The following is a 57,671-nucleotide window of genomic DNA, read 5'->3' as shown; positions in this document are numbered from 1 at the left end:
GAGACGCGGGATGCATCCAGCCCGCAAACGCCATGTCTTCACAAACCATTCAGATCGCCATTGCAGACGACCATCCGCTGATAACCGAGGGGTTGCAGAAACTGCTGGAAGCGGCCCCCGGCATGGAGATCGCCGGTTGCTTCGGCAGCGGCCGCGAATGCCTGGAATTTCTTCAATCTTCCCACGCCGACATCCTTCTGCTCGACATCGCCCTGCCCGACACGAGCGGCCTCGACCTTTGCCGCGACATCCGGAACATTTCCCCCGCCACCCGCATCCTCGCCCTCAGCAATCACGCTGAGCGCAGCATGATCCTCCAGATGCTCCAACAAGGCGCCTCCGGCTACCTGCTAAAGAACGTGGCGGCCGACGAGCTCATCCGCTGCATCCGCGAAGCGCATGAAGGACTCCTCACGTTCAGCAAAGCCGTCCGCGAGATTATGGCCAAACCCTCCGCCACGGAGCTTCGGGAGATGCCGCAGCTCACCCGGCGGGAAAAAGAAATCCTCCTGCTCATCGCCGACGGCAAAACCACGACCGACATCGCCGCTATGCTGCATCTCAGCCCGCTGACGGTAGAAACCCACCGCAAAAACCTCCTACAGAAATTCGGTTCGCCCAATGTGGCGTCCATGATCCGGCTGGCCGTGCAGCAAGGGCTTATCCAGGCATAAAAAAAGGAACGCCCGGAAGCGTCCCTTTTTCTTGCTTATCATACCAACCGCGTTATTGGCCTAATAATTCTTTTAGCTTCCCGTCGAGCTGGTCTTCGCTTTCCTTACCACCGCCCACGAGCTTCCAGATGATCTTGCCCTGGGGGTCGAGGAGGAATTTGGTGGGAAAACCGGTGATGCCGTATTTCTGTACGAGGTCGAAATCGCCTTTACCGTAGTTGTTCAGCACATGCAGCCAGTTGATCCCATCCTTTTCCACGGCGCCTTTCCAGGACTTTTCCGCGCTTTCGAGGCTTGGCGATTTTTCATCAGAAACACCTACGATTTCAAAACCTTTCGACTTGTATTGATCGTAAAGCTTGCGCATATGCGGGTGGCTTGCGCGGCAGGGGCCGCACCAGCTGCCCCAGAAATCAACCAGCACGTACTTCCCTTTGAGGGACGACAGCGAGAAGTCTGTTCCCTGAAGGTCTTTCTTCGTGAAATCAATCGCGGGCATGCCGATGGCCGTGGCGCGGGTGCTTTCGATCTTGTTGGCGATCAGCTTTCCGTAGAAAGTCGATTTCCAGGCGGGAGCGAGCTTTCCGTAAACCTCGGCATACGCTTGCGGTGTATATTCCTCATAGAGGGTGCTCAGCAAGTACATGCTCACGAAGGAACCCGGGTGCTTTACGATATACTCCCGCTGCAGCTCCTTCCTTTTCGCATCCAGCGCATTCCCTTCCTGCCTGCAGGCGGTGGAACGCGCGGTATCGCCGCCTTTGTAAGCCAGGGCGCCTTCTTTCGTCAGCTCCCATTTCTTTTCAATCAGCGGCAATTCCCGGGCATGGAACTTCGCGAATTCCGTGTTCAGCTTGCCGCCTTTGGCAATCGCCATGAACGATTTTTCGGAAGTTCCCTTGATAACAGTGCGCCCGTCTTCCAGCACAAATTCCAGTAAAGGGCCGGGAATGAACATACCACCCTGCGACAACTGGAAACGGCTGGCCGGGTGGTTGTTCAACATCACCGCCACTACCGGACCTTCCATCTCCCCGCTGAAACGGAGCCCGCCGTCGGGGAGGCGCTGGGCCGTATCCGAACGCCTTTCGCCTTTACGGACATAACTCAACGTGAGCTTATGCCCTTCCTGGCCGGCCATGTACACGTCTACCGTATACTTTTGCTGCGCGGAAACCTGCAAGGCAGCCGCCATCGCAATGACAGAAAAGATTAATTGCTGCATGACTGTTTATATTACATGGACATTGCCTTGATCACTTTCTTTTCTCCCGCGGGCTGGGCCTGTCCGGAGATGCCTTTCTCGATCGCCTGTTTGATCATGGCTTCCGCTTCGGGACTGTAACCGGTGAACTTGGTCACGATCTTGCCTTCGCGGTCGATGAGGTAAAGCGTGGGGATGCCGGAGAACTGGTAAAGCTCCATCGTTTTGTCTTTGTTGTCGCTCAGGAGTTGCTCCCAGGGCATATTTTCATCCGCCATGGCCTTTTCCCAGGCTTTCTTGTCCGTATCGATGGAAATGCTCACTACTTCGAGGCCTTTCGCCTTGTATTGCTCATGCAGTTCTTTCACTTTCGGGATCGCCTGGCGGCAGGGGCCGCACCAGCTAGCCCAGAAATCGACCAGGAGATATTTTCCCTTGTATTTTTCCAATCCCTGCAGCTTGCCGAAGTTGTCCGGGTAGGAGATGGAAGGCGCGGGCTGTCCGGGCTGGAGCTTCATCATCTGCGCGCGGTTTTTGATGATGGTGTTTTTGAGGTTTTTGGCCTCACTCAGCCAGGGGTACAGTTTGATGAGATGATCCAGCTGGCGCAGGGTGGATGCGTATTGCGTGGTGTCGTGCGGGCTGCCTGCGCTGCGGAGGGCATAAATCAGCACGGGGCGGTCTTTATACACTTTCATCAGCAGATCTTCGCGCTGGTCATTGTCTTCGCGCAGGGGATTATAACGGCGGCGGTCCTTCCAGTAATTCGCCCAGGCGGAATCTCCGGTTTTTTCCTTATGCTGCTTGGCATAATACTCCTGGTTGTATTCGTCGACCGAACGGAGGTAACCGTTGGTGTTATTCAATTCCATCTGGTTGATGAAGTTGTTGTCGGACGAGCCATCCACGAAGTAGAAGTGCGGGATTTTCACTTTCATCTTTGCCGTGTCGTACCCGCGCGAAGCCACTTTTACATCGGCATCGCTCCAGAAGGTGATATGATCCCAATACATCACGTTCAGTTTGTAAATACCCGGATGGTCTTGTTTGATGCGGAAGGAGTAGGTGAGATCAGGACCGAGTTCCACGGAATCCACGACGGTGGGTTTGCCGGTGCCATTGTCGCGGCTCAGCCATATTTTGCGTGGCTGGCCTTCGGGCGTGGCGAATTTCACTGATCCTTTTACCGTGATTTGTTTTGGCAGATTGGCTTTCTGGGCCATGAGCGCCGCCGGACTCATCAGCAGCGCCAGTAAAGCAGGTTTCAACATTGCGTTCTTCATTCCTGTTAGGTTTATTTAACTAATAATCGTCGTTCTGTTGGAGGGTGGGATTGAGGGTGAACAGTCTTTCCGGGATGGGGAAGATGACGTGGCCCGCGGGTTGCTGGAACCCTTCCAGCCAGGGGATCGCCTTGCCGAAGCGGCGCATATCCTGCCAGCGGTGGCGTTCTCCCACGAATTCCCTCCTGCGTTCCAGCTCAATCGCGTCCAGGAAGGCGGCGGCATTGGCGAAGTCGCCATTGGCGGCCAGGGAGGCTTTGCGCTTGGCGCGCAGTTCGTTGTAGCGCGTCACGTCCACCGTGCCTGTTCTGGCTTTTGCTTCTGCGGCAATGAGAAACGCTTCGCTGTAGCGGCAGATGGGATAGGAGGGTTGCAATTCTTCCGGGAACTTCACCAGGAACCAAACGGTATCGGTAATGCTCGAGCCTTTCATTCTCGTGAAAAATGGCTTCCTGATATCGGTGTTCTCGTAAGATTTCACGAGGTTCGAATCAATCCAGATGTTAGCACCACCTGCGCGGCCGCTGCCAGGACCATATACGCCCGGCAGCCCTTGTTTGGTGTTATTGACACCGGAAGAAACTTCCGCAACGGCATACACCATCTCTTTGGAAGCGGTATTGTATTTGAAGATCTCGTCGAACTTCTCATCAAGCAGGGCGAATTTTCCCGAGGTGATCACGGCATTGGCCAGATTTTCAGCTTCGGCAAACTTCCCGTTGTTCAGGTAAAAGCGCGCCAGCAGCAATTGTGCGGCTTGCTTACTACCTTTCAGGGGCTTGCCTCCGGCATCAGGCAGCAACTCCACCGCCTTTAACAGGTTAGCCTCAATCTCCGCTTTTACTTTCTCTTCGGATTGCCGTTCGGGGTAGGATAAGGGATCCTCCGTTCCGTCCATGATCGCTACTTTTCCGAACTGCTCATTCAGCAACATGTAAGCATAGGCCCTCAGGAGGTAAGCTTCGCCGGCAATCGGCCGCAATGCCGCCTCACCGGTATGGGCACTGTAGTACCGGATCACCACGTTCGCATTATTGACACAGGCGAAGGGGTAACGGTAGGCGATGGTCAGGGAGTTGTCGGTTACGGGAATATTGCATAACTCGTAGCCTTGCAGGCTGGTGGTCTGCACATCATCCCCCATGATTTCGGTGAGGATGTAATAATTGTAGAATGCGTTGTTGGTCAGCGCGAGCCTGGCGCCATTAAGCACCAGCCCCACATTACTGCTGTTCACCTGGTCGGGCGACACCAGGGTATCGGGCTGCACGTCCAGCTTGTTGGCGCAGGAGGCCATTCCCATGATGGCGCATGCGGATATATGCAGGAAAAATGATTTCTTCATGATGTAAGTTTTAGAAAGACAGGTCTACGCCCAACACCATGCTCCTGGGATTGGGAAGGTTGGAAGAAACGATGCCGGAGTTGGAAGCCGCTTCCGGATCGAAGCCGATGTATTTGGTTATTGTAAACAGGTTCTGCGCGGCCACATACACTTTGCAGCGGGTAATGGTAGCCATGTCCAGCAACCTTTTCGGCAGCATATACGCCACCGTGAGGTTGCGCAGGCGCAGGTACGAAGCGTCGTAAATGAATTGCGTGGAAGGACGGTAATTCCAGTCCGCCGTTTTGCCGGCTCCATGAGGGCCTGCAACGGCGCGGGGAACGTCCGTCACGTCGCCGGGCTTGCGCCAGCGTTTGTTCACGACATCGAATTTGTTGGGCATCACGCCGAACCAGTCGAGATCGTAGTTGCGGAGGGATTGTTCGTAGTAGTCGTAGATCTTGGTACCCACCACATAAGAAAACAGCGCTTCCACGGACACACCTTTATACCCGGCCGAAAGCGTTGTACCGCCGGTAAATTTGGGAAGGGCGATGGGCACGAAGATGTAATCTTTTGCGTCCCATTTACCATCCTTATTCCGGTCTTCATAGATCATATCCCCCGTATTGGGATCGACGCCGAGAGAATTATACACCTGCACGGAGCCTACCGACTGCCCAACGCGCGCCTGCGATTGCGGGCCGCCAAAGATGAAGGTGCCGTAACTCAGCACGGAGTCGGAGAGGGCGATGATCTCGTTGCGGTTAAAGTTCAGGTTGGTTTCCACTTTCCAGCTGACGAGGGCATTCCGCGCACTGGACACGGCCAGCTCCAGGTCGAAACCTTTGTTTCGGATATCCCCGATATTGAATGGCAGCGACTGCGCACCGAACTCCCAGGGTATATTGCGGATGCTGAGCAGTCCGGTGGTAGATTTATTGTAATAATCGGCCGTCAGCGTAACCCGGTTGTTGAACATGCCGATGTCGATGCCCGCATCGAATTGTTTGGTTTCTTCCCAACGGATGTTCGGGTTGCCAACCTGGTCGCGGGCGCGGAGCGCGGGCTCACCGAGATTGGAGGTCGCCTGCATGAGGTGTTGCGTGGCGAAGTTCGCTACCGCGCGGATGTTGCCGCTGATACCGTAGCTGCTGCGCAGTTTTAGGAACTGGAACAACTTCTGGTCCTGCATGAACCCTTCCTGCGCCAGGTCCCAGCCTGCGGACACGGAGGGGAACCAGGAATACCGGTTGTCTTTACGGAGTTTGGAGGACCCGTCGGTACGTAGGCTTGCGCCCAACATGTACTTGTTATCCCAATCAAACGAAAGCCGGCCGAAGTAAGCCTCTGATGTTTCGAGGGAATTGCCGTTCAGTGAACCGATTGCGCCCGTACTGCCATAAGCGGAACCAGCGGCGCCGCCGGTGATCACATCCACCCGCGGGAACCCATTGAGGTCATAACCCCATCCGTTATTCTCGATGCTGTAGAATGTATATCCCGCGGTTCCTGTCAGGCCCAGCTTGTTCCAGCGGTTGGTATAGGTGAAATAGCTGTCGAAGTTGTAATTGAAGTTATCCGAACCACCCGTTTTCAGGTAGCCATTCTGGAATTTACCCAGGTAGCCGAGCGGCGACTGGTAATCGCGGTTGAAAGTGTTGTATTTGTTGGCGGCGAAAGCAGAGCGGAATTGCAGGTTCTTGTGCAGCTTCAACTCGGCAGCCAGGTTCCCGAACCAGGTCTGCGTGCGGTTCTTGTTCCTGTTCTCCATCATTTCGCCGAGCGGATGGTTCTGCTGTCCTATATAATACCCGAGCGAGCCATCAGCATTGCGCACCGGTTCCTCCGGCGTGTCCGGACGGGCGTTGAAGGCGCTCACGAGGGGGTAGGAGTTGTCTTTGCTCACCGACTGCGTCAGGTTGATATTCCCCATGAGACGGAGCCAGTTGTTCACCTGTTGCGACACGTCGATTTTGGCGGTATAGCGTTCGAAGCGGCCGGTACCGATGGCGCCGGTTTCGGCATAACGGCCCAGCGACATGTAATACGTGGATTTCTCGCCGCCGCCGCTCATGCTGGCCTGGATGTTATTCAGCGGTGCATTGTGATTTTTCACCCGGTCGATCCAGTCGGTGCTGCGGTCTGCCATTTTAAGATCGGCCACCTGGCTGCTCAGCCTGTTCCGCTCGTTTTGCAACTGGCTGATCTGCACGGGGGTGAGGCTTCCGGGGTTGGCCAGCTGGGCGTCGATGTCGGTAATCCGGTTGTTGCGTGAATCGTTGAATGCGGAAGCGTATTCCGAAGAATTGAGCATGCGGCGGGTGGTGGGCACGTTGTTGAAGCCGGTGTAGGCATTCACGGAGAAATACGGTTTCTGGCCGTGTTTCCCTTTTTTGGTGGTGATGATGATCACGCCGGAAGAGCCCCGTGCGCCGTAGATGGCGGCGGAAGCCGCGTCTTTGAGCACGTCGATGGTCTCGATGTCCTGCGGGTTGATGGAGCTGAGCGAGATGCCGGGCCCTTCCATCACCAGTCCGTCGATAACGATCAGGGGGTTGGCGTCCTGCGCGCGGGCGGATTGTACGCCGCGGATCTGGATATTGGGCGTGGAGCCGGGAGCGCCCGAGGTGGAAGCGACGAATACGCCGGGAATGCGGCCCTGGAGGGCTTTACCCACGTCGCTGACGATATTGTTCTCCGGCGCCAGCTTGCGCGAATCGATGGAGGAGATACTGGTGGTAACGGCGGTGCGCTGGCGCGTGCCGTACCCGATCACCACCGGCATTTGGAGCATCTGGGCGGCGGTGGTCAGCATAATAGGCCGCATTACGGCGGTAGCCGGTATCAGCACCGATTCGAACCCGATCGAGGAAATCCGCAACTGGGCGTTGGCGGGCACCCGCAATTCGAATTCCCCTTTATCGTTGGCGGTAACCCCGCCGGAACCGTTGACCACCCTGATGGTGGCGCCCGGTATCGGTGCCTTCGTCAGCGAATCGCGCACCGTACCCTTGATAACCTGCTGAGCGTAAGCGCCCATGCTTAACATACAGGCAAGGAATAGCAGATAGACATGTTTCATAATCACTACTGTTTGGAAGATGATTGGTTGAAGACTTGGTTGATTATTTCTACCGGTTGATTTTTAACGTATGCAAACTAGCCTCATGACCGCTCCAAAATAATCCGGCCACGCCATTCGGGAAGCCAAAACTGTACGTACCGGCTTGCGGCAGGTACATTCCGGCAATGTGCGGGGATGAAAAATAATTAGCCTGTAAAGCCCTGTTATAGCGTATCTTAGCTTCGTATGACACCCGCTAAAACATACAGGTACTGGATACATCTCGCCATCTGGATGGCCCTGATCTTGCTGTACATCTTCCCGATGCTGAAGGGGAATATCAATAGTCCGCTCGGCCTCCGCTACACCCTCAGCCGGTATTTCCTGTACGGGTTCCTCAATTTCAACCTGTTTTACATCCTGGCGTTCTTCGTGCTGCCCCTCCATGCCCGAAAAGGCGCGGGGCGCACGGCGCTGATCGCATTTACGGTGATCCTCGGCGCCTGCGTCATCAAATACGCCGTAGGGCATCTATTCCCGGACGAAATCCTCCAACTGGGCATCGCCATGATCGGGTTCAAGAAAACGTACCATACCTTCTGGAGCTATGGCCGCCTGAGTTTGCAGACAGGCCTGCTGGTGGGCTTGGCGGCGTATGCGTATTACGTGATCCTCATGTGGCGGGCCGGCGACCGCGAAAGCCGGCGCCTGGAGCTGGAAGCCGCCGCCGCGCGCAAACAGTTCTCCCAGATGCAGGTATCCACCGGCCTGCTCCTGCGCAAACTCAAAGCCATCAAATCCATGCTCGAAAACGAAGAGAAACGGGAAGGCGAAGGCGCTGAAGCCATCCTCCAACTTTCCGAGCTACTGCGCTACATGCTCTACGATAAGGGCGTGAAGCTCGACAAAGCCCCCCTCGACCGGGAGCTTTACTATTTTAACATCTACCTGAAACTGCATAACCGCCTCTTTCCCCGCCAGCAGGTGAGCCTGCACATGACCGGCCCCACCTCCGGCCGGTACGTGACACCATTGCTGCTCCAGACCGCAGCGGAGAAACTGCTCGCCCGCCAACACAACGGCCTCCCGGTAGTGCTCCGGCTCGATATCGGCAACGACGCGCTGGAACTCAGCTCCACCGCCAAAACAACTTTCCTGCAACGCCTCGCACACCTGCTGCCGGGTTCCGGTGAATTCCGCCGGTTTAAAACACCGCTCTATGCAGGACCGGCCTGACCGCTTTTACCGCCTCCGCGAGTTCGCCGCGTTGCTCGCGCTCTGGATGTTCCTCATGTATGGCATCTCCCTGCTGGGAATGCCGAAGATGTTCACGCCATCCACCTTCCGCTACCTGCATATCAACCGCGGGGTATTCGGCTTGCTGAATTTCGGGCTGTTCTATATCGCCGTCAGGCTGGTATTCCCGCAATTCCTTTCGTCGCGCAAATGGGGCCAGCTCCTGCTGAAATTACTGTTGCTTTTCACCGCGGCCACACTCATTAAATGGACAGTGGCCGACCGTTTTTTCCGGGAAGAAATCCTGCAGGGAGGTTACCGCAACGGGCAGCCTTATTACAGGGATTTCTGGAGATACCTGCGCACCGAAATCTGGACCAATGCCATGGTGGGCTGCGCCGCTCTGGCATATGTACTCTTCTTCGCATGGCTGGCGGAAGATAAAAGGCGGAAACAGCTCTCGCTGCAAAAACAGGACGCCGAATTCGCCATCCTGAAAATGCAGCTGAACGCGCATTTCCTCATGAACAGCCTCAACAGCATCTACAGCCTGGCGCTGGTACGTTCCCCCCAGGTGGTGGACGCCGCGCAAACGCTGTCGCAGATACTGGAATATATGACCGAACAGCCGCCGGTAGCGGGATACCGCACCCGATTGTCCGACGAGCTGAAATACCTGGAAGATTTCATCGCCATGCAACGGTTACGGACCGGCTGCCAGGATTGCGTGCGGATGCGGGTTACCGGAGATCCGCAGGCGCATGAGATCGCGCCGCTGCTGCTGGTGCCTTTCGTCGAAAACGCTTTCAAGCACGGTGTGGCCAACCGGCCGGAGCAGCCCGTGGAAATATCACTGGAATGCGGGGACGAAGGGATCGGATTTACCGTGCATAATTTCAAAACCCGCAAGCGGAAAGACCAGTCCGGCGGTATCGGCCTGGTAAACGTCCGGAAGCGGCTGGAACTCGTGTATCCGGGCCAGTACGATTTGTCCGTCAACGAAACAGAAAACGAATATTCAAGCACACTGCAAATACACTGGGACAATGGGCATTCAATGCATAGTGGTGGACGATGAGCCGCTCGCCGTACAGGTTATCACGGAATTTATCAGGAAAATGCCGGAGCTTTCGCTCGCAGGCACTTTCAACAACCCGCTGGAAGCGCTCGCCTTCCTGCGCAGGGAGCCTTCCGTCAAACTCGTTTTCCTCGACATCCAGATGCCCGAGCTTTCCGGCATCGAATTCATGCAGCTGCGGCAGCGCGGCGTAGACGTGATCATCGTATCCGCTTACGACGAATACGCCGTCGACGGTTTCCAGTACGATGCAGTGGATTATCTCCTCAAACCCGTTCCCTTCGACCGTTTCGTGAAAGCCGTGCAGAAGGTGACGGAGAAACATCCACTGCAGCCGCCGGTTCCGGCACAACCGGATTTTATCTTCATCCGGACCGACAAGCGGATCATCCGGCTTAACTTCAGTGAAATCCTGTTCGTGGAAGCGCTGCGCAATTACGTCGCCATCCAAACGGCCAGCCAGAAAATCCTCACATTGCAAAACCTCCGCAGCTTCGAGGAAGCCCTGCCGCCACGGCAGTTTATCCGCGTGCATAAATCCTTCATCGTGGCTATGAACAAAATCGACAGCGTGGAAAAGCAGCGGATTTTCATGGGCCAGCACATGGTTCCTGTTGGCGATACGTACGTTAAACAGTTCTACGAAGCGATGGGTATGAGCTGAGCCATAACTTTTCCGCGGCTCGCCTGTTAATAGAGAACGATGCCGACATTCCCTTTACAATCCGCAAAAGGCCGCAGCGTGATGGCCGCTTCGATCCTCGCTTCTTCCATGGCGTTTATCGACGGCACTGCGCTCAACGTTGTACTGCCAGCGCTCCAGGAGCAACTGCAAGCCACGGCGGCAGGGCTATTCTGGGTCCTCAACGCCTATTTGCTCATGCTGGCGGCGCTCATCCTTGTGGGCGGCGCGCTCGGCGACAGGCTCGGCCGGAAGCGGGTATTCATGACCGGGATACTCGTTTTCATCGCGGGGTCGGCAGCCTGCGGCCTGGCGGGCAATGTGGAGCAGCTGGTGCTGTTCCGCGTGTTGCAGGGCGGGGGCGGGGCGCTTATGATCCCGGGAAGCCTGTCGCTGCTGTCGTCTTCCATCAACGAAAACGAACAGGGAAAGGCGATCGGCACCTGGTCGGCTTTCACAACGCTGGTGACCATGGGCGGGCCAGTGCTGGGAGGCGCCCTCGCCGACGCGGGGCTGTGGCGGTATATCTTTTTCATCAACGTTCCTATCGGCCTGATTTCCCTGTTCATCCTCCGCCGGCATGTGCCCGAACAGCGCGACGAATCGGCTGCCGGTGGGATCGATTATATGGGCGGCGTCTTAACCGCGCTCGGGCTCGCGGCGCTGACGTTCGGGTTTCTCCGGATGCCGGAATACGGCATTTCGCACTGGCAATCGTGGGGAGCCCTTGCAGCCGGTGTTCTATTGCTGGCCGTATTCGTCCGGGTGGAGATGCAATCACCCCATCCCATGTTGCCCCTGCATCTATTCCGCAACCGCACGTTCTCCGGCGCCAACCTGCTCACTTTTTTCCTATATGCGGCCATGGGCACCGGTATGCTGTTCGTTTCGCTCAACATGGTGCAGGTACAGGGTTATAGCCAGCTGCAATCGGGGCTTACTTTCCTGCCGTTTACCGTCCTCATGATCCTGCTGGCAAGGCCCGCGGGCAGCTGGGCGGATAAAACGGGGCCACGGCCGTTTCTCGTTGGCGGTCCGCTGCTCGCGGGAACGGGTTTGTTCCTGATGTCGCTGGCGGGAGAAACAGGCGGGCCTTCCCATTACTGGACCACTTTCTTTCCCGGGATTCTTGTACTGGGGCTGGGCATGTCGCTCACCGTGGCGCCGTTAACGGCCACAGTCATGGGTGCGCTGCCTCCGCAGCTTTCCGGAACCGCGTCCGGCGTCAACAATGCGGTGACGAGAATTGCCAGCGTGTTTGCCACCGCCATTTTCGGGGCGCTGGCCGTGTTGCTGCTCGCCAAAGACGTGCGGCAGGGGTTGGAAGGATTGACGATGAATGATGGAGTGAAATCCGCCGTGGTAGCAGAAACGGTCAACCTGGGCAATGCGCATCCGCCGGGTGGCGTGCCGCGGGAGCTTACTTCAACCGTGAAAGCGCTTTACAAAGAAGGTTTTATCGCGGCCTACCGTAAAATACTGCTTATCTCGGCCGTTCTTGGCTGGCTGTCGGGCCTTATTGCCTGGTGGATGATTCCCGGGAAAGCGCAATTCCGGAAACGGCCGTCAGCCAGCGGCTGAAAGTGGCGCTGACCTCCGGAGTGCCTTTTCGGTAGGGCCTTCGAAAGACATGAGGTTTGTCAGCTCCTTGATTTTACTGACCCAGGCTATCCAACCCCGCCAGTCATCCATTTTACAAACCAATCTTTTTTGTCCCAATAAGGCCAGGTCCGACAGGTCCTGCACGCCTTTCGTTTCGGACTGCAGGCGCCGGATGGCCACCAGTCCCATGGCATGCAGCATGTGCACCGTTTGTGCGTATTCCTTCTTTCTCCCGGCCGGGTACGGCAACCGCAACAGCGCCTGGTTGAAGCGGGCGCTTTCGGCCATAAACCGCTTTTCCAACCTGCCGTATCGGCGATGAAGAATGGGAATTGTATAGATGCCCGCACGGATGTTTTCCCAGATGCTGAACACATCGCTGGTGAGTTGCATCAAACCCGCCATGGGAAAAGCGAGCGCCGTTTCCCCGGGAGCAGGGTAACAATCGAATGCCGTGTAGAACAGCAGCACGGCATGATAACTTTTGTGATAAGTGATGCGGAACAATTCCGCTTCGCTGATGTCCGCATCCTGCTGCCTGAGCGACTGCTCCCGCCAATAGCACACATCCCGGAATTGGGCGGATATTGCCGCAGGGTTGGCAGCTTGCGACAACAAGCGGAGATAAGCCTCCCGAAGCAGCGCCTCGCTTTCGTTACACGGAACAAATGCGTTGGGTTGGTTGGTCAGTTCGCTGATGCGGCCATTGCGTGAAGGGTTGTTGCAAATTTCGTCGAATAGCGGTGTAATGACGGAAAGCAACGTTTGCCGGATTTGTTCCGTCTCCGTAAGCTGCCGGCCCTGCATGCGGGCCAGGGCGCCGCAAACCACAAAATGAGCGATTTCCTGGTAATGGTACATGCGTTGAATGAGCGGCTGGGGGAGAATGGACGGCGCTTCCGGCAAGAGGCCCGACAGCGTTTCCTGCAACCGCCGCCGCATCGCGGAACGTTGCCGGCGCATCCGGATATACAACCGGAGCAAGTGAAAAGACGTTTCCGCCAGGGGTACTTCAGGGTATGTCATAACGGATAGGGATATAGGGATTCCGTCCTCCAAAATAACAATTTCCCTTATCTGCTGGTAGTAAAAATCATCGAAACCCGCAGCTATTCTCCATCAACCGCTCATTTTCAATACATAACGTTTATCCGCCGCCATATACCCGTAACCTGTATGCAATAAAAAGCCCCCCGGACTTGCCGGAGGGCAGTGTTCTCATGGTATGTCCGGTTAATTGTTCACCCAGGATTTGTTGTAAGCCGCCGCCACGATATCGTACAGGTCGCGCCAGCCGTCTTTGACAGAATTCACGCCCAGCGCCAGCTCCACTTTTGCAGGCAGTTTGATGATCAGCGTCTGGCTGCCTACGTCACCGCCGTTCAGGCCTTCTTCCTTATTGCGGTTCACATACAGGGCACCGTCGTGGCCGTAAGCCAGGCCCCCTTTTACCGGGAAGCGGGCCACCCATCCGAGGCGGTTGTTATCCATCAGCGCGCGTTCCTCGGGCGACAAGATATTGTCGGAATGGGTGAGGTAGACGATTACGCGGGCCATTTCCATCGTCGTCAGCACCCATCCGCCGCCGCCGCATTTGTTGGACCAATCCCCGAAATCGCTGCCGATCAACCGGTAGGGCCCTTCGGTCATCATCATCGACATTTTTCCCGTTACCGGCGCGCAGCCGCGGGCAGGGATGCCGGCTTTTGAAAGTACGTGCAGGTTCACCAGTCGCATGTATTCCTGGCTCATCCATAACTGGAAATCAGCGGCCGGCAAGGACAGTTCACGCTGCCGGAATTTCGCGGAATCATGCAGCTTGGGAAGGATCGCGCGGAACAATGCGAAATTGATGTTGGAGTATTCGTACGATTGAGGCGCCGTAATGGGCGAAGCCGCCGTTGTCATCAGCGAAGACCATTCCGTAGCGCTGCCGCGGATGCCGGATGTGTGCGTCAATAATTGCTTGAACGAAAGTTTTTTGATGGTGTCATGTACCGCCCAGGAAGCAGGCAGCCACGCGCCGATCTTCGATTCGATGGTAACGTCTTTCTGCAACATGTACTGCACAACGGTGGCGGCTGTCAGCGTTTTGGTGACGCTTGCGACGTTGATGAACATATCCAGGTCGGATTTGGCGCCGCCAACAGTGGCGATCCCATATTCCGCTGTGTCCGCCACCTGTCCGTTTTGCGTAATGGCGAACTGATACCCGCGCGCCCCGGCGAGTGCGGCTTTCAGGTTCTTTTTAAATTCAGCGGTACTGAAATACGCGTCGTTCGACTTGATGGGCATTTCTTTCTCGCAAGATGCAAGCCCGGCAAGGGTCATAGCGGATACAGCAAGCGTTTTGAAGGGTTTGATAACGTGTTTCATTTTTGAGGTTTTAACAGTGATGGCACCAAAGGTAATAGCGCACACTTCCGCGGGAGGCGGCCGTTTCATGAAACCTCCTTCCGGGTTAACGGAAACTGCGAATGGTTTCATGGCAGATCACGCCAGTCATCAAAAAACTCCTCCGCGAAAACGCATAAAAAAATCCACCCGGCAACATCCGGGCGGACGAACCGCATGCTCCGCACCGTTCACATTATGGCAAAGTGGAAAGGTTGACATTCGGCGCCACGCCCAGTGCAGGTCGTGAGAACGTTGAACCGTAGGCGGTAGACGTCGCGAAATACCCGCCGTTCCGCAGATAGAAGCTGCCTGACTCCAGTCCGCCCGCATAGTCGCGTCGCTGGTCGTTGGTACCGGTAGCGTCGATCGTGAAACGGCCTCGCGTCAGTTCCACCCAGGTACCGGCGGTATTGCGTATCCATTGATTGTTGTACCGCACTTTCCGCCCGAAGTAGCCGCGGGTGTCGATGAAGTTTTCGAGGAAAGAATGCGCGCTGGTGTACCACGAAACGGTGTTGGGCCGCTTCCAGGTGGCGATGAAGCGCCAGGCCGAAGTTTCCGGCGTATAGATCCAGGACGAATACAACGTGGCGCCGGTACCGTCGGGCTTGATCTGGGTGAGAAAACGGTATGTAGTACCGGCCGTCCAGTTGAAGAGCAGGTAGCTTTGTCCGCCCGTACCCTCGCCGCCAAAGGTATTGTCGACCACATTGGGGCCTTTGCGCACGAGGGTGGTGGTACCAACGGACGGATCCCAAACGGAGAAAAGGACCCTGCGCTCTGTAGCGCTGTTTACCTGGATGCCGAAATATCCGCCGGAGAAACCGTTGCTCATGAAGTAGGAGCCGATATTGTCTTCCCCTGCGGGGACGGTCATTTCGTTATAGAACCACTCGGCCGTGTTCCCTGCGGGAATAGTGTAGCCCATATGGACGGAGGGGCCGCGGCGGCTCCAGTAGTAATTGGCGGGATCATTGGCAAACACCACGTCGCTGGCCGTGGCAGCTCCGCTGATGATGACGTCTGACACATCGCCGAAATAGCTGCCCGTTTTGGAAATGCCCTTCAGGTCTACCCGCACATATCCCGCGGCGGCAATGGTAACGGAGCCAATGGCATGCGTGGCGTAGGAAGAGCCGGTAATGGTTTTGGTGAAGTTTGTGCCGTTCACCGTCACGCGGATATTGCTGGTACCTGAGGGCACCTTGGCGCGGAGGGACACGTTCAGCGTACCTGTTTGCGCCACGCGGAACCAGACGCTGGTAATGCTGTTGGCGCTGGTCCAGTTGCCGAGGCCGTTGCCGGTGATCACTTCCGCGCCGCCGGAGGCCAGCGTGGTTACATAGCCGTTTCCGGCCAGGGGCACGGAATAGGAGGAAGCCGGAGGGAGGGCAGACAGGGATTGATCGGGTCGCAACGCAATGGATGCTTCGGTTTTTTCCTTGCTGCAGGAACCGAACAGCGCGCTCAATGTAAGGGCGCAACCGCTCAGCAATAACTTGATTTTCATGATTTTGGCAATTTTGGGTTTCGGATAAGGTAATTGATAACTAAAGAGTAGCCGGGTTACCGGTTGGAGCATGCAACACATTAACAGGACAACGCCGGTGGCGAAAAGGGGCTATGAGGTCAACTATATATCCGGAAAATCATGAAAAACGGGCTATTCCCCGTATTCGATGATATCAGGGTATCATCCTCCTGCTCACCCATGCCAACCTGGACGTCAAAACAAAACACCCTCACCTCGCCGAAGCGGCCGCGGCCAGCAATGCCATTCACCCCGCTCAATTCGCTACCCTCCAGGATAAGCTCTCCGTTTTTCAAAACGGGTACCAGGTATATGGAACGCAGATCTACACTTCGAAGCTGTCCGCCAGCGGACGGAAAATGTACGATTCCGGACATTCTGACCTACTCAAATTCTCCCAAACCCGCTCCCAGAAAGACTCCTGAATTATGGCAAGGTGCTTGCCCCGATCCGGCATATCATTATCATATGGTCAGGAATTACATCAAGGTAGCTACTGGGCGCCTTCGCCAATTGATGCTGTTGCTGTCGCGCGAATTTCTCGTGCAAATCTGCAACGTGGCCGTCATCGCCATACCGGTTGCCTGGTACGGCTTGCATCAATGGCTGAACGGCTACCCTTACAGCATGGACTTGTCGTGGTGGGTATTTGCCCTGGCAGGAACTTTCACGCTTGCGATGGCTTTGCTGACCGTTAGCTTCCATTCGCTGAAAGCGGCGTTCACCAATCTCATAAAATCTCTTCAATCCGAATAAGCTATCCAACAGAATTTTAACACCTACGCCTGTCTTCGCGACAGGCGTTTTCTTTTGCCGACAGTACAGGACGGCCTCCTCCCGCCAGCGCCTTATATTGGGGAAAATTAACGCCAGATGTACCCGAAATACGCCATTCCCGCCCTTTGCCTGATGTTGACGGTCTTTACGGCGGTTGCACAGCAAAAAGCCCCTTCCGGTTTATTGTGCGACCTGCTCGCGTTCCCGGAGCTTCAGGTAGAAAACGGCTATCCGGTGCCCCCTGAATTCCCTCACCGCGGCGGCGCGCCCTTGCAGGAAGTGCGTATCGGTAACAGGCAACCGGCGTTCAGTTGGATCATTCCCGTGGCCAGCCAGCAATCTGCCTACCAGATAATCGTTCGGAGCAGCGATGGAAAAGAAGTATGGAATTCGGGGAAGACGGCTTCCCGCCGGTCGGTAGCCGTGGATTATGCAGGCACGCCGCTCGCCGGAGACGCGGTGTATTACTGGCAGGTGAAATTCTGGGACGAAAAAGACCAGGAAAGCGACTACGCCACCCCGCAACGCTTCCGGATGGCGAAAAACATAACGGCATACAATACGGCCAGGTACCCATTGCAGAAAACGGACCAGCAGCCGGTGACCATCCGGCAATCGGATAATACCTGGCGCGCGGATTTTGGGAAAGATGCATTCGGACAATTGCGGCTTACGTTGACGAGCAGCACCGGGAAGGATACGGTGATCGTCCGCATGGGAGAAGCCCTCCGGCCAGACGGCAGCATTCATCCCCGGCCCGGCGGCACGATCCGCTTCCAGGAGCATCGTTTGCCGCTGCTGGCGGGCACGCATACCTACCGGGTGCGCATCCGGCCGGATGCGCGCAACACGGGCGGGCAGGCCGTCCTCATGCCGGATTACATCGGCGAAGTGCTGCCGTTCCGGTATGTGGAACTGAGCGGGTATGAAGGAAATCCCGGGAAAGAAGGACTCGTCCGTTCGATAGTACATTATCCCTTCAACGACGAAGCCGCCAGCTTCGTGTCGTCGGACAGCACGTTAAACGCAGTATGGGAATTGTGCAAATACAGCATGAAAGCGACCACCTTCGCGGGAGTGTATGTAGACGGCGACCGGGAACGGATCCCTTATGAAGCAGACGCTTACATCAACCAACTGGGACATTACGCGGCCGACCGGGAGTTTTCGCTGGCCCGGTATTCCCACGAATACCTGTTACACCACGCTACCTGGCCCACGGAGTGGATTTTGCAATCGGTGCTCATGGCCTGGCACGATTATCTTTATACCGGCGACATCCGTTCCGCCCGGTATCATTATACCGATCTCACCGCCAAACTCCTCCTCCCGTTGGAAGATGCCAACGGCCTCATCAGTACTCGCACCCGCAAGCAAGACGCAGCATTGCTACGGTCCATCCATTTCAAGGGCGACGGCATCCGCGATATCGTAGACTGGCCGCATACCGGCATCCTGGGGCTGGGGAAGGCGGAAGGCGGTGAAACGGACGGGTTTGTATTCGAACGTTACAACGCCGTCGTGAATGCCTGGTATTTCCATGCGTTGCGCGCCATGTCGAAAATGGCGGAGGCGACCGGCAAAAGCGAAGACGCCAAAGCGCTGTCGGCAAGGGCGGAGAATGTGCGCAAAGCTTATCGCAAAACGTTCTTCGATCCCAAAAGGAAAATTTTCCGCGATGGCGACAGTACACAACATGCTTCCCTGCATGCGAACATGTTTGCATTGGCGTTTGGGTTGGCCGATGAAGCGGACCTTCCATCCCTTGCAGCTTTCATCCGTTCCCGCGGCATGGCCTGCAGCGTGTACGGCAGCCAGTTTCTCATGGATGCGGTGTATGACGCGGGTGATGAAGCATATGGTTTATCACTCCTCGCATCCCGCTCGGAACGAAGCTGGTACAATATGATCCGTGCAGGCAGCACCATCACCATGGAAGCCTGGGACAATAAATACAAACCGAACCAGGACTGGAACCACGCCTGGGGTGCGGTGCCGGCCAACATCATCCCGCGTCGTTTGATGGGAATCGAACCCCTGGAGCCAGGTTTTTCCGTTTTCCGGGTGAAGCCTATGCCCGGCGGTTTACAGCATGCGTCGCTGCAATTGCCGACTGTCCGCGGCAATATCAAAATGGCGTTCAGGCAGGAGGGAGGAACGTTTTTCCTCGACCTGGAAATCCCCGGGAATTCCGCCGCGGAGGTACATATTCCGAAAGCGTTTACCGGGAAAAATTACAAATTGCGGGTGAACGGAGTGGCCACCAAACCCTCGCGCAACGGGGCCTTCACATTGCGCAGCGGACAATATGCCATCGTAGCCGGCAAATAGGGGGTGTAACGTTTTCCGGTATGCATATGGGTACGATGATGTTGACACCCTTAATTTACGGAATTTCGGAAAAAGGGCAGGGGCGGAAAAAAGATGGACCTTCTTTTTCCGCCCCTGTGGCAATTTATGGAATAGTCAGGTTAAGCGACGGATGCAATTGACACGCGCCTGTTGGCCGGCCTGAAGTACCAGGAAATCACGGTGAGGATCACGGCAAAGAGCGAAGGGAATATCTGCGCCATTCCGTCACCGGAAATGATGTGGGAGATCACCGCGCCCGACATGGCGAAGAAAAACCCGGCATAGGCCCATTCTTTCACAATGGGGAATCCCGGCACGAGCAGGGCGATCACCCCGAAAATTTTCCAGACGCCAAGGAGGGAAACGAAATAGGCGGGATAGCCCAGGTGCATGATGCCGTCTACCGACGCTTTTACCTGCAGCAATTGGAAAATTCCGCCGGAAAGCATGCCTAATGCCAGCCAGATGGTGGCGATCCAGTAAATGATTTTGTGAGACTTTTTCATAATGATGCTGTGTGTAAGTGTGTGTGTGTGATTCGGTGGCCAGGTTAAGGAAGCGCGGATCAGTCGTCGAGCCCTTTGCCATCAAGGATTTGCGGGATATATTTCTCGACGCGTGATGCGCGGGTTTTCGCTTGTTTGGCGGATGAAAAATAGAGCAGGTATCCCCGTTGCCTCCCGGGCGTGAGGGTTTTGAAAGCCTGCCGGAGTTTGGCGCTTTTGTCGAGCGCGATCTGGAATTCTTCCGCCACAGGAAAGTCTGTGCTCTTTTTGTACTGCGGTTGCAGGCCCTGGCTTTCGACCTGCATCGCGTCCTGGATATAGCTTTTGATGACGTTTTTCAGCTTATTAATTTCTTTCAGTCCGGTAAACCGCAGCTGGCGGCCGATCTGTACGTTTTCCGTTTGCTGCACCAGCAATCCATGCGGGTCGCTCATGAGGGAACCTTTGAAGAACAGCAATGCGCAGTAATCTTTGAAACCGTGTATGAGCACCAGATTGGTATTTTGGTACACATAGCAGGGGTTGCCCCACTTCAGGGTTTCGGTGAGCTGGCAGTCGAGGCAAATGTTGCGCAGCGCATCAAATTCTTCCTGCCATTTGTCGGCCCGGCCGATGAAAGCATCCACTTTGGGATTCATGATTGCGTGTGCCATGGGGATTATTTTAGCTTGTTAACAACTTCCTGCAGTTTGTTGTGCGCCATATTGATGCCTTGTGCGAAAGGGAGTTTCAGCATCTGGTCGCGGTCTTCCACGGATTTGAAGACGATCTTCATCACCAGCCGGCTCGATTGGTCCGTCAGCCCTTCGAACTCCAGGTATTCCAGCTGCACGGGGAAGGGGGTGTTTTCCATTTCGAAGGTGCGGGTGATTTTTTTATTGGGGACGAATTCATGGTATACGCCATTTGCGGAGAACACGACGTTGCCCTGGGGGTCGCTGGTCTGGAAGCGCCAGCCGCCATGTGCGCGGTTTTCCAGCTTCATGACTTTGGTGCCCATCCATTGTTCCACGATTTCAGGTTCTTCGTAGGCTTTGAACAGCAATTCGAGCGGCAGTTCGAAGTCGCGGGTGATAACCACTTCCTGTTTGCCCTCTTCAGCGGAGAGTTTGGTTTTTCGTTCCATAAATTACTATTTTTTGGGTGTATAATTCTTCATGATGGCTTCCAGCTTGTTAAAGCGTTCTTCCCACATCTGCCGGAATGGCTCGATGAAATCGGCTATTTCCTTCATTTTTTTAGGATTGAGATGATAAATCACCTCCCGGCCGTTCTGCTGCGGCTCCAGCAGTTCGCATTCCGTGAGGATCGCCAGGTGCTTGGAAACCGTGGGCCGCGCCGTGTCGAAATTGGCGGCGATCGCGCCTGCGGTCATGGATTGGGAGGCTACCAGCAGCAGGATGGCCCGCCTGGTCGGGTCCGCGATAGCCTGGAAAACGTCTCGTCTCAGATTCATCGTGTAGCTATTTGACTACAAATATATACGTAGCTATTTAACTACACAAATTTATTTTGCCATATGGCTACATAATTTTTCATGATGAATAGAAGAGATTGAAAATCAATCTTATGCCGGAGAATAACGTTTGCAGTATGTATATAAAGCAGGGGTAATGAAGGGTTATAGAGTATTAACTACTTACATACCAGTAGGTTACAGTATACTCCCACGTACCCCATATACCTTTGATATACAGTAACCCTTCTGTATACCCGGAGTATCCCTTCTTTACCCATACAGTAAGGCTGGGAATAGAACGGTTCTTCCTGCCAGGAAGCCCATCTATAGGTCCTGTCGCGCCACAAATAGACGCAAACTATTTCATAATAGAATCAATCAATTCTGTTTATAACATTAACCATCTACTTTTACCCCTGAACATCGGCCCTTTGAAATTGTTCCTTTTAATACGCTAAACTCTTTTTAACATGGGGAAAGAATCCAACGACATCAGCAAATGTCCGTTCCACAACGGAAGCCTGAAACACACGGTAGGCGGCGGCGGTACCAGGAACCGCGACTGGTGGCCAAACCAACTCAAGCTTAACATCCTGCGCCAGCATTCGTCATTATCCAACCCGTTGGACAAAGACTTCAACTATGCCAAAGCTTTCGCTTCGCTCGACCTGGAAGCGGTAAAAAAAGACCTCACTGCCCTGATGACCGATTCGCAGGACTGGTGGCCCGCGGATTTCGGCCATTACGGCGGCCTGTTCATCCGCATGGCCTGGCATAGCGCGGGTACCTATCGCGTAACCGATGGCCGCGGAGGCGCAGGCTCAGGGCAGCAACGCTTCGCGCCCCTCAACAGCTGGCCCGACAACGTAAGCCTCGACAAAGCCCGCAGGCTCCTCTGGCCCATCAAACAGAAGTACGGCAACAAACTTTCCTGGGCCGACCTGCTCATCCTCACCGGTAACGTTGCACTGGAATCCATGGGCTTCAAAACCTTCGGTTTCGCCGGCGGCCGCGAAGACCGCTGGGAGGCCGACGAAGACGTATACTGGGGTTCCGAAACCACCTGGCTTGGCGGTGATATCCGTTATGCCGACGGGTCAGAAGGCGTGGCAAAAGAACACGGCGTCGTATCTTCCGACGATAATGCCGACGGACATCCCCATAAATCCCGCAATCTCGACCCCCCTCGCAGCAGTGCAAATGGGTCTTATCTACGTAAATCCCGAAGGCCCCGATGGCAATCCCGATCCCATCGCCGCCGCCAAAGATATCCGCGACACCTTCGGCCGTATGGCGATGGACGATGAAGAAACCGTTGCCCTCATCGCAGGCGGCCACACCTTCGGCAAAACACACGGCGCCGCACCCGCCACACACGTAGGCGCGGAACCGGAAGCGGCCGACCTGGCCCTGCAGGGCCTCGGCTGGAAAAACAGCTACGGTTCCGGCAAAGGCGCGGACACCATCACCAGCGGCCTCGAAGTCACCTGGACCACCACGCCCACCAAATGGAGCAATAACTTCTTCGAAAACCTTTTCGGTTTCGAATGGGAACTGACCAAAAGTCCCGCCGGCGCCCATCAATGGGTCGCGAAAGACGCGGACGACATCATTCCCGACGCATACGACGCCAATAAGAAGCATAAACCCACCATGCTGACCACAGACCTGTCGCTGCGTTTCGATCCCATTTACGGGAAGATTTCCCGCAAATTCCTCGAAAACCCCGACGCCTTCGCCGATGCTTTCGCCCGTGCCTGGTTTAAGCTCACGCATCGCGACATGGGGCCGCGCGCGCGGTACCTCGGTCCCGAGGTTCCTTCCGAAATCCTCCTCTGGCAGGATCCCATTCCGGAAGTGGACCATCCGCTCGCTGATGCAAAAGACATCGGGGACCTGAAAGCGAAAATCCTCGCTTCCGGCCTGAGCGTTTCCGAACTGGTGACCACCGCCTGGGCTTCCGCTTCCACCTTCCGCGGGTCCGACAAACGCGGCGGCGCCAACGGTGCGCGCATCCGCCTGGCGCCCCAAAAATTCTGGGCTGTCAACAACCCGCCGCAACTTCAGAAAGTACTGGGCAAACTGGAAGAAATCCAGCAAGCGTTCAACGCAAATGGCGGTAAGAAAATCTCCATGGCCGATCTGATCGTGCTGGCAGGCTCCGCAGCCGTGGAAAAAGCCGCGAAAGACGCGGGCCGCAACGTGACCGTGCCCTTCACACCCGGGCGCATGGATGCTTCGCAGGAGCAGACGGACGTGGAATCCGTTGGTTTCCTCGAACCCATTGCCGACGGTTTCCGCAACTACCGCAAGAGCAACTTCCCCGTGTCCACCGAAGAACTACTGGTCGATAAGGCGCAATTACTTACGTTATCCGCGCCTGAGCTCACAGTGCTGGTTGGCGGCCTCCGTGTACTCGGCGCCAATTTCGACGGTTCGAAATACGGCGTATTCACCGACCGCCCCGGCCAGCTCACCAACGATTTCTTCGTGAACCTCCTCGATATGGGAACAGCATGGAAAGCGACGTCCGACAGCCGGGAGATTTACGAGGGTACCAACCGCGCCACAGGACAGGCGAAATGGTCCGCCACGCGCGCTGACCTCGTATTCGGTTCCAACGCTGAACTGCGCGCCATTGCGGAAGTGTACGGCAGCAGCGACGGGCAGGATAAGTTCGTAAACGATTTCGTGGCGGCATGGACGAAAGTGATGAACCTTGACCGCTTCGATCTTCAATAACGGCAAACATTTCATACCATAACGCAGCAGCCTCCGCATGGGGGCTGTTGCTGTTTTTGGCCGGTACATATTTACCCGCGAAAGGGGTAGATGGCATTAAAACATGAAAACACAATCAACCAATCACCAGGCTGGTTGCCCGCTTCCGGAGCCCCGCACATCCCGCGTTCAACATGATCAACCCCACACTCATCACCGCCGAAACTGCCAGCAGGGATTCGAAAATAGCAGGTATGGGAATATAGAAAAGCGCCCCCACGCTCTGGACCGCCAACAACAATTCGTTCATCACCACGCCGGCGGAAAACATCAGCAAACCCAACCGCGCGGCGCCATACACCGGCAAAATACCCTCCGCCACCACAAGCCCTATCAGCAACAAGCTCACACCCACCAGCAACACCAGGTGCAGGTAAGTGATAACGACCGTCCGCGAACCAAAAGCCAGCGTACTCAGCGCCGGATCGGCAGAGGCGAGCTGTAACAGGATTTTCAGGGTGAAAGCCAGTCCTGCCGTGAGCAACAACGCGCCCGGGAGCCAGGACAATTGTGCTGCGATGCTTTGGCGGACCAGGAACAGCCCCCGCAGGAGGATAGCAAGCCCCACCACCTGCGCTACTGCGGTGGCCGCGATGAACAGCGCGACAGGTACGGGCAGGTTGAGCCACAGCACGGATAAACCGTATGCGGGCAGGCAGCTGTACGCGAACAACTTAAACATACCGCTTTCACCCGGCAGCACGATGCCACGCCCATGAAGGTAATGGATGAGCAGGCCCATGCAGGCGAAGAAGAACCAGCCGTTATATTGGAAATGCAGGTACCAGTAGATCGATCCGAGGTAAGCTTCCTGGTTGGCGGTATGCGTGGCCATGAGGTAACTCAGCGAAAAGGTGCCCCCGGTGGATATCACATTCCAGATGAGTGCGGCCTTGAACCAGCGGCTTCCCGGGAAGGAGGGGACGCTGCGCAGCGCGTTGAAATACAACCCTGCGAACAGGAAAGAAAGGAGCACCGAAGCCGTGGAGAAAGTGATGGACCACAAAGCATAACCCTGCAGCGTAAACGAGATCAGCATCCCATATGCGCTCACCAGCCAGGCCACCAGCAGCCGGTGAAATTTACGGCTGTACGAAGCAGGAACTTCTGCAGGGAGCGCGCGGAGCATCAACACCATCAGCATGAGCGACACCCAGCCGCCGAAGGCGAAGTGCGAATGCGCGTGCAACAGGTATTTCTGGTTGAAGAAAGGGAGGGAGAAAACGATCTTGTAACGCATCAGCAATCCCCATAACGACACCAGCAACAAATTCCCCAATCCAATGCGCACCCACGCCGCCACCCGCTTTTCACTTATTATAGTATTCATAGACCAGTTATATTGATACCACAAAAATACATCGAAAAGGACTGAATTATCCTTTATTAAACGGGAATTACCCCGTTCTGACAAGTATCATCAACCGGTCAGCATACAATAACCGCGGCTTCCTTCCGGTATGACAAAAATCATAAAAGATAATTGAGGATATTTTTGTCCTTTATTATACGATTCCTATCTTTGTGTCATAAATCTGCAAGATGCTATCCCGGGCATGCGAATATGGAATCAAGGCGGCGGTTTACCTGGCGCAACGTTCGAAGGAAGGACAGATGTCCAACGTCCGCGATATCGCCGAAGCCATCGGATCGCCGGTGGCATTCACCGCCAAAGTGTTGCAGCAGCTCGCCAGGAAAGGGCTCATCAGCTCCATGAAAGGAGCGAAGGGCGGCTTCTTCATCGAAGCCCAAACCCTCCGCCACCTCAACCTCTGCACCATCGTAAACGCCATCGATGGCAACGGCATCACCGAAAACTGCATGCTGGGCCTCAGGGAATGCTCCGAGAAAAATCCCTGTCCCGTCCACCATCAATACAAACACATAAAAGCCGGCATCATCAAAATGCTCAACGAATCCATGGTCAACAACCTGACCATCGACGTGGAAAAGAAATTGTCGGTACTCAAAAACTGATTTTAATAGCTATATAAAGGACAAATCAATCCTCTTTAACAAAGTCAACCTGCCAACATGTCGAAAAAACAGGGCAGCGCCGGAATGCATGGGTATTGTGGGATGGTGGCGCTGCTCTTTTTCAAACAGGTTCCGCTCAGTATCCCTGACCGTATCACCAACTAAATCCATATATATGCTCACAAAAAGCAGCGCCCGGATATTTTTTCTCGGGGGTACGATCGTTACGTTCGTCATATTCATCGGCTTATCGTGGCACTCCCTCAGCAATGAGGTTCCGCAGAAAACACATGAAGAGAATATCACGCCCTCGGTGATCGCCGGCAAGCAACTCTGGGAAAACAATAACTGCATGGGCTGCCATACCATCATGGGTGAAGGCGGGTATTACGCGCCGGAACTGACCAAAGTCGTGGAAAGAAGGGGAGAAGCCTATATCAAAGCCGTTCTTTCCTCCAAAACGCCCTGGCAGCCCAGGGGCCGCAAGATGGTGGCTTACGGGTTCAACGACCAGCAGGTGAAGGAGCTCACCGACTTCCTCAAATGGGTTGGCGAAACGGACCTCAACGGCTTCCCGCCCAAACCGAAATACAAAACATCCATCAACACGAAATAACGATATCCAATGAAATACAAAAGTCAACAGGTCGCCTACTGGTTCTTCGCGCTGGCCATGCTGCTGCTGGTGCTCCAGATCGTTTACGGCTTCATCATGGGATTCGCAAGGGTCGGGCACGACGTCCTCCACGATTTCATCCCCTTCAACACCGCCCGCGCCGTGCATACCAACCTACTCGTGGTATGGCTCCTCACCGGGTTCATGGGCGCAGCATATTACATCATCCCCGAAGAGGCGGAAGAAGAGCTGGTGAGCGTGAAATGGGCCTACGTGCAGCTGATCTCCCTCGCCCTCGTTGGCGTTGCCGCCATCGTGGGTTATCACTTCAACTACTGGGAAGGGCGCAAGTTCCTGGAAATCCCCCGGCCGCTCGATTACCTGGTGGTCGTCAACGTCCTCCTCTTCCTCGGCCTCATCCTCACCACCTTATTCAAAAGTAAAAAACGTACCACCACCTCGCTGGTCCTTACCATGGGCCTCGTTTTCGCCGCACTGCTGTACCTGCCCGGCATGATCTGGTTCGACAACCAGACCATCGACTCCTTCTTCCGCTGGTGGGTGGTGCACCTCTGGGTGGAAGGCGTGTGGGAGCTTATCCTCGGCGGTATCCTTTCCTTCCTGCTCATCAAGCTGACGGGGGTCGACCGCGAGGTGATCGAAAAGTGGCTGTATGTGATCGTGGGGCTCACCTTCATCTCGGGCATCCTCGGCACGGGGCACCACTATTACTTCATCGGCACCGGCAAAACCTGGCTCATCATCGGCGGGATCTTCTCCGCCCTGGAGCCCCTGGCGTTTCTCGGCATGGTGCTCTTCGCCATCGCCATGTACCGCAAGGGCGAAAAGAAACATCCCAACAAAATCGCCCTCAGCTGGACCATCGGCACGGCCATCGTGGCCTTCGTGGGCGCGGGGGTACTGGGCTTCGCGCACACCCTGCCGCAGGTGAACCTTTATACACACGGCACGCTGGTAACCGCCATGCACGGCCACCTCGCTTTCTGGGGCGCCTACGCCATGATCGTGCTCGCCTTCATCAGCTACGCCATGCCCAACCTCACCGGCCGGAAACTCTACGAATCCACCAGGGGCACCTATGCTTTCTGGCTCTCCAATATCGGCATGCTGGGCATGACGGTCGCCTTCGGCGTGGCCGGCGTGGCGCAGGTATACCTCGAACGGAAAATGGGCATGGACTTCGGCGACGTGCAAAACGAGATCAAAGTGCACTTCGTGGTGCTGATCCTTTGCGCATCGATGTTCGCCACGGGCATCATCCTCTACATCCTCGACTTCGTGCGGTACGGCCGCCCGACCACCGAAGCCCTGGAAGCCCCGCGCCCTGCCCTCAACTGAGAAAGATGAACTAAAACTTATACCATGAACAGGAATCAATTGTTGCTGGGAGCAATGGTCTGTATCGGCCTCCTGAGCAACTGTACGACGAAACAACAGACCGGCGGCAGGCAATCCGGCACTCCGCCTGCTGAAATGAAAGTATCCGGCGAAAGCCTCGCAGAACTTACGGCCCCGCCGCTGGTACCCAAGCCGGTCGGCAACCGCGAAGCCACCAAACTGATCGTTAACATGGAAATCGTGGAGAAGGAAGGGGAGATGGCTGACGGGGTGACCTACCTCTTCTGGACCTTCAACGGCACCGTGCCCGGCAGCTTCATCCGCACCCGGGTGGGCGACGAAGTGGAATTCCACCTCAAGAACCACCCCGACAACAAGCTGCCCCACAACATCGACCTCCATGCCGTGACCGGTCCCGGTGGCGGCGCCGCTTCCTCCTTCGTGGCGCCGGGCCACGAAGTGGTGTTCTCTTTCAAGGTGATCAACCCCGGCCTGTATGTGTACCACTGCGCCACCGCGCCCGTGGCCATGCACATCGCCAACGGCATGTACGGCCTCATCCTGGTGGAGCCGGAAGGCGGCCTGCCGCCGGTGGACAAGGAGTACTACATTATGCAGGGCGATTTCTACACCAAAGGGAAGAACGGCGAGCCCGGCCTGCAGCCTTTCGATATGCAGAAGGCGGTAGACGAGCACCCGGATTACGTGGTGTTCAACGGCAAGGTGGGTTCCCTCACGGGCGACAATGCCATCAAGGCCAACGTCGGTGAAACCGTGCGCCTCTTTGTGGGCAACGGTGGTCCCAACCTCGTGTCTTCTTTCCACGTGATCGGTGAGATTTTCGACAACGTGCATGTGGAAGGCGGCGACCTCATCAACAAGAACGTACAAACCACGCTGGTGCCCGCAGGCGGCGCGGCTATCGTGGACTTCAAGGTGGAAGTGCCCGGCACGTTCGTGATCGTTGACCACGCCCTGACGCGCACCTTCAATAAAGGCTCCCTGGGTATGCTCACGGTAGCCGGTGACGAGAACAAGCAAATTTATTCCGGCAAGCTAACGGAAGGAATTTACCAGCCCGAAGGCGGCACGATTCAAAAGATGCCCGGCGCCACGGCGCCTCCTGCACCGAAGGCCGCCAATATGGAAGAACGCATCGCGTTGGGCAAATCGGTCTACGCCAAAACCTGCCTCGCCTGCCACCAGGACAATGGCGCCGGTATCGCCAACGCCTTTCCGCCGCTCGCTAAATCCGACTATCTCAACGCAGATGCCGGCAGGGCGATAGACGTGGTGCTGCACGGCAAGCAGGGCGAGATCACGGTGAACGGACAAAAATACAACGGCGTGATGCCCGCGCAGGTACTCTCCGACGAAGAGATCGCCAACGTGCTGACGTATGTATACGCCAGCTGGGGCAACAAGCAACAGGAAATTAAACCGGCCATGGTGGCCGCTAAACGGACGCATTAACCTAAGCCTATGAATCTGAGAAGGCTCTCTGCCGCATGCCTGCTGGTGATTATGTCTGAATCCTGTAATAACCTGACAGTTCTGGATTCGGCTCCGAGTGTGTGGTCGGTCGCCGGCGATGCCGGCGGGGAGCCTTTAATGATTCCGATGCATGATAACGTAGTGATGATGGAAGTGAAGGGAGGGACATACACCCCGTTTTACGGCGGGAAAGACACAACGGTCAACGTAAAAGATTTTCAAATGGACATGCACCCGGTCACCAACCGCCAGTACCTGGCATTTGTACAGCGCAACCCGCAATGGCGGCGCTCCGTGGTGAAGCCCATCTTTGCCAACGCGAATTACCTCGCGGGGTGGGCCAACGATACCACACTGGGGCCCGGCATGCTGCCGGATGCGGCGGTGACCAATGTTTCGTGGTTCGCGGCGAAAGCCTACTGCAAAGCTACCGGCAAGCAACTCCCCACTGTTGACCAATGGGAGTATGCGGCGATGGCGGATGCCACCATGCCGGACGCGCGAAAGAAAACAACTTACAACCAGTACATCCTCGGATGGTACGAAAAACCGAATACCGCCGGCAACCCCGTGATGCAGGACACCGCCAACTACTGGGGGCTGCATGACCTGCATGGCCTGGTGTGGGAATGGACGGAAGATTTTAATGAAGTGATGGTTTCGGGGGAATCGAGAAGGGATGTTTCGAGCGACGCCAATATGTTCTGCGGAAGCGGCAGCATCGGCGCCGGCGATCTCATGAATTACGCCGCGTTTATGCGGTTTGCTTTCAGGGGGAGCCTGAAAGCGAATTACTGCATCCGGAACCAGGGGTTCCGGTGCGTCAAACCAGAAAAATAACAAAAGATGAAAAAGAAATATTTGCTGATGGCCGCGCTGGGCGCATTCCTCGCATCCTGCGGCGGCGTTGAGCCGGAAGAAAATAAAGGCGACCTGACAGGCATCGCACAAAGAGACACGATGCCCGCTTCCGCGGAAGCGGCGCCAGCCCCCGCTGCGCCAGTAACCGTGGAAGCCAGGATCGCCAATGGCAAAGCCATCTATACCAAAACCTGCCAGGCTTGCCACCAGGAAAACGGCGCCGGCATACCCAACGCATTTCCGCCGCTGGCCAAGTCCGACTACCTCAACGAAGACGTAAACCGCGCGATACAAATCGTGCTGCATGGCAAAACCGGTGAAGTGACCGTCAACGGCGTCACCTACAACAGCGCCATGCCCGCGCAAACGCTCAGCCACCAGGAAGTGGCCGACGTGCTCACCTACGTTTACAACAGCTGGGGCAACAAGGCGCAGGAGGTAACAGCGGAGATGGTAGACGCCGCCAAATAATGCATCCATATCCAGGATGGAAACAACTGTTTGTTTTAGTCTCAATTGTTCTAACAAAGCAGCGGCTCCGGATATCTACGGGGGGCCCGTTCCGGATGCCCGCTGCACTTAACAGGCACATCATGAAAATGATACCCGTCATCCTCGCCCTCGCTACAATGTTCTCCGCCTGCACCCGGCGGGAATCCCCCGCGCCGCAGGACTCCGGCGGATCGATATTCCACCTTACCTCGGAATGGAAAACGGAAGAAGGCAACACCATCCGGCTCAAGGACTTGCAAGGCAAAACACTCGTGATGGTCATGATCTACACCACCTGCAAGGCCTCCTGCCCGCGCCTCGTGGCCGATATGCTCGCCATCCGCCAGAAGGTACCCACGCAGCTTGCCGGAAAAGTGCAGTACGTGCTCGTAAGCATCGACCCGGAGCATGATACACCGGAGCGCCTGAAAGCTTTCGCCGTGGGCAAGGAAATGGACGGGGAGGAGTGGACCTTCCTGCAGGGGGACACCGAATCCGTTCGTGCGTTCGCCAATGTGCTGGCCGTGAAATACAAAGAGATCTCACCGATGGATTTCAGCCATTCCAATATTATCAGCGTCTTCAATCCCGCCGGGGATCTCGTCCACCAGATGGAAGGCCTCGGCGTGAACAATAAAGCAACCATTTCCGCCATCGCCAAAACCGCCGGACATGAATAAACTACCTATCCTATGCTGCGCCCTGTTGCTGGCGGGCCTGTCGTCCCGCGCGCAACAAACCGACGTGGGCGCCGACCTCCGCTTCCGTTACGAATACCGCCACGGGTATGGCGCGCCGTTCCACGACACGCTGAAACCCGGGAGCTTCCTGGCGCAGCGGACCCGCATCATCATCGATCATGCATCTCCCAAACTGAAACTCCGCATCGCCCCGCAAAACGTGCGCACCTGGGGCGACGTGGCCACCGCCGCGCGAACGGATGTGAACTTCCAGATGCATGAAGCCTGGGCGGAATTGCTGTTCGCGCCCAACTGGTCCGTCAAAGCCGGACGGCAGGAATTGAATTACGACGACGCCCGCATCCTCGGGAATGTGGATTGGACAATGCAAGCCCGCAGCCACGACGTGCTCCTTTTCAAATTCACGCCTTCCAAAGCGCATGCACTGCATGCCGGCGCGGCCATCAGCGCCTTGCGGGAATCCAACGCACGGGAGCCTTATACCGTGCCCCAGCAATACAAACACCTGCAATTCGCATGGTACCACCGGCAGGGCGAACGATTCGGCTTCAGCCTGCTCGCCCTCAACCAGGCATTGCCTTACTTCGTATCGCAAAAAGAAAAGCTCGCCTGGAACCAGACCCTCGGCACCCGCGCCACTTACGCGCAAGAAGGCTGGAATACCGACGTATCCCTGTATGCGCAAACCGGTGCGCTGAACGGTAAAAACCTCCTTGCCTGGAACGCCGCCGGCAACGTCAGCTACCGCCTGAAAAGCGGCTGGGTTCCCGGCGCGGGGATGGAATTCCTTTCCGGGAAAGCAGGAAACGATACCGACGCGGGCTTCAAAAGCTTCACGCCCTGGTTCGGCACCAACCACAAATTCAACGGGTTTATGGACTACTTCTTCGTCGGCAACCACGCCAACTCCGTGGGGCTGACAGACGTATATGCCCATCTCGCTTATGAAAAGCCCCGCTTCAAGGCGCGCATCACCCCGCATTTTTTCGCCACGGCGGCGGGGTTGTACCGCAACGAAGAAAAGCTGGACAACTATCTCGGCACCGAAATCGACTGCACATTCGGTTACCGGGTGATGGATTTCGTTTGGCTGAACGGCGGCTACTCGCAGATGCTGGCCACCCGGAGCATGGAAGCGCTGAAAGGTGGCAGCCGGTACTCCAACAACTGGTTTTTCCTGGAGTTGCAGGTCAACCCGAAGCTTTTCTCCTTAAAAGCAACAACCGACAAATAATCGTATCCGTTCACCCATCAAACCGGGCAACATGATGAACAGCATAGCAGAAACATTGGGAAAAACGCGCCCTTTTTACCAGGAGACCGGTAAAGAGGCGGCGGTCTTCACCCATGCATTCCAAAACCAGATACCTGTTTTATTAAAAGGCCCCACCGGCACGGGCAAATCCCGCTTTGTGGAATACATGGCGGCCGTGCTGGGGCGGCCGCTAATCACCGTATCCTGCCACGAAGAAACGTCTTCTACCGACCTCATCGGGCGATATATCGTGAAAGGCGCGGAAACCGTGTGGATCGACGGGCCGCTGACCACCGCCGTCAAAACCGGCGCCATCCTCTATCTCGATGAAATGGCGGAAGCACGGCCCGATGTGATCGTGGCCATCCACCCGCTCACCGACCACCGGCGTGAGCTCTACATCGACAAGCTGGGAGAAACCGTCAGCGCCGGAAGCGACTTCATGCTCGTGGCATCCTTCAATCCCGGTTACCAGCGGGGCTACAAGGAATTGAAGCCCTCCACGCGCCAGCGCTTCGCGGGCATTTCGTTCCATTACCCGGACGCGGACACGGAAAAGAACATCCTCATCCGGGAAACCGGCGTGGATGCCGACGTTGCGGCCAGGCTGGTGAAGATCGGCGGCAAGATCCGCCACCTGCGGGAACTGGGATTAGCCGAAACCGCATCCACCCGCCTGCTCGTAGACGCCGCGCGGCTGATCCGCAGCGGATTGCCCAAACGCCTCAGCGTGCGCACGGCCATCATTGAACCTTTAACCGACGACGACGAAACCATAGCCGCGCTGTGCGACGTCGCCGACCTCATGATATAGCATGGCACTCGACGAATACATCTTCGGCAGGGTAGTCCGCTACTTCCGGCAGCGCAAAGCGCAGGCGGAAGACGTATCGCGCACCGTATCGCTGGAACCCCTCCGGCCCCGGCTCACCCTGCTGGCCAGGGCGCTCACCGGCAGACCGGTAGAAATTTTCCCCGCTGTGAAAGAAGGCGGTTACAAAGGGGACAGCTTCTTCCTGCCCGAAAAATGCGGCTTATTCTCCAGCGGCGACCTCAATGCCGCATTTTACATCTTCCGCGTGCTCTACCTCTCCGTACAGCAACAGTTAGGCTTAAACGGCTATAGCACCGTTTCCCTGACGGATAAAGAAGCCCTTGTCCGGGCTGCGAACGCCGCGCCTGAAGTGCTCGCCGCCATGCAGGCAGCCTACCCGGAAAGCCCCGGCTTATACGAACGGTTGCGCGCCGGCATCCCCGTAGAACAAGACGCACCTTTCGACGATGCCTGGTTCTTCGGCCGGTGGATGCCGGATGTGCGGGAATCCGCCAAACCGGAAGCGCTCAGCGCCTTTCCCGCGGGATCGGCGGTTACGGCGCCGGAACAGCCAACCATCGTACAGGCACGGCCCGTGGAAGAGATTATCACCATCGCGGTAGACATCCGGCAGCAGGAAGATTACGTGCTCACCCATAATTTCGAGAAGGTAGATACCGCCGACGAATTCAGCGGCTCCTGGCGGGATTTCGACGGGGAAGATGAACTGGAAAAACACCAGGATGCCCTCCGCGAACTGAACATGAAATACACCGTGCGCGTCAATGATACCGTGCATAGCGTGTACGAAACGGGTTACACCGGCAACACGACCGCCGCCGAAAGCAAGGATAACACCACCGAAGGTAAGTTTGTGTCGTATGACGAGTGGGATTGCTTCAGGGAAAATTACAAACGTGCATTCAGCAAAGTATTCCCTATCCGCCAGCCTTTCACCGACGCGGCTTACTGCGAACAAACCATCGCTGCGCACAGAATGGCGCTGGAACAACTGCGGCGCATCCTGGCCAGCATCAACAACCAATGGGCGCGCCAACGCTTCCAGCTGCATGGCAACGAAATCGATACCGACCGGGTTACCGACCGCTTCGCCGATCTCCTCGCCGGACAAACCCCGTCGGAACGCGTATACCTGGCCGATCGCAAAAAGGAAAAGGATTTGTCCATCCTGCTGCTCCTCGACCTCAGCCTGTCCAGCGACAGCTATGCCGCCGGCAACCGGGTGATCGACATCTCCAAACAAACGGCCATCCTCTTCGGCGAGATCCTCCACGAATCCGGCATCGACTTTTCCATCTGCGGGTTCTATTCCCAGACGCGGAATTATACGGCGTATATAACGCTGAAAGATTTTGACGACAACTGGCGGACCGCCCGCTATGCCGTGGGCGCCCCGCAACCGGAGGGCTACACCCGCATCGGCCCGGCGCTCCGGCATTCAGGGGCTTTGTTGCAGCAGCGGGAAGGCCGCCACAAATGGATCATCCTGCTATCCGACGGCAAGCCCAACGACTTCGACCGTTATGAGGGTCGTTACGGCATCGCCGATGTGCGGCAGGCGCTGCGGGAATTGTCGCAGCGGCACATCCAAACCTATGCGCTGGCCATCGAAGCGGCGGCGCGGTATTACCTGCCGCAGATGTTCGGGCACGACCATTACCAGGTCATCTCTTCCCCAAACGCATTATTCACCAAACTCATCAAACTATATGAACGTATCCGATACAGCAGTTGACCAACCCGGATCCCCCGGGCACAAAAGCTTCTATTATCCGCCGGGCGGCCTGCTCATGTGGATCGTGATCCTGCTGGAGCTATTCACTTTCGGCATCGCCATCGTCATCTTCATGTACAGCGGAAAGCAGGAACCGGAAGTCTTCCATGCCTCCGCCGCCAAACTCGATGTGATGATGGGATCCATCAACACCGTAGTGCTGCTGACCAGCGGGTATTACATGGCGCGGGCCGTGGAATATTTCAGGGCGGGGAAGAAGCTGTTCAAGACGCAGCTGCTGCTCGCCTTGCTGGCCGGCCTGCTGTTCATCATCCTCAAATCCGTGGAATATTCCCACAAGATCGGACAGGGGCTGACATTAGGTTCCAATACTTTTTTCGATTTCTACTGGATGCTGACCGGTTTCCATTTGATACATGTGCTCACAGGCATGGTGATCCTGATCTGGTGGATGTATACCGCCCATAAGCGCACCCGCGAAACCGCCCTGAGCCACCTGGAAACAGGCGCTGCTTTCTGGCACCTGTGCGACCTTATCTGGCTGTTGCTGTTCCCTGTTTTATACCTGATCTACTAAAAGCATGAATATGTTCCGCATACAAATTACCTGGATATTACTGATGCTGACGGTCGCCCTGATGTCCGCCGGCATAATTTACGCGAAAGCCTGGCCCGGGCTGGCCGCCGCCATCATGGGATTCTCCGTGGCGAAGTTCCTGCTGGTGGCTTTTTACTTTATGGATATGAAAGGCGCCAACGCGGCCTGGAAAGCAATTCTCATCGCTTTTTCGGGGCTCCTCGGCGCGGTGGTGATATTGATGAAATGACTAACTCAAAAAATTAACCATCGAAATCCGCCGCAGGCGGCAAGCGCATGAAAAAAGATAAAGAGATCATACAAGCCTTCCTGAAACGGCACCAGCTGGCCACCATGTGCGCCATCGAAGCCGGCAGGCCTTTCTGTTTCAACTGCTTTTACAGTTTCGATCCCGAAAAATGGATATTGATATTTAAGTCTTCGCCCGGAAGCCGTCAGGTCAACCTGTTTGACGACGGCACCCCTGTGGCGGGTACGATTCTAGGAGAAAAAATATCCCTGCATTTCAATGCGGGGATTCAATTTGAAGGCGAAGTAGTAAAAGATGCGGTGATCGCCGCGGGCCTCACCGAAAAGTATTACAAGCAATATCCCTTGTCGCTCCTGATCGATGGCGAAATATTGATGATCCGGTTGCATGCGGCGAAACTGACGCAAACGCAGGCGGGTTTCCGGAACAGGTATGTTTGGGTGCGGGAAGAAGTGGGGTAAAATAGGAGGAACGCCGGTTTTATTTGTTGGTCAACCCGCAAAGTCACCTGGCCGACTTATGAAATTTGCCCGACAGCCTAATAAAAACATAGGAAATTCCATCCCCGGGATAGGCGAGCGGGGTAAAAAGACAGGAAAATCCATCGCCGGGATAGGCGAATGGGGTAAAAAGACAGGAAAATCCATCGCCGGGATAGGCGAATGGGGTAAAAAGACGGGAAAATCCATCGCCGGGATAGGCGAATGGGGTAAAAAGACGGGAAAATCCATCGCCGGGATAGGCGAATGGGGTAAAAAGACGGGAAAATCCATCACCGGGATAGGCGAATGGGGTAAAAAGACAGGAAAATCCATCGCCGGGATAGGCGAATGGGGTAAAAAGACAGGAAAATCCATCGCCGGGATAGGCGAATGGGGTAAAAAGACAGGAAAATCCATCGCCGGGATGGATTAATGCCCCAAAATAGCGGATTGCCCGCGGATCAGCGCCTCGTCGGCGTCTATAATGGCGCTTACGGGGATGTTCAGCGCCCCGCAGGCGGTGGCGTATAGTTGCCCATGCAGGGCGCCGGATACGAGATAAACCGGTTGCCCCGCCGGAAGGGAAGATAATTCCGAGCCAATAAGCAACCCGCTCAGGTAAAAACTGTTCAGCTCTGGCGGCACATGGCGCAGCAACTGATTCGTGCGGACCATAAACACTTCATGCAACAAATCCCCCGACTTCCCGGCGATCAATCCTGACGCGAAAGCCTCCCGCGCACCGGGGGCCTCCAAATCACCGCTGGTATTCACTGAAGCCGACAAAATACTGTGCTTCGACAGCAGGTCGAAGAACTCACCGGTCATGTAGGTGCTGAAAGCAATGGCCTGGCCGCCCCGCACCACCACATGCTTGGGATGCGTCCCCGGGAGGAGGAGGCGTTTTTCTCCCAAACCTTCTTCCAGCCATGCCGCGCATCCCACGATCTTCGTTTCTTCGCCGCGCATCACATCGTTATCGAAACGCGCGCCGGAGATGATGCGGAATTCTTCGAAATCATGTACCCGCAGGTCCGCGCCGTTTAACCGGAATGGCAGTTCCTGGTAGGGCAGCTCCACCATCCCGATGCTCGCCGACGCCATACCCGACAACACCACCGGAAGCCCCTCCAGGCGCAGGCCCGTTCGTTCACCCAGCATAGCGATACTACGCCGGATGATGTCCGCGAAATACGCTTCGCGCGGTGCCGCCGAGGCTTGCCAGTCCCGGTAAGCGGAGGCTATGCCATAGCCGGATTTTTCTTCCGAAACAACTTTGCAGCTATCGCGCTCCACCAGCCGCAGCCGGAAAGCGCTCGTGCCCCAATCACAACTCAGCCAATGTTCCATGTGTTTCTTTCGTTTTAATTCTTTCGACATTCCCTACTAAAAACAAATACGAGCCCGCGCCCACCAATCCAAGCACCGCTACAAATACCAGCGCAGGCGCAAAGCTCCCGCCGCTGGCCAAAAAACCGATCACGATGGGTACGATGATCCCCGCCAGCTGCCCGATGAAATTGAACACGCCGCCCGTGAGGTTGATCAGATGCTTCGGCGCCAGCGTGGAAACGAATATCCATGTGATCGATGCAAATCCTACCCCGAAAAACGATAACGACATGAAGAAGATAATCAGCCCCGGCGTATCCACGTAATTCGCGCCCAGGATCACCGACGAAACGATCAGCCCGATGATGATCGGCCGCTTGCGCGCCTTCGCCGCCGACACACCCTTCTTCACCAAATAATCCGACAAAAAGCCGGAACAGAGTATCCCCGTAAACGCCGCCAGGTAAGGGATCGAGGCCCAATAACCGGATTTTATGAAATCCAGGCCCCGGTAATCGACCAGGTATTTCGGGAACCAGGTTAAAAAGAACCACAGCGTGGAATTCACAGCGAACTGACCGATGTAAATGCCCCAGAGCTTGCGGTACGACAGCACTTCGCGCAGATCGTCCCAGCGGAAGGCACTTTTGGCTTTCGCCGCCTGGCGGTCGAGCAGCCCGCCGCCGCTTTCAATATGTTGCAGTTCGGCCTCGTTCACGCGCTTGTGGTCCATGGGATCGCGGTAGAAAATATACCAAACGACGCCCCAGGCAATGCCGATGAGCCCGGTGACCACAAACAGCCCCTTCCAGCCCACTTCCAGCTGTATCATCGACAGCACGGGCATGAGGAACGCCAGCCCGAGGAACTGCCCGGAAGTATACACGGCGATGGCCGAAGCCCGCTCGTTGTCGGGGAACCAGTTGCTCACCACGCGGTTGTTGATGGGGAATGCCGGCGCTTCAAACGCACCGGTGGCCATGCGCAAGCCGAACAGCGTCCCGAAGCCGCGCGCGAAGCCCTGCATCACCGTCGTGAGCGACCAGGCGATCAGGCTGAAGGCGTAAAGGATGCGCGGGCTGAAGCGGTTGACGAGGATGCCGCCGGGGATCTGGAAGGCGAGGTAAGTCCAGCTGAATGCCGAAAAGATCAGGCCCAGCTGCACCGGTGTAAATGAAAATTCCTTATCGATTTCCGAAGCCGCCACGGCCAGGTTGCTCCTGTCCATGTAATTGATCACGACGTTCACGAATATGAGGAACAGGACCTGGAAGCGGACCCGGGTAGGTTTGACCGTGGAATGCATTGTTTTCATGATGATGGATGCCGGAAATGTTTTTTACCATTCTGCCACGCTGCCGTCGGCATGCCGCCATACGGGGTTCCGCCAGTTGTGTCCTTCTTCGGCCATTTTGCGGACATGCGCTTCGTTGATGTCGATGCCAAGGCCCGGGCCGGATGGGATATCGACGTAGCCTTCGCGGTACTGGAACACGGATTTATCGGTAAGGTAATCCAGCAGGTCGCTGCCCTGGTTGTAATGGATGCCCAGGCTTTGTTCCTGGATGAAGGCGTTGTGGCACGTAGCGTCGACCTGCAGGCAGGCCGCCAGGGCGATAGGGCCCAGCGGGCAGTGCGGGGCGGCGGCCACGTCGAAGGCTTCGGCCATGGAGATGATCTTCTTGCATTCGGTGATGCCGCCGGCGTGGGATACGTCGGGCTGGATGATATCGGCGTAGCCGTCCGTCAGCAGCGATTTGAACTGCCATTTGGAGAACATGCGCTCGCCGGTGGCGATGGGGATGGCCACATGCCGGGCGATTTCGCGGAGGTCTTCGTTGTTTTCGGGGAGCACGGGCTCTTCGATGAACATGGGGCGGAAGGGCTCCAGTTCTTTGGCGAGGATCTTGGCCATGGGTTTATGCACCCGGCCGTGGAAATCGATGCCGATCCCGAGACCCGGGCCTCCGGCTTCGCGGACGGCGGCGATGCGGCTGATGGCGGCGTCGATCTTTTCGTAGCTGTCGATGTATTGCAGTTCTTCGGTAGCGTTCATTTTCACGGCGAGGAAGCCCTGTTCCGCCATTTTGCGGGCGGCATCGCCGACTTCAGCGGGGCGGTCGCCCCCGATCCAGGAGTAGACTTTCATGCGGTCGCGCGCTTTGCCGCCAAGGAGTTGGTGAATGGGCGCGTTGTAGCATTTCCCTTTGATATCCCAGAGGGCCTGGTCGATGCCCGCGATGGCGCTCATGAGGATGGGGCCGCCGCGGTAGAAACCCGCGCGGTACATCACGTTCCAGTGGTCTTCGATGTGCATGGGATCTTTCCCGATGAGGTATTCCATCAGTTCATCGACGGCCGTTTTGACGGTAGCGGCTTTGCCTTCGATCACGGGTTCGCCCCATCCGGTGATGCCTTCGTCGGTTTCGATTTTGAGGAACAGCCAGCGCGGGGGCACCTGGAAGAGTTCGTAGCTTTTTATTTTCATGATAACGTGGAGGTGTTTTAGGAATGGAGGGCCTGGATGAAGCGTTGCGCCGTGGCGGTGAGGTGCCGGAGGTATTCCGGGGTAACGGGCGCTTTGGCGTTGACAAGCGCGCTGCCGACGCCGAAGCCCGCGGCGCCCGCTTTCCTGAAATCGCCGATATTTTCCGGCGTGATGCCGCCGGTGGGCAGCAGGTGCATTTTGGGCAGGGGGGCGGCGATGTCTTTGATATATGCCGGCGAGGTGGCCGGGAATACCTTGATCATGTCGGCGCCTTGTTTGTAGGCCGCGTACACCTCCGTGGCGGTGTAGGCGCCGGGGATGCTGACCACGCCGAGGTCGCGGGCGGTGCGGATCACATCTGGCTCCAGGATCGGAGAGAGGATGAAGCGCGCGCCGGCGGAGGCGGCCTGGCGGGCGGTGGCGGCGTCGAGCACGGTACCGGCGCCGATGATCATTTTGTCACCCATAGCGGCGGATACCGCGCGGATAACAGTGAGCGGATCGTCGGAATTCATCGTCACTTCCAGCAGGCGGATGCCCCCGGCATACATGGCTTCGGCGAGCGGGAGCACGGCTTCCGGCTGAACGCCGCGGACGATGGCAATGATTCTGTGTTCAAGAATTTGAGCGAGTACAGACATGGAATTTCGTGGGTTGTGGTGGAATGCAGGTAAGATAGGGACAATTAAGTGTATTTTCAACGTCTTTATCTGCCGGTTCCAGGGAGCGGGGTGGTCAAATCCGGGAAGTCAGGCAGATCATCCGGAATTATTGTGAAAAATTTGCAGCCGGACAGCGCTGACAACCATTGTATTGCCACAGGGGCTCCATGCCCTTGCGGCTTTCATCCTTCCCGCCGCGTGTCATAATGCCAATCATCCCGCCATATGACGGAAATCAACAGGTAAGATTTTACCGATGGATACCTTTGGGTATCGTGAAACTGTTTACATCCCTCATATTAATCGTTTTACTCGCGCTGCAATCGGTTTACCCCGTAGTGTTGTACGCCGGTTATTATGCGAATAAAGATTACATAGCCGGGATGTTATGTGAAAACAGGGGCCGGCCCGCCCTGCACTGCGAAGGCAAATGCTTTCTGAAAAAGCAGATCCGCAAAGCGGGAGAGGAGGAACAAAAGGAACATGCCTCCGCCAAAATCTTAGAAGTGTGCGTGTACGTGCAACCCGCCACCAGCCATCAACAGCACGATTACGCCGTTCCCCGCGCCATGGAACACCCCGCATTCCGTCCTGGGCATTACGCTTACAATTACTATTATTCCTGCTTCCACCCGCCCTGCATGTAGCCGTTTACAGCAAACCGGCGTTCCTGAACGGCTGAAATGAGCCGCCTGCGGGGAGCGCCATGTCCGAACGGTACTTCTTACACTCAATCCATACATGCAGTCATGAATAAATATTTTCCTTTCCTCCTGGCATTCACTTTCGCCATCATCGTTACCGGTTGTTCCAAAGACAATATGGAGCCCGCTCCTGAAAAGATCCCTTTCCAGAAAATGGCCGAAGGCTTCGCTACGGGCGCCGGCATCAAAGTGGAGCTTTACGCGAAAAAAGCGTTCACTACAGGTTACAATTCCATTTACCTCGCGCTGTATGATTCCCTTTCCGGCAAACCGCTTGAAAATGCGCAAATCCACCTGCAACCCATGATGGACATGGGTACGATGAAACATTCCTCGCCCGTGGAACAACCTGCTGGTAACGCCGATAACAAACTGTTCCCCGCCGCGGCGGTTTTCACCATGCCTTCCGGTGAGATGGGCCGCTGGACGCTTAACGTGCACATCTCCCTGCACGGCAAACAGGGCCAGGCAGCCTTGCCGGTTGTTGTGACCGCCCCGGCCGTGGCCCGCCTCAAATCGTTCGTATCCAAAGCAGACAACGCCAAATTCATTGTGGCGTACATCCAGCCGGAAGCGCCCAAAGTAGGCGTGAATGACCTGGAGATCGCGGTCTATAAAGCAAAGAATATGATGGAATTTCCGGCAGACAGCAGCCTGACCATTTCCCTCACGCCCGAAATGCCTACGATGGGCCATGGTTCCCCCAACAACGCGGCCCCCGTCCACACCGCCCAAGGCCACTACAAAGGCAAAGCGAATTTCACGATGACCGGCCTATGGTACCTGCACCTCGGTTTCAAAGCCGGCAGCGCGATGGCGGATGAGACTACCTACTTCGAAGTGAATTTCTAAGACCGTGTAAATCGTACCGTCATGAAATCCGTTACCTTAATATTGATATCGTTGCTGCCTGCCGGTATCGCCGCCGCGCAGGTGTCCGTAAAGGAGGATTCCCTCCGGACGGTGGTGCTGCGGGAAGTGAATGTTTCCGCGAGGCAAAAAACGCAACAGCAGCATCTCTTCCAGTTCTTCCGCGCCAATCGCTCCGCCACCTCGGAAGACGTGCTTTCGCGCCTGCCGGAAATCTCGATGGTGCGGCGCGGGAATTACGGCATGGAGCCCGTTATCCGCAGCTACAACAGCGGCCAGGTAAACCTTCTGCTCGATGGAATGCGCATTCATGGAGCCTGTACCGACAAAATGGACCCTGCTTCCATCTACATCGAACCGGCGAACCTGCAAAGCATCGAAGTGCGCACGACCGGCGGGAGCCTGCTTAACGGATCATCCCTCGGCGGCAGCATCAATATGAAACTGGCAGAAGCATCATGCCACGGCAGCTGCTGCGAAACGGGCGCCACTTTTTCGGGATCTTCCAACACCGGGTTTCATTCCGCTTCCCGCGCGTTCTTCCAGTCCCTCAACCTGAATTACACCACGCAAAAATGGGGGATCGCAGCTACCGGCACTTACCGCAAAGCGGGCAACTACCGCGACGGCAGCGGCCACCGCGTACAGTTCTCGCAATATGAAAAAGTGAATTACTCCCTGCACGGCAAATTCCTCCTCAACTACAACACCTACCTGAAAGTGGACCTCCTGGCCGACGATGGCTGGAACATCGGTTACGCCGCCCTGCCCATGGACGTAGGCTACGCCAACGCACGCATCGGCGCGGTAAGCCTCGTGCAGGAAAACATCCCGGGCGGTTGGAGGAAAATCGAAGCGAAACTCTACGCCAACCAGGTGAAACACTATATGGACGATACGCACCGGCCCGATGTGCCCATGCATATGGACATGCCCGGCAAAAGCAGGACCTCCGGATTTTACCTCGAAGGCACCAAAAGCATCGGGCAACGGCAGTCGCTGACCCTCCGGGCGGATGCCTCGCTGACCAGGCTTGTAGCCTCCATGACCATGTACCAGGAAGGACAATCGCCCATGTACATGCTCACCTGGCCGGATAACCGCCAGCGGCAAACGGGCGTGGCCGCGCAATACGCGTTGCAGCTGGACAGCCTCACCCAACTACAGATCAGCGCCCGCGCCGATTATGCGGATTTCGGTCTTACGACTGCCATGGGCAAAGACCAGCTCGCCGTATTCGGGTATGACAACAGCCAGGCGCACTTCTTCATCCCGTCTGTATCCGCGCAGCTATCACGGAAGCTGCACCGCAACCTAAAGGCCACAGCATCGCTGGGTTTCAACGGCAGAACACCTACCGCGAGCGAGCTGTACGGTTTCTATCTCTTCAACCAGTTCGACATGCACGACTATATCGGCAACCCCGGGCTGCAGCAGGAAACCGCGCAGCAGGCGGAGCTTTCGCTGACCTGGCGTAAATCGAAATGGAAAGTGCAGGCTTCAGGATATGTTTCGCGGGTCAATCACTACATCATGGGCGTGTATGATCACTCGCTGAGCATGATGACGATCGGCGCCCGCGGCGTGAAACGCTACCAAAATCTGGATTACGCGATACTGACTGGCGGGGAGGGCAGCGTGATGTACCAGCCTTTCCCGAAGACGCAAGTCGTTTCCGTCCTGAAATACGCTTATGCGCAGAACAAGGAAGGCGATCCATTGCCGATGATTGCACCGCTGCGCAATATCACCAACATCCGGCAACACCTGGGTAAACTGTGGCTGCAGGGCGAAATGGAAACCGCCGCGGTACAGCGCCATGTCAGCGAGGCCGCGAACGAAAGGGAAACAGGCAGTTTCCAGTTGTTTCATTTCCGGCTCGGGTACAACGGACAGTTAAACAACATTCCCTGGCAGCTGAACGGTGGCGTGGAGAATATTTTCGACGCGTACTACCGCGAGCACCTCGACTGGGGGAATATCGGGCGGCCCGGCAGGAATTTCTTCCTGCAGTTCGGCATTTCATTTTAAGTTTTCCCGCATCGCAAATACAAAGCCGTGTGCGCCCGTAGCGCATGCGGCTTTCATTTTCGGCAAGAAGAGGAGGAATGCGGTTTATTATGCCTATATTTGTAGTTAATGCACGATTTATACTACATACAATCTGCAGCCTCGTTTGCCAGTTACACGGGGACCTTCGCCAGTGTTGAATTACTGCCCGGCAAAGCGTACTTCTATTCCAATTTCAAAGACTTCTATACTTCAGCCCCCGCCTGTTAAAACGCGCTTCAGCCGGGGGATCTGCATTTTATTTACGGTAATGCCATTGCGGGGATAAGCGATACTGCTTTCCCGGCAAAGCGCTGCATGCAATTGATTTCCGTCGCTGCCTGATGTTGGTATTGCGGCGGACAGGCATTGCCATGTTTTTCAGAAAAATAATACAGCCATGAATATCACACATACCACACAACCCATCATACATAAAGACGACCACGCCATTATCAGCAGCTACCTCGGCACCGAAGCCACCGAACCGCTCAAAACCAAACTGGAGCAGGCCAAAATCGTACCGCAGGACGAATTCCCGCGCGACGCCGTGCGCCTGCATTCCAGGGTAACCGTGCGCGATAAAATGGCGCGCATGAACTTCACGTACAACATGTCTTTGCCGGGCGGCAACCAGTCGGTAACCTCCAATATCGGAATGGCGATTCTGGGGTTGAAGAAAGGGGAAGAAGTGAAGCTGCAATTCAAAAACAGCAAGAAATATTATATCGTGATGGAAGTTTCCAACCCGGTATAACGTGGGCGGTTACAGGGATATGACAGGTATCCCGGGCAACGGAAAAGCCGCGCAGGTTGCAGGACCGGCGCGGCTTTCCATATTGTAATCAGTGATGGGTCAGCTATTGGCCACGGCGTCCGTCCACCTTTTGGTTTCGGCGGTGAGCAGGGCGATCACGTCGGTTTTACCGGCTTTGAAGGAATGATCCGCGCCTTCGAGCCGCACGAGGGTAGCGGTGGGGAGGGATTGGCAAACGGAGGCGATGAGGTCCCACGTAGCCAGCGTATCCCTTGATCCCTGCAGGAAGAGCATGGGGATTTTAATTGCCTGGAGATGTACGGCGCGGTCGGTGGAGGGTTTTCCGGCGGCGTGGAGTGGGAAGCCGAAGAAAATGATCCCTTGCACAGGGCTATCCGGGTGGGTGGAGATGTATTGGGAAGTCATTCTTCCGCCAAACGATTTACCGGCTGCGAAAAGCGGGATCCCAGGCGCGAGGGACTGCGCCTTTTGAATAGCCGCGGCTATGGCAGCCTGCGCCACAGCGGGGGAATCCGGCCTTTTCTTTTGCTGCTCCGTAAACGGGAAATTGAAACGGAGCGTGGCGATGCCCGCTTTGGACAGCGATTCCGCCAGCGTTTCCATGAACACATGTTGCATGCCCGCGCCCGCGCCATGCGCCAGCGTGAGGATGCAGGCTGGTTTCGCGGGTGACATATAAATGGCCGTTACACTGCCGGTTTCCGGCGACACTTCGATCTGAAAGGTTTTCTTACGCATTGGCGTAAAGTTAAGGCATATGGCAATTCTCACGCGGATTTCCCAGGCCGGGTATTTCTTTTCAATCAATAAGGCCGGCCCTGAAAAGGAGCCGGCCTTGCTATTGTACAGGGTAATCCACTATGGGAGGATGTTCACGTCTACGGATTGCACCGCGCTTTTGCTATCGTACACCGTGGTGGTAGCCGCCTCGAATGTGGCGATATACTGGCCCGGTGATTTATAAATGGTGAAGTAGCTTTCCAGGCGGTTGTCGGACATTTTCTTGATGGGCACACCCGCGTCAGGGATCGCTTTGTTGAGCTGCAAAGGTTTGGAGATAATCCAGCTTTCAGATGCTTCGCTGTTGGCAGGGCCGCCCGTCACTTTAAACGACGACGCCGACAGCACCCATTGCACGGCCGGGTTCTTCATCTTCACGACCGCCCAGGAAGCCGCGCCGAGATTTGCCGCTACGGGCATTCGTACGTTGTCTTCGTCGGTCACGTTGGTCACCGAAAAGCTTTGGATGGTCCAGGTGCGCTGGGCGGTGGCGGCCTTTTGACCGGTATAACGGTAAGCGATGTAAACAGGACGGTCGCCGCTGAGGAATTCCGACAGATCGATCACACCGGAGGCGGTGCCGGTAGTGCCGCCGGACAGGGTAGCCTTGTCCGTAATGTCAGTCCAATGCGTATCCGGACTATACACCGCGGCGGAGTCGTACACGCCGGGGAAGTCGGTGGAGACGAGCAATTGCAGCGAATTAGCCTGGTTGCCGCCCTGGCGGTAAGAAGTGAATTGCATTTCGGGTTTGCCGGCCGCGGTGGTACGGTGGCGGTATTTGTATTGGTGGGTGCTGTCGCCCGCCCAGAAAGTGAGGGTATAGGGATTGCCCGTGAGGTAGAAGAACGAGGTGTCTCCCAACGGGTAGGAAGCGCTTCGGACGGAAACGGTGAAGTCGGGGGAAGGGGAGTCTTTGGTACTGCAACCAACCGCCAGCAGTCCGCCGATGAATATATACAGGAGTTTCTTCATAATTGCTGTTTTATCAGATTACCAACCAGGATTTTGCACCATCAGTTTATTAAGCGACATTTCGATGGCAGGGATGGGGTAGAGCAAGTGCCTTTCCGTTACCCTTTCCGCCGCCAGTGCGGCGTACTGGTAGGTAGCCGACGCCCTGGCTTTTATTTCTATCGCCTGTTCCTGCATTTCCGTGAGGTAAATGCCCCAGCGGATGAGGTCCATTTTGCGGACGCCTTCGAAGCAAAGCTCACGCGCGCGTTCGTCGCGGATCGCTTCGCGGAAAGCGCCCTGGCCGAGGCCGGTGAGGTCGGCGGTGGCATCAGCCACATCGGCCGGCAAACCGTAACCGCGCCTGCGGACTTTATTCAGGTATTCCTCTGCATTGGCCGGGCCGCTTACTTCATTCTCCGCTTCGGCCAGCATCAGCAGCACGTCGGCATACCGGATGATGGGGAAGTTGGTGGGCGTGTAGTTTTTGTTGAGTGGGCGTACCAGCTCGTATTCGCGGCGCCATTTCGCGCAGTTGCGGTTGTAGATGCTGGTGGCGCTGATATTGGCTTTCACGCCGGAAGAATTGAGCGTGTAGGTGCTGATGGCCCAATCGCGGCGGAGATCCCCCGCGCCATAGAGATGGAACAGTTTGTACGTAGTGCTGTTAAAACCATATGCATATCCGATCACCTGGTCGTTGTTGGAAGTGCAGCGCACACCGTTTTCGTTACCGATACGCCCGCCGATGCGGTTGGCGTCGCTGTTATTGCCCCAGTTGCCCGTTTCCCAGATGCATTCTTTCCACTCGCCGATATCCTGGCACTGGTTAATATAAATCTGCCGGTAATCCGGGTTCAGCATATGCACATTGGATTGCACCACCTTCAGCGCCATATCCCGCGCGGATGTGAATTTGGCCGTATTTTTCAGCGGCTCGCCGGCCCATTGGAGATACATGCGCGCCATTGCGGCGCGGACGGTGGATTTGGAAATGCGCTCGGTGTTGTTAATGTCCGTCACATCCCGCACCATGCCTTCCGCTTCTTTCATTTCCTTCTCCACGAAATTATAAATCTGCTCCGCAGACGAACGGGCGAAGTCTACATTATTTACGGATGAGGATGGCTCCGTTTTCAACGGAACGCCGCCCCAGTATTGTACGAGCGTGAAGTAATACCACGCCCGCAAAAACTTCGCTTCGCCAATGAAAGCCGTCTTTTTCGCCGCGTCCATATCCGTGGCGCCGATGTTGGCCAGGAACATGTTCGCCCGCTCGATACCGGCATACAGCCAGGTCCACATTTCGGTTACCACCGGGTCGGATCCGTCGTAGTTAAACCACCACACACCCACCAATTGATTGGTGACGGAGTAGAAACTTTCATCGGTACTCGCATTGTGGCGGATGGGAATCCTTCCGCCCCACATAAACTCCATTCCGCAGATCGCGTATATACCCGCCAGCGCGGAATTCGCTTCTGCTTCATTCTTATAATAATTGTTGGGAGATATGGTGGAAAGGGGCTTTTTATCCAGGAATTTGCTGCACGACGACATGATCATCAGTACCGCCAGGCAGGAAATGGAAATGAGCTTCTTCATAATCTTTCGTTTTAAATGTTCAGCATTACAAACCCAGGTTCAGACCCAGCGTAGTTGTTCTCGCACGGGGATACGACGAATAGTCGAACCCGGGCGTAAGCGCGGAATATCCGATCGCCACTTCCGGATCGGAACCGGAGTATTTCGTCCAGGTAACGAGGTTCTGCGCCGCGGCAAATACGCGCAGGCTCTTGATCCTCGCTCTTTTCAACACCGCGGCGGGGATATTATACCCCAGCGACACGGTTTTGAGCCGGAGGAAGGAACCGTCTTCCAACGTACGGGAGGAATATACGTAGCCGTATTGCCCGCCTGCACGGGGGATGTTGCTGTTGGGATTCTCCGGCGTCCAGCGGTTTTCGAAAGTTTTATACTGGTTGAGATATGTTTTGTTACCGTTTTCGAAGTTGATGCGGTTGGCGTTCATCACCTGGTTGCCGTACGACCATTGGAAAAACACGTTGAGGTCGAACCCTTTGTAGCGGAAGTCGTTGGTAAAGCCGCCCACATGTACCGGGAAGCCCCGGCCGATCACCGTCTGGTCCGACACGTTCACCACGCCGTCGCCATTCAGATCGCGGTACCTGATATCCCCGGGTTTGATCGCCGCGCGGGTGTTACCGTTGGTGGGAACGCCCTCTTTGAGCAGATAGCCGCCGTTGGGCAACGGATCGAAATCATCATACCCATACACGCCCTCCCAGATATACCCGTAAAACTGCCCTACGGGCTGCCCGATCTTGGCGATGTACAGCGCCACGCTGCTATACCAGGAGTCCCAGCCCATGGTGGAAGTCAGCGATTCCTGGTTTTGTGTGAGGGCCAGCACTTTGCTGCGGTTGAACGAAATATTGAAACTGCTGCTCCAGGCGAAATCCTTCGTATCCACGTTCCGCGTTTGCAAAGAAATCTCCAGCCCCTCGTTGCTCGTTTTCCCCACGTTCTTGAATGCGGTTAAATACCCCACGGTAGGCGGGAGCCGCGCGTTCAGCAGCAGGTCCGACGTTACTTTCCGGTAATAATCCAACCCCAGCGACACCCGCGATTTGAAGAACGAGATATCCAGCCCCACGTCCGTTTGCGCCGTATTCTCCCATTTCAGGTCGGTACTCGCCATGGTAACGGGAATGGCGCTCTGCTGCAGCTCATTGCCGAAGGAATAATAAGAGTTGCGCGTCGCGAAGTCGAGCAGGGCGAAGGTGGCGTAATCGCTCACCCGGTTGTTGCCTGTAATACCCCAGCTGGCGCGTACTTTCGCGCTGGAGATGAAGCGCACCTGCTTCATGAATTTCTCTTTGGATAACTCCCAGGCGATGGCGCCGGAAGGGAAATAACTCCATTGGTTATCGGCCCGGAACTTGGAAGAGCCGTCGCTCCGGAACGACGCCGTGAAGAAATATTTATCCCGGTACACATAGTTTGCCCGTGCCAGCATGGAAGCCAGCGCCCATTCGGATTCGGAACTGGTTACAGGCTGCGGAACGCCCTGGCTCAGGCCGTTGAGCCCCAGCGCCTCGTTGGGAAGCTGGTTGGCGGAAAGGCCGTGCACACCATATTTATTGCCCTGTGCCGTGAAGCCAGCCACGGCATTGATCCGGTGGTTCCGGTTGAACTTCTTGTCGTAGGTAAGGGTATTCTCACTCAGCCAGTTCGTAGTTTCGTAATACATAACCGATCCGTTCACTTTATACACCGTGGCGGGGTTGCCGCTGCGGGTTTTGGAGTTATTGAACGCATCGTTGCGCTGTGTGGTTTTATTGACACCGCCCGACACGCGCAGGCGCAGGTTCGGCAGTATCTTATATTCCCCGAAAATATTCGCGATGAGGTTGTCGACATTCCGCAACCGGTATTCGTTTTCCGCGCTGAGGAAGGGATTGATGCGATAATCAGTTCCCGAGTTCACCATATCGTCTATCAGCTCATCCTCGAAATTCTCATTGACGGGCTTCGAGGAATTGAGGGGGCCGGTTGGCCGGTATCCCCAGGCGCTGTAGAGCAAGTTGTTCATGGAAGACAGGCTGGGGGCGGAAGGAGTGGTGCCGGTCGTCTTGTTATTGGTATAAGTGATATTGCCACCGACTTTCAGCTGGTCGTTGATCTGCTGGTCGAGGCTCACTTTAGACTGCAGGCGTTTGAATGCGGAATTGATGATGGTGCCCTGCTGGTCGAGCGCCTGGCCGGATACGCTGTAGCGCGTTTTATCCGAGCCGCCCCGCATCGAGATGCTATGATTTTGCTGCGGCGCGATTCGGTAGAGCTTCCCCTGCCAGTCGATCCCCTGCACGTTCCGGTAATCTTCCAGCGTGGTGCCGTTGGCGAGGTAGGTTTCGTCCAGGTCGCCCACATTTATTTCTTGTTGCAGCTTCACGAATTCATAAGCGCTCATCACGGGGATGCGCTGGATATTTTCCATCCAGCCGTAGCGGCCGTTGTAGGAGATGGATGGCGCGCCGGTTTTGCCTCTTTTGGTCGTGATGATGATGACGCCATTGGCGCCGCGTGCGCCGTAAATAGCCGTGGCCGATGCATCCTTGAGAATATCAATGGTTTCGATATCGTCGGGATTGATGAGGTTGTTGTTGGACGTTTCGATGGGGAATCCGTCGATCACGTACAACGGCGAGTTATCCTGCGTGAGGGAATTGTTGCCCCGGATGGAGATAATGACGCCGGCGCCGGGCTGACCTTCTGAAGACGACACCTGCACGCCCGCCACGCGGCCCGCCAGCGCTTCGTCGAACGAGGAGATGGGGGCTTTGTTCATATCATTTACGTTCACGCTGCCCACGGCGCCCGTGAGGTCCGAACGCTTCTGGGTGCCGTAACCGATCACAACGGTTTCGCTCAGCTCGCTGGCCGACACTTTCATGTTTACATTGAGGATGTCGCGCCCGCCGAGCGGGAGCTCCTGGCGGCCGTATCCAAGCAGGGAAAAGATCAGCGTCGCGTTTTGCGGAACGCCTTTGAGATGATAGAGGCCCTCCGCATCCGTGGTGGCGCCGAGGCTGCCGCCTTTCAGCCTGACAGACACGCCGGGCATCGGTTCCCCGTTCGATTCATCCACCACCTTGCCGGTGATGCTGAGGGGCTTCTCCTGCGGCGCCGGAGGCAGTGCTTTTTCGATCAGCACTTTGCCTTCCATTACTTTATAGGTCAGCTGCCGCTGCGCCAGTATTTTTTTAATGACGGCTTCCGCGCTTTCAGCCGTGGCGGAATAAGTGACGCGCGCCTGGAAAGCGGCGTCGTTGGAAGTGTATACGAATACGGTGCCCGCTTCCCGGGTGATGGTTTTCAACGCTTCTTTCAGCGGCGTATCCTTGAAGTTGACGGTAATTTTCCGGGAAAAGCCGGTCTGCCCTTTAGCGCCTGCCGAGATAACCAGCAGCAGCAACATAACGGGTACCGCTATCCATTTCGACGATAACAGATTGTTCCACATAGATTTGATTGTTGCATATTCAGAATAAGAATTCAGGAAGATGGGACGCACCCATTCGATCATAACGGCATAAGGAATTCATTTTTTCAGGTGAGGAATCAGTTGGGGGATGCGCAGCCCTTGCCCGAGAGGTATACGGTATCGCCTGCGCGTTTGGCGCGGGTGTTGGTAAGCCGTGTGATCATTCTCAGGATGGCATCAAGCGAATCGTGTTCGAACTGGCCATTGAAACGGCATTGGGCGAGGTGGTCGCCCTGGAGGACGATCTGCACCCCATATCGCCGCGACAATACCTCCGCCACTTCCAGCAGCGGCGTTTCATCGAAGATGATGCGCCCTTGCCGCCAGGCGATTTCGTTCTCCGGATGGCTTACCGTTTCGGCTGAAAGCAACGCGGATTCGGGCGTAAATACCGCTTTCTGCGAAGGCAGCAGCGTAACGGCGCGGTGGCTCAGCGTGTCCTGTACCGACACTTTCCCCGTCAACACCGTTACCGTCAGTTTCCGGGCGCCCGGATAGGCTGAAATGTTGAAGGAAGTGCCGAGCACCCGCGTGCTAAGACCGCCCGACCGGATGATAAAGGGCTTTTCGGTATCGGGCTGCACGTCAAAAAACGCTTCCCCGGAAAGAGATACGGCCCTGGCCTCGCCTTCGAAATTTTTGGCATAGCGCAATGTACTGCCCGCGTTCATGATCACTTTTGAGCCGTCGGGCAGGGTAATGGCGCCGGTTTTGTTGGCCGGAACGAAAATGTCCACCATTTCGGGGGCGCGGGGTTTGAATTTATCCGGCTTGAGGAGGTACCATCCCGCAGCCAGCAAACCCGCCAGCACGGCGGCTACCTGCAACCAACGGGCACGCCTGGGCCTTACCCGATCCATCACCCGTTCAGTAAACGCGGCCTTGTCGGCCCCGGGGAACGCAGGCCCGTGCTGGCCCGCCATAAAGGCATCCACCCATTCTTCCGGCGCATCTTCCAGCCATGCTTCTACCTGCCGGCGCTCTTCAGCTGTAGCATCTCCCTTTAGATATTTTTCTAATAAATGATGATCCATTTTGCGTGTCATATTTCCCCCGAAAGCTTTTTACTTTCAATTATTTAGAGATAACACGTTTTTTTGCCGACTTGCCTATACAGGGGTTTCTTTTTTTAACTATTTATTATTTTTAGGCGATCGAATTCCACAAATGACACTCATCCGAAACATATCGCAACAACGGTTCAGGAAGATCGTGGAGGGCACGGCGGACCGGCTGTATGCCAGCATGTTTCCCTTGTGTAAAGACAAGGCGATGTGTGAGGATATAATGCAGGAGACTTACATCAGGCTCTGGAAAAACCTGGACCAGGTGAAAGACGACGAGGCGGTATTAGCATTGTTGCGCACCTACGCCCGCAATATTTTCCTCGACGAGGTCCGTAAAACCGCCCGCCGGCAACAGGGCATGCTCCAGCATGCTGCTGAAGAAAAAGCGGATTCCACGGAGGATTACCTATATAACCGCGAGCTGAACGCACAGCTGCAGGAAGCCATCAATATGCTGCCGCCGCAGCAGCAGCTTATATTCCGGTTGCACAAAGAACACGCGTTGAGTTACAAACAGATCTCCGCGCAGATGAAAATCACTACAGGCACCATCGAGGTGCAAATGAACAGGGCGCTGAAATCTTTGAAAAAGAAACTTTCGCACCTGAAAGGCAACTTCCCTTTTTTATAGTCTCAAATCGTCGAATAATACAAAATTCAAAGGGCTGATCCATGTTCGTAAAACAGCATCAGCCCTTTGCCTGTAAGTTGACATCAGGATGTACAATCCCAACGGAAAAAATGTCAGAAAGCAGGAGGAGGGGCGTTCAGGTCGCTATCCAGGAAATTGGCCACCATCGGCATCCACATATCCTTATTCGCCATCATACCAATGTGGGTGGTGCCGGGAAGGATGGCGAGCCGTGAAGTGGGCAGGCCCGTCATATCACCCATTTTACCGCCGCCCTTCGCCCGGAAAAGTGCCAGCGCGTGCTCATAGCGGACACCGTCCGCATCGCCGATGGCCATGAAAACGGGGGCTTTGATTTGCTTTACTTCTTTGGTCCAGTCGTAAGGCTTGAGGTCGATGCTGATCACCTTGGTGACGTAAGCCGCAAATTCCGTGGAGTCGTGGCCCTGTTTGAGGAATTCCGTTTCAATCGGCGAGCCTTTGAACATATCCGGGGTAAAATGGGCATACATGGCTTCCACTTCCGGCCACCAGCCATCGTGCGCATAGGTGCCCGACAGCACCACCAGCCTGCGCACCTGCTCCGGGTGCCGAATGGCCATCTGGAAGGCGACGCCCCCGCCCATACTGTATCCCAACACGTCGGCGCTGTCCACTTTCAGATGTTTCAGCAATGCGGATACATCGTCGGCCATGCCTTCGTAGCTTAATTCACGGGAGATGTCTCTCGTGTGGCCGTGGCCTTGCATTTCCGCAACGATCACTTTACGGTCTTTCGCCATTTGCGGAATGATGCCGGCCCAATTAAGAGGAATATTCATGTAGGAACCGTGGATCAATATGATCGGTTTTCCTTCACCATAGACTTCATAATACATTTTTAACCCGTTGACTTCGGCGTAACCGCTGTCACTGGGCATCAGCTGGCTGATCGCCGAATCGCGGGGCGCCTGTGCTTCATGCTGCCTGTCCGGGGAGCTTTGCTGGCAAGACATGGCAACAGTCAGGGAAATGGAAATCATGGCTAAAACAAACTTGTTCATTGTAGGTGATTTGATGACATCACAAAGCTCAGGAACAAAGTCGGGCCAATGGGCGTGCAAATACGACAATGAAAGGGGTTAAAAACGACACTTATGGGCTTATCAATAAATAATAACGGCGCCGCACGGAATGGCGGCACCGGTTTTCAATAATCAATGGATATATCAGTTTTTAGGCGTATAAACTTTTATCACACCGTCGCCCTCGCTGCTTACGACCAGGAGGCTTTTGCCGGTGGGGCTGCTTTGGGCGTCCACGAACAGCACGCCTTCGGGCGCGTCGCCGGTTTTGAGCATTTTGAGGAAGCGCGGCGCCAGGGGATCGGTAACGTCGTAAATAGCCACAGCGTCTACTCTTTCAAGACCCACGAAAGCGATGGACTTATTGCCCATCGTGCCGATGGCGATGCCTTCGGGCTCGATGCTCTTATCATCGCTGCGGGCGTCGTCGTAAATACCGGCATCTTTAGCTTTTACGTCCAGCTCGTTTTTGCTGTCGAACACCTGCGCGCCGGTCAGTCCGTTCCAAACGGAGAAGGAGCGGGCGCCGAAGGAATAGAGCGCTTCGTAAAGCCCGTCGCCATTGGCATCGCCGAGCGTTTTGGTGACGTTGAGACGGCCCAGTGCGGTTTCCGCTTTCAATGCCGCCGCATCTGGGAAGGCGGCGGGGTCCAGCTGGAGATCTTTCACGCGTTTGTTTTCGGCATAGGCGTCCCATTCGCGGACGTCGCCTTCATTCGCCGTAAAAAGATACGGAATGCCGCCATTCTGTTGCCATACGGCAATGGCATCGGGCTGGTACATGGATTTTACCGGGGATTTTTTGAAGGAGGCGCCACCGTCTTTGTCAGACAGGTCCGTAGCATTGGCATCAGTGTTGTAATCTTTAAAACCCAGCGGAAATATATCCGTTATGGATTTCGCGGCGATATCGATTTTCGCGATCGCGTTGTTTTCCTGCAGCGTTACCCAGGCCGTTTTGGAATCGGCAGACACGGTGATATACTCCGGCTCCACATCCTGCGCGAAAGAAGCGCCGGGTCCGAAAATGCGGAAGCCTTTGGTTTTGAGGGCGGTTTCCTGCGTCGCGAACTTCGCGAAATCGAGGTGTACGGCGGCGTAGTTATCAGCTACGTTAATGATTGACACGGTGCCAACCGGATCAGCGGAATAATCGGTTGCCGGTTCGCCTTCGTTAGCGGTGAGGATGAATTTACCGTCGGGCGAGAAAGTTACCATATCGGGCAATGCGCCTACGGGAATGCTTTTGATGAGCGCGTTGGTGGAAGTATTATATACGTCTACCCGCCCGTTCTCCGTTTTGTTCACCGCTTCTATGGCAGCGGCCAGTTGGCCGTTGGAAACGGACAAGCTGTTCACGGCGCCCGCCGTGATGAGGATATCCTTCTTCAGGTCGGCGATTTTGGTGGGATCGGAAAGGTCCAGCACTTTAATCATGTTGATGCCGTCGTTTTTCACTACGAAGAGGCGTTTGGTGGAGGGGTCGTAGGCACTGATTTCGGCCGCGCCTTCGTCCCCGATGTCGATCATCCCGGCTTCTCCGAAAGTTTCGGGGTTTTCAATGATGGGGTGGGCCGGATTTTTCACATCGTCTTTGGAACAGGCGGCAAGAGCCAGCATAGCTGCAACGGGCAGCAGGAAATGAATTTTGGTTCGCATGAAGTTGAACAGGTTTTAACTGCGCAAGAGTAGAATGATAGTATGACCGCATCGTAACCGGAAGGTTATGAGATTGTTATGTAAAACGCGGGGTGGAGAGGATGCTTTTTTGGCCAGTACCCGATTTTTTTGTAGCTTATCATGTTACGACCCCGATAGCATTGTACCCCGGATCCGCCGTTCACCGCTTCCTACATCATTTCTACCATGAAAAGCAATACGCCCGCCACCCCGCAGCCCCAGCATAAACCCGCCACCACTTTTTTCCCCGGCGCGGGAGCCGCATTTTTCGGACCCGCCACCGCACCGGCGCCGGCCGGACTACTGCAACGAACCCCGGAAGACACGGGCGATATCCACGAAGGCATCGCCGAAGAATACCGCCGCTCGCACGGACTTACGGAGGGCGACGGGATCTCCGACGCGGAAATCGTGTATCATCTCAGCGACCCCGTTTTCGTCCTCAACCACGAGCCCCATACCTCCCGCGCTTATGCTGCCACCGTGAACGCCTGGCCGGGAGACCGCCAAATCTGGCCCGTCCTGGAATCCCCGTCCGCCAAAATCATCTTCCTGCGTTTCGTCCTTCATTTCGACCAGACTAACTGCCGGCCTTACAGCACCGGTGGCGGCAGCGGAGGTGGCAGCTGCGAAGCCACCACCACGGCGTTGGAAACATTCCGCAACGTTTGCCAGGGATTCGCCACACAGATGTATACACGCTATACCGCCACCGACAGGATGGACGCCACCACCACCGGGCGCCTGGCCAGCCTCGGGAGGATCGAAGTCGGCGAAGTGCCCGCCAAATTCCACATGCCGGTGCTCATCGCGTCCGTTCCGGGGCATGCCTTCAACGCGGTGCAAATTGCGGATGACGCGGGCGATGTACAGTCGTATGTGTTTTTTGAACCGCAGTCCGACCGGGTATTTATGCCCGACAGCGCCATCCTGCGT

Annotated in this window: 52 protein-coding genes (1 of these 52 cut by a window edge); 29 read left to right on the top strand and 23 right to left on the bottom strand. The window is 55.8% G+C overall.

Annotated features, from left to right (window positions below; translation table 11 throughout):
* Nucleotides 1-32 precede the first annotated feature (32 nt).
* Entirely contained in the window at nt 33-674 is a 642-nt protein-coding gene (locus WJU16_RS25655) for a response regulator transcription factor (RefSeq protein WP_341836209.1), read from the top strand.
* A 52-nt stretch (nt 675-726) separates the two neighbouring features.
* On the opposite strand, the gene WJU16_RS25650 is transcribed toward WJU16_RS25655, so the two are convergent.
* From WJU16_RS25650 to WJU16_RS25635, 4 genes are read right to left on the bottom strand one after another with little or no spacing between them, the layout of a single operon-like run.
* On the bottom strand, nt 727-1,899 hold the full coding sequence (locus WJU16_RS25650; RefSeq protein WP_341836208.1) for a TlpA disulfide reductase family protein: 1,173 nt from the start codon (nt 1,897-1,899) through the stop codon (nt 727-729).
* 11 nt (nt 1,900-1,910) lie between these two features.
* Nucleotides 1,911-3,161, bottom strand: coding sequence for a TlpA disulfide reductase family protein (locus WJU16_RS25645; protein ID WP_341836207.1), 1,251 nt, complete (start codon nt 3,159-3,161; stop codon nt 1,911-1,913).
* A gap of 19 nt (nt 3,162-3,180) precedes the next feature.
* The gene (locus tag WJU16_RS25640; RefSeq protein ID WP_341836206.1) at nt 3,181-4,506 is read right to left on the bottom strand and encodes a RagB/SusD family nutrient uptake outer membrane protein; all 1,326 of its coding nucleotides are present in this window, start codon (nt 4,504-4,506) and stop codon (nt 3,181-3,183) included.
* A 10-nt stretch (nt 4,507-4,516) separates the two neighbouring features.
* Nucleotides 4,517-7,570 (bottom strand): TonB-dependent receptor, encoded by a 3,054-nt coding sequence (locus WJU16_RS25635; protein ID WP_341836205.1) that lies wholly within the window; start codon nt 7,568-7,570, stop codon nt 4,517-4,519.
* A 228-nt stretch (nt 7,571-7,798) separates the two neighbouring features.
* Here WJU16_RS25635 and WJU16_RS25630 point away from each other — a divergent pair, with 228 nt between their 5' ends.
* The 4 genes from WJU16_RS25630 to WJU16_RS25615 are packed head-to-tail and all read left to right on the top strand — an operon-like array spanning nt 7,799 to nt 12,129.
* On the top strand, nt 7,799-8,788 hold the full coding sequence (locus WJU16_RS25630) for a histidine kinase (RefSeq protein ID WP_341836204.1): 990 nt from the start codon (nt 7,799-7,801) through the stop codon (nt 8,786-8,788).
* A complete protein-coding gene (locus tag WJU16_RS25625) occupies nt 8,772-9,866 on the top strand; it encodes a histidine kinase (protein WP_341836203.1) in 1,095 nt (364 codons plus the stop codon). The genes WJU16_RS25630 and WJU16_RS25625 overlap by 17 nt, the downstream gene beginning before the upstream one ends.
* Nucleotides 9,835-10,530, top strand: coding sequence for a LytTR family DNA-binding domain-containing protein (locus tag WJU16_RS25620; RefSeq protein ID WP_341836202.1), 696 nt, complete (start codon nt 9,835-9,837; stop codon nt 10,528-10,530). Before WJU16_RS25625 ends, WJU16_RS25620 begins: the two co-directional genes overlap by 32 nt.
* A 39-nt stretch (nt 10,531-10,569) precedes the next feature.
* A complete protein-coding gene (locus WJU16_RS25615) occupies nt 10,570-12,129 on the top strand; it encodes an MFS transporter (protein ID WP_341836201.1) in 1,560 nt (519 codons plus the stop codon).
* Here WJU16_RS25615 and WJU16_RS25610 read toward each other — a convergent pair.
* The 3 genes from WJU16_RS25610 to WJU16_RS25600 all read right to left on the bottom strand — a co-directional run bounded on the left by WJU16_RS25610 (nt 12,115) and on the right by WJU16_RS25600 (nt 16,057).
* Nucleotides 12,115-13,176, bottom strand: coding sequence for a hypothetical protein (locus WJU16_RS25610; RefSeq protein WP_341836200.1), 1,062 nt, complete (start codon nt 13,174-13,176; stop codon nt 12,115-12,117). The two genes, WJU16_RS25615 and WJU16_RS25610, sit on opposite strands and share 15 nt — an antisense overlap.
* A gap of 207 nt (nt 13,177-13,383) precedes the next feature.
* The gene (locus tag WJU16_RS25605; RefSeq protein ID WP_341836199.1) at nt 13,384-14,526 is read right to left on the bottom strand and encodes a serine hydrolase domain-containing protein; all 1,143 of its coding nucleotides are present in this window, start codon (nt 14,524-14,526) and stop codon (nt 13,384-13,386) included.
* Between the two features lie 214 nt (nt 14,527-14,740).
* Nucleotides 14,741-16,057 (bottom strand): DUF3472 domain-containing protein, encoded by a 1,317-nt coding sequence (locus WJU16_RS25600; RefSeq protein WP_341836198.1) that lies wholly within the window; start codon nt 16,055-16,057, stop codon nt 14,741-14,743.
* 489 nt (nt 16,058-16,546) lie between these two features.
* Between WJU16_RS25600 and WJU16_RS25595 the strand changes: the two genes are divergently transcribed.
* Nucleotides 16,547-16,834, top strand: coding sequence for a hypothetical protein (locus WJU16_RS25595; RefSeq protein WP_341836197.1), 288 nt, complete (start codon nt 16,547-16,549; stop codon nt 16,832-16,834).
* Nucleotides 16,835-16,951: 117 nt separating this feature from the next.
* Nucleotides 16,952-19,186 (top strand): family 78 glycoside hydrolase catalytic domain, encoded by a 2,235-nt coding sequence (locus WJU16_RS25590; RefSeq protein ID WP_341836196.1) that lies wholly within the window; start codon nt 16,952-16,954, stop codon nt 19,184-19,186.
* A 140-nt stretch (nt 19,187-19,326) separates the two neighbouring features.
* Here the strand turns inward: WJU16_RS25590 and WJU16_RS25585 are convergent, their stop codons facing one another.
* From WJU16_RS25585 to WJU16_RS25570, 4 genes are read right to left on the bottom strand one after another with little or no spacing between them, the layout of a single operon-like run.
* Complete coding sequence (locus WJU16_RS25585; protein ID WP_341836195.1) at nt 19,327-19,713, bottom strand: DoxX family protein; 387 nt, start codon at nt 19,711-19,713, stop codon at nt 19,327-19,329.
* A 59-nt stretch (nt 19,714-19,772) separates the two neighbouring features.
* A complete protein-coding gene (locus WJU16_RS25580; protein ID WP_341836194.1) occupies nt 19,773-20,366 on the bottom strand; it encodes a DUF1801 domain-containing protein in 594 nt (197 codons plus the stop codon).
* Nucleotides 20,367-20,371: 5 nt separating this feature from the next.
* Entirely contained in the window at nt 20,372-20,839 is a 468-nt protein-coding gene (locus WJU16_RS25575; RefSeq protein WP_341836193.1) for an SRPBCC domain-containing protein, read from the bottom strand.
* Nucleotides 20,840-20,845: 6 nt separating this feature from the next.
* The gene (locus WJU16_RS25570; RefSeq protein WP_298717813.1) at nt 20,846-21,169 is read right to left on the bottom strand and encodes a helix-turn-helix transcriptional regulator; all 324 of its coding nucleotides are present in this window, start codon (nt 21,167-21,169) and stop codon (nt 20,846-20,848) included.
* A gap of 473 nt (nt 21,170-21,642) precedes the next feature.
* Between WJU16_RS25570 and WJU16_RS25565 the strand changes: the two genes are divergently transcribed.
* Both WJU16_RS25565 and katG read left to right on the top strand, forming a co-directional pair.
* The gene (locus WJU16_RS25565; RefSeq protein ID WP_341836192.1) at nt 21,643-22,479 is read left to right on the top strand and encodes a peroxidase family protein; all 837 of its coding nucleotides are present in this window, start codon (nt 21,643-21,645) and stop codon (nt 22,477-22,479) included.
* On the top strand, nt 22,373-23,914 hold the full coding sequence (gene katG / locus WJU16_RS25560; protein ID WP_341836191.1) for a catalase/peroxidase HPI: 1,542 nt from the start codon (nt 22,373-22,375) through the stop codon (nt 23,912-23,914). The genes WJU16_RS25565 and katG overlap by 107 nt, the downstream gene beginning before the upstream one ends.
* 115 nt (nt 23,915-24,029) lie before the next feature.
* Here katG and WJU16_RS25555 read toward each other — a convergent pair whose 3' ends face one another.
* Complete coding sequence (locus WJU16_RS25555; RefSeq protein WP_341836190.1) at nt 24,030-25,283, bottom strand: hypothetical protein; 1,254 nt, start codon at nt 25,281-25,283, stop codon at nt 24,030-24,032.
* A gap of 212 nt (nt 25,284-25,495) precedes the next feature.
* Between WJU16_RS25555 and WJU16_RS25550 the strand changes: the two genes are divergently transcribed.
* The 14 genes from WJU16_RS25550 to WJU16_RS25485 all read left to right on the top strand — a co-directional run bounded on the left by WJU16_RS25550 (nt 25,496) and on the right by WJU16_RS25485 (nt 37,041).
* Nucleotides 25,496-25,930, top strand: coding sequence for an Rrf2 family transcriptional regulator (locus tag WJU16_RS25550; protein WP_341836189.1), 435 nt, complete (start codon nt 25,496-25,498; stop codon nt 25,928-25,930).
* Between the two features lie 175 nt (nt 25,931-26,105).
* Nucleotides 26,106-26,546: a cytochrome c gene (locus WJU16_RS25545; protein WP_341836188.1), complete on the top strand. Its 441-nt coding sequence runs from the start codon at nt 26,106-26,108 to the stop codon at nt 26,544-26,546.
* Between the two features lie 9 nt (nt 26,547-26,555).
* Nucleotides 26,556-27,905 carry a cbb3-type cytochrome c oxidase subunit I gene (locus WJU16_RS25540; protein ID WP_341836187.1) on the top strand — a complete coding sequence of 450 codons (1,350 nt, stop codon included), beginning with the start codon at nt 26,556-26,558 and terminating at the stop codon, nt 27,903-27,905.
* A 24-nt stretch (nt 27,906-27,929) separates the two neighbouring features.
* The gene (nirK, locus tag WJU16_RS25535) at nt 27,930-29,378 is read left to right on the top strand and encodes a copper-containing nitrite reductase (RefSeq protein WP_341836186.1); all 1,449 of its coding nucleotides are present in this window, start codon (nt 27,930-27,932) and stop codon (nt 29,376-29,378) included.
* 9 nt (nt 29,379-29,387) lie between these two features.
* A complete protein-coding gene (locus tag WJU16_RS25530) occupies nt 29,388-30,239 on the top strand; it encodes a formylglycine-generating enzyme family protein (protein WP_341836185.1) in 852 nt (283 codons plus the stop codon).
* A 6-nt stretch (nt 30,240-30,245) separates the two neighbouring features.
* Nucleotides 30,246-30,731 carry a c-type cytochrome gene (locus WJU16_RS25525; protein ID WP_341836184.1) on the top strand — a complete coding sequence of 162 codons (486 nt, stop codon included), beginning with the start codon at nt 30,246-30,248 and terminating at the stop codon, nt 30,729-30,731.
* 122 nt (nt 30,732-30,853) lie between these two features.
* The gene (locus WJU16_RS25520) at nt 30,854-31,432 is read left to right on the top strand and encodes an SCO family protein (protein WP_341836183.1); all 579 of its coding nucleotides are present in this window, start codon (nt 30,854-30,856) and stop codon (nt 31,430-31,432) included.
* The gene (locus WJU16_RS25515; protein ID WP_341836182.1) at nt 31,425-32,687 is read left to right on the top strand and encodes an alginate export family protein; all 1,263 of its coding nucleotides are present in this window, start codon (nt 31,425-31,427) and stop codon (nt 32,685-32,687) included. The genes WJU16_RS25520 and WJU16_RS25515 overlap by 8 nt, the downstream gene beginning before the upstream one ends.
* A gap of 31 nt (nt 32,688-32,718) precedes the next feature.
* Nucleotides 32,719-33,522 (top strand): CbbQ/NirQ/NorQ/GpvN family protein, encoded by an 804-nt coding sequence (locus WJU16_RS25510; RefSeq protein WP_341836181.1) that lies wholly within the window; start codon nt 32,719-32,721, stop codon nt 33,520-33,522.
* Nucleotide 33,523: 1 nt separating this feature from the next.
* The gene (locus WJU16_RS25505; protein WP_341836180.1) at nt 33,524-35,278 is read left to right on the top strand and encodes a VWA domain-containing protein; all 1,755 of its coding nucleotides are present in this window, start codon (nt 33,524-33,526) and stop codon (nt 35,276-35,278) included.
* Nucleotides 35,253-35,855 (top strand): cytochrome c oxidase subunit 3, encoded by a 603-nt coding sequence (locus WJU16_RS25500; RefSeq protein ID WP_341836179.1) that lies wholly within the window; start codon nt 35,253-35,255, stop codon nt 35,853-35,855. The genes WJU16_RS25505 and WJU16_RS25500 overlap by 26 nt, the downstream gene beginning before the upstream one ends.
* A gap of 10 nt (nt 35,856-35,865) precedes the next feature.
* The gene (locus WJU16_RS25495; RefSeq protein WP_341836178.1) at nt 35,866-36,105 is read left to right on the top strand and encodes a cytochrome C oxidase subunit IV family protein; all 240 of its coding nucleotides are present in this window, start codon (nt 35,866-35,868) and stop codon (nt 36,103-36,105) included.
* A 47-nt stretch (nt 36,106-36,152) separates the two neighbouring features.
* On the top strand, nt 36,153-36,587 hold the full coding sequence (locus WJU16_RS25490; RefSeq protein ID WP_341836177.1) for a hypothetical protein: 435 nt from the start codon (nt 36,153-36,155) through the stop codon (nt 36,585-36,587).
* Nucleotides 36,588-36,645: 58 nt separating this feature from the next.
* Nucleotides 36,646-37,041, top strand: a complete 396-nt coding sequence (locus tag WJU16_RS25485; RefSeq protein ID WP_341836176.1) for a hypothetical protein — start codon at nt 36,646-36,648, stop codon at nt 37,039-37,041.
* Here the strand turns inward: WJU16_RS25485 and WJU16_RS25480 are convergent.
* From WJU16_RS25480 to WJU16_RS25465, 4 genes are read right to left on the bottom strand one after another with little or no spacing between them, the layout of a single operon-like run.
* The gene (locus WJU16_RS25480) at nt 37,038-37,958 is read right to left on the bottom strand and encodes a 2-dehydro-3-deoxygalactonokinase (RefSeq protein WP_341836175.1); all 921 of its coding nucleotides are present in this window, start codon (nt 37,956-37,958) and stop codon (nt 37,038-37,040) included. The genes WJU16_RS25485 and WJU16_RS25480 overlap by 4 nt on opposite strands.
* Complete coding sequence (locus WJU16_RS25475; RefSeq protein ID WP_341836174.1) at nt 37,936-39,255, bottom strand: MFS transporter; 1,320 nt, start codon at nt 39,253-39,255, stop codon at nt 37,936-37,938. The genes WJU16_RS25480 and WJU16_RS25475 overlap by 23 nt, the downstream gene beginning before the upstream one ends.
* Before the next feature lie 24 nt (nt 39,256-39,279).
* Nucleotides 39,280-40,428, bottom strand: coding sequence for a galactonate dehydratase (gene dgoD / locus WJU16_RS25470; RefSeq protein ID WP_341836173.1), 1,149 nt, complete (start codon nt 40,426-40,428; stop codon nt 39,280-39,282).
* A gap of 17 nt (nt 40,429-40,445) precedes the next feature.
* A complete protein-coding gene (locus WJU16_RS25465; protein ID WP_341836172.1) occupies nt 40,446-41,069 on the bottom strand; it encodes a bifunctional 4-hydroxy-2-oxoglutarate aldolase/2-dehydro-3-deoxy-phosphogluconate aldolase in 624 nt (207 codons plus the stop codon).
* Nucleotides 41,070-41,365: 296 nt separating this feature from the next.
* Here WJU16_RS25465 and WJU16_RS25460 point away from each other — a divergent pair, with 296 nt between their 5' ends.
* The 4 genes from WJU16_RS25460 to WJU16_RS25445 all read left to right on the top strand — a co-directional run bounded on the left by WJU16_RS25460 (nt 41,366) and on the right by WJU16_RS25445 (nt 45,470).
* Nucleotides 41,366-41,737, top strand: coding sequence for a hypothetical protein (locus WJU16_RS25460; protein WP_341836171.1), 372 nt, complete (start codon nt 41,366-41,368; stop codon nt 41,735-41,737).
* A 102-nt stretch (nt 41,738-41,839) separates the two neighbouring features.
* Nucleotides 41,840-42,646, top strand: coding sequence for a FixH family protein (locus WJU16_RS25455; protein WP_341836170.1), 807 nt, complete (start codon nt 41,840-41,842; stop codon nt 42,644-42,646).
* 21 nt (nt 42,647-42,667) lie between these two features.
* The gene (locus tag WJU16_RS25450; RefSeq protein ID WP_341836169.1) at nt 42,668-44,695 is read left to right on the top strand and encodes a TonB-dependent receptor domain-containing protein; all 2,028 of its coding nucleotides are present in this window, start codon (nt 42,668-42,670) and stop codon (nt 44,693-44,695) included.
* 418 nt (nt 44,696-45,113) lie between these two features.
* A complete protein-coding gene (locus tag WJU16_RS25445; protein WP_341836168.1) occupies nt 45,114-45,470 on the top strand; it encodes a GreA/GreB family elongation factor in 357 nt (118 codons plus the stop codon).
* A gap of 99 nt (nt 45,471-45,569) precedes the next feature.
* Here WJU16_RS25445 and WJU16_RS25440 read toward each other — a convergent pair whose 3' ends face one another.
* The 5 genes from WJU16_RS25440 to WJU16_RS25420 form a co-directional block, all read right to left on the bottom strand.
* The gene (locus tag WJU16_RS25440; RefSeq protein ID WP_341836167.1) at nt 45,570-46,229 is read right to left on the bottom strand and encodes an alpha/beta fold hydrolase; all 660 of its coding nucleotides are present in this window, start codon (nt 46,227-46,229) and stop codon (nt 45,570-45,572) included.
* Between the two features lie 120 nt (nt 46,230-46,349).
* Nucleotides 46,350-47,246, bottom strand: a complete 897-nt coding sequence (locus WJU16_RS25435) for a DUF5017 domain-containing protein (RefSeq protein ID WP_341836166.1) — start codon at nt 47,244-47,246, stop codon at nt 46,350-46,352.
* Nucleotides 47,247-47,264: 18 nt separating this feature from the next.
* Complete coding sequence (locus WJU16_RS25430; protein ID WP_341836165.1) at nt 47,265-48,830, bottom strand: RagB/SusD family nutrient uptake outer membrane protein; 1,566 nt, start codon at nt 48,828-48,830, stop codon at nt 47,265-47,267.
* Nucleotides 48,831-48,855: 25 nt separating this feature from the next.
* Nucleotides 48,856-52,272, bottom strand: coding sequence for a TonB-dependent receptor (locus WJU16_RS25425; protein WP_341836164.1), 3,417 nt, complete (start codon nt 52,270-52,272; stop codon nt 48,856-48,858).
* 98 nt (nt 52,273-52,370) lie between these two features.
* Nucleotides 52,371-53,339, bottom strand: coding sequence for a FecR domain-containing protein (locus WJU16_RS25420; protein ID WP_341836163.1), 969 nt, complete (start codon nt 53,337-53,339; stop codon nt 52,371-52,373).
* Nucleotides 53,340-53,460: 121 nt separating this feature from the next.
* Here WJU16_RS25420 and WJU16_RS25415 point away from each other — a divergent pair, with 121 nt between their 5' ends.
* Nucleotides 53,461-53,991 (top strand): sigma-70 family RNA polymerase sigma factor, encoded by a 531-nt coding sequence (locus WJU16_RS25415; protein WP_341836162.1) that lies wholly within the window; start codon nt 53,461-53,463, stop codon nt 53,989-53,991.
* A 113-nt stretch (nt 53,992-54,104) separates the two neighbouring features.
* Here the strand turns inward: WJU16_RS25415 and WJU16_RS25410 are convergent, their stop codons facing one another.
* Both WJU16_RS25410 and WJU16_RS25405 read right to left on the bottom strand, forming a co-directional pair.
* Nucleotides 54,105-55,034: an alpha/beta hydrolase gene (locus WJU16_RS25410; protein ID WP_341836161.1), complete on the bottom strand. Its 930-nt coding sequence runs from the start codon at nt 55,032-55,034 to the stop codon at nt 54,105-54,107.
* 165 nt (nt 55,035-55,199) lie between these two features.
* The gene (locus WJU16_RS25405; protein WP_341836160.1) at nt 55,200-56,714 is read right to left on the bottom strand and encodes a choice-of-anchor I family protein; all 1,515 of its coding nucleotides are present in this window, start codon (nt 56,712-56,714) and stop codon (nt 55,200-55,202) included.
* Between the two features lie 207 nt (nt 56,715-56,921).
* Between WJU16_RS25405 and WJU16_RS25400 the strand changes: the two genes are divergently transcribed.
* Nucleotides 56,922-57,671: the 5' portion of a hypothetical protein gene (locus WJU16_RS25400; RefSeq protein WP_341836159.1), read on the top strand. Its footprint extends 420 nt past the window's final position; only the first 750 of its 1,170 coding nucleotides appear in the window; the start codon lies at nt 56,922-56,924; its stop codon lies off the right edge, out of view.

The organism is Chitinophaga pollutisoli (assembly GCF_038396755.1).
In the GTDB taxonomy this organism is placed as follows: Bacteria; Bacteroidota; Bacteroidia; order Chitinophagales; family Chitinophagaceae; genus Chitinophaga; species Chitinophaga pollutisoli.
Note: the sequence above shows the minus strand (reverse complement) of the source record. Positions and strands in the feature narration are given on the sequence as shown.

Bases quoted from the DNA above. Each gene is read 5' to 3' on its own strand.
- WJU16_RS25605 (WP_341836199.1), bottom strand. From the start codon at position 14,526: ATGAAACACGTTATCAAACCCTTCAAAACGCTTGCTGTATCCGCTATG.
- WJU16_RS25620 (WP_341836202.1), top strand. From the start codon at position 9,835: ATGGGCATTCAATGCATAGTGGTGGACGATGAGCCGCTCGCCGTACAG.
- WJU16_RS25510 (WP_341836181.1), top strand. From the start codon at position 32,719: ATGATGAACAGCATAGCAGAAACATTGGGAAAAACGCGCCCTTTTTAC.
- WJU16_RS25555 (WP_341836190.1), bottom strand. From the start codon at position 25,283: ATGAATACTATAATAAGTGAAAAGCGGGTGGCGGCGTGGGTGCGCATT.
- WJU16_RS25455 (WP_341836170.1), top strand. From the start codon at position 41,840: ATGAATAAATATTTTCCTTTCCTCCTGGCATTCACTTTCGCCATCATC.
- WJU16_RS25445 (WP_341836168.1), top strand. From the start codon at position 45,114: ATGAATATCACACATACCACACAACCCATCATACATAAAGACGACCAC.
- WJU16_RS25635 (WP_341836205.1), bottom strand. From the start codon at position 7,570: ATGAAACATGTCTATCTGCTATTCCTTGCCTGTATGTTAAGCATGGGC.
- WJU16_RS25525 (WP_341836184.1), top strand. From the start codon at position 30,246: ATGAAAAAGAAATATTTGCTGATGGCCGCGCTGGGCGCATTCCTCGCA.
- WJU16_RS25630 (WP_341836204.1), top strand. From the start codon at position 7,799: ATGACACCCGCTAAAACATACAGGTACTGGATACATCTCGCCATCTGG.
- WJU16_RS25440 (WP_341836167.1), bottom strand. From the start codon at position 46,229: ATGCGTAAGAAAACCTTTCAGATCGAAGTGTCGCCGGAAACCGGCAGT.
- WJU16_RS25475 (WP_341836174.1), bottom strand. From the start codon at position 39,255: ATGAAAACAATGCATTCCACGGTCAAACCTACCCGGGTCCGCTTCCAG.
- WJU16_RS25645 (WP_341836207.1), bottom strand. From the start codon at position 3,161: ATGAAGAACGCAATGTTGAAACCTGCTTTACTGGCGCTGCTGATGAGT.
- WJU16_RS25450 (WP_341836169.1), top strand. From the start codon at position 42,668: ATGAAATCCGTTACCTTAATATTGATATCGTTGCTGCCTGCCGGTATC.
- WJU16_RS25585 (WP_341836195.1), bottom strand. From the start codon at position 19,713: ATGAAAAAGTCTCACAAAATCATTTACTGGATCGCCACCATCTGGCTG.
- nirK (WP_341836186.1), top strand. From the start codon at position 27,930: ATGAACAGGAATCAATTGTTGCTGGGAGCAATGGTCTGTATCGGCCTC.
- WJU16_RS25435 (WP_341836166.1), bottom strand. From the start codon at position 47,246: ATGAAGAAACTCCTGTATATATTCATCGGCGGACTGCTGGCGGTTGGT.
- WJU16_RS25570 (WP_298717813.1), bottom strand. From the start codon at position 21,169: ATGAATCTGAGACGAGACGTTTTCCAGGCTATCGCGGACCCGACCAGG.
- WJU16_RS25405 (WP_341836160.1), bottom strand. From the start codon at position 56,714: ATGCGAACCAAAATTCATTTCCTGCTGCCCGTTGCAGCTATGCTGGCT.
- WJU16_RS25515 (WP_341836182.1), top strand. From the start codon at position 31,425: ATGAATAAACTACCTATCCTATGCTGCGCCCTGTTGCTGGCGGGCCTG.
- WJU16_RS25580 (WP_341836194.1), bottom strand. From the start codon at position 20,366: ATGGCACACGCAATCATGAATCCCAAAGTGGATGCTTTCATCGGCCGG.
- dgoD (WP_341836173.1), bottom strand. From the start codon at position 40,428: ATGAAAATAAAAAGCTACGAACTCTTCCAGGTGCCCCCGCGCTGGCTG.
- WJU16_RS25505 (WP_341836180.1), top strand. From the start codon at position 33,524: ATGGCACTCGACGAATACATCTTCGGCAGGGTAGTCCGCTACTTCCGG.
- WJU16_RS25550 (WP_341836189.1), top strand. From the start codon at position 25,496: ATGCTATCCCGGGCATGCGAATATGGAATCAAGGCGGCGGTTTACCTG.
- WJU16_RS25615 (WP_341836201.1), top strand. From the start codon at position 10,570: ATGCCGACATTCCCTTTACAATCCGCAAAAGGCCGCAGCGTGATGGCC.
- WJU16_RS25650 (WP_341836208.1), bottom strand. From the start codon at position 1,899: ATGCAGCAATTAATCTTTTCTGTCATTGCGATGGCGGCTGCCTTGCAG.
- WJU16_RS25425 (WP_341836164.1), bottom strand. From the start codon at position 52,272: ATGTGGAACAATCTGTTATCGTCGAAATGGATAGCGGTACCCGTTATG.
- WJU16_RS25540 (WP_341836187.1), top strand. From the start codon at position 26,556: ATGAAATACAAAAGTCAACAGGTCGCCTACTGGTTCTTCGCGCTGGCC.
- WJU16_RS25595 (WP_341836197.1), top strand. From the start codon at position 16,547: ATGGTCAGGAATTACATCAAGGTAGCTACTGGGCGCCTTCGCCAATTG.
- WJU16_RS25465 (WP_341836172.1), bottom strand. From the start codon at position 41,069: ATGTCTGTACTCGCTCAAATTCTTGAACACAGAATCATTGCCATCGTC.
- WJU16_RS25575 (WP_341836193.1), bottom strand. From the start codon at position 20,839: ATGGAACGAAAAACCAAACTCTCCGCTGAAGAGGGCAAACAGGAAGTG.
- WJU16_RS25495 (WP_341836178.1), top strand. From the start codon at position 35,866: ATGTTCCGCATACAAATTACCTGGATATTACTGATGCTGACGGTCGCC.
- WJU16_RS25480 (WP_341836175.1), bottom strand. From the start codon at position 37,958: ATGGAACATTGGCTGAGTTGTGATTGGGGCACGAGCGCTTTCCGGCTG.
- katG (WP_341836191.1), top strand. From the start codon at position 22,373: ATGGGTCTTATCTACGTAAATCCCGAAGGCCCCGATGGCAATCCCGAT.
- WJU16_RS25625 (WP_341836203.1), top strand. From the start codon at position 8,772: ATGCAGGACCGGCCTGACCGCTTTTACCGCCTCCGCGAGTTCGCCGCG.
- WJU16_RS25545 (WP_341836188.1), top strand. From the start codon at position 26,106: ATGCTCACAAAAAGCAGCGCCCGGATATTTTTTCTCGGGGGTACGATC.
- WJU16_RS25490 (WP_341836177.1), top strand. From the start codon at position 36,153: ATGAAAAAAGATAAAGAGATCATACAAGCCTTCCTGAAACGGCACCAG.
- WJU16_RS25565 (WP_341836192.1), top strand. From the start codon at position 21,643: ATGGGGAAAGAATCCAACGACATCAGCAAATGTCCGTTCCACAACGGA.
- WJU16_RS25530 (WP_341836185.1), top strand. From the start codon at position 29,388: ATGAATCTGAGAAGGCTCTCTGCCGCATGCCTGCTGGTGATTATGTCT.
- WJU16_RS25410 (WP_341836161.1), bottom strand. From the start codon at position 55,034: ATGAACAAGTTTGTTTTAGCCATGATTTCCATTTCCCTGACTGTTGCC.
- WJU16_RS25420 (WP_341836163.1), bottom strand. From the start codon at position 53,339: ATGACACGCAAAATGGATCATCATTTATTAGAAAAATATCTAAAGGGA.
- WJU16_RS25600 (WP_341836198.1), bottom strand. From the start codon at position 16,057: ATGAAAATCAAGTTATTGCTGAGCGGTTGCGCCCTTACATTGAGCGCG.
- WJU16_RS25415 (WP_341836162.1), top strand. From the start codon at position 53,461: ATGACACTCATCCGAAACATATCGCAACAACGGTTCAGGAAGATCGTG.
- WJU16_RS25590 (WP_341836196.1), top strand. From the start codon at position 16,952: ATGTACCCGAAATACGCCATTCCCGCCCTTTGCCTGATGTTGACGGTC.
- WJU16_RS25655 (WP_341836209.1), top strand. From the start codon at position 33: ATGTCTTCACAAACCATTCAGATCGCCATTGCAGACGACCATCCGCTG.
- WJU16_RS25640 (WP_341836206.1), bottom strand. From the start codon at position 4,506: ATGAAGAAATCATTTTTCCTGCATATATCCGCATGCGCCATCATGGGA.
- WJU16_RS25430 (WP_341836165.1), bottom strand. From the start codon at position 48,830: ATGAAGAAGCTCATTTCCATTTCCTGCCTGGCGGTACTGATGATCATG.
- WJU16_RS25610 (WP_341836200.1), bottom strand. From the start codon at position 13,176: ATGACATACCCTGAAGTACCCCTGGCGGAAACGTCTTTTCACTTGCTC.
- WJU16_RS25520 (WP_341836183.1), top strand. From the start codon at position 30,854: ATGAAAATGATACCCGTCATCCTCGCCCTCGCTACAATGTTCTCCGCC.
- WJU16_RS25500 (WP_341836179.1), top strand. From the start codon at position 35,253: ATGAACGTATCCGATACAGCAGTTGACCAACCCGGATCCCCCGGGCAC.
- WJU16_RS25485 (WP_341836176.1), top strand. From the start codon at position 36,646: ATGAAATTTGCCCGACAGCCTAATAAAAACATAGGAAATTCCATCCCC.